This window comes from Allobosea sp. BK604 (assembly GCF_004341515.1).
Lineage (GTDB): Bacteria > Pseudomonadota > Alphaproteobacteria > Rhizobiales > Beijerinckiaceae > Allobosea.
Window position 1 is genome coordinate 163,995 of the sequence record NZ_SLZF01000011.1, and the last position, 56,403, is coordinate 220,397.

Sequence of the window (56,403 nt, forward strand, 5' to 3'; positions counted from 1 at the left end):
CGGACTTGCTGAACTGGTAGCGACGAGACGGGAGTCGCGCAGTCGGACACAGGTTTGCCCAGCTCATACGAAGGGATGAGCGAAGCGATGGCACGGTCAGCGCCGCCGCCGATCACCCCGCCGAAGCGCCGGCCCGCGATCATTGGAGGCGATCTGCGCTCTGGCCGCAAGACATGGGTATTTTCGGCCGCCGGCGCGCGCTTGCACGCTGCCTCAACCTTGCCGTGCGCTGGCATGGCGCTTGCCTCGTCCCTGGCGTATCGTCCGGCCTCGTTATTTCTGAGGCCAATGATTTCAGTCAGGGAGCCGGAAATGCCGACACGACGCGCTTTTATGGCGGGCGGAGCCGCTGCGCTCGCCATATCCAAACCTTCGATCAGCCTCGCCGCCGACAAACGGGTGGTGAAATTCGTGCCGCAGGGCGATCTTGCCGTGGTCGATCCGATCTGGACGACCGCGACCGTGACCCGCAACCACGCCTTCCTCGTCTATGACACGCTGTTCGGGCAGGACGAGAGCTATCGGGCCCAGCCGCAAATGGCCGCCGGCGCCACGAGCGTTGCGGATGGCAAGGTCTGGACGATCACGCTGCGCGACGGGCTGAAATTTCATGATGGCGCGCCGGTGCTGGCGCGCGATTGCGTCGCCAGCCTGAAGCGCTGGGGCAAGCGCGATTCCTTCGGCCAGACGCTGATGGGCGTCACCGACGAGCTCTCCGCCGTCGACGACAAGACCTTGCGCTTCCGGCTGAAGCAGGCGTTCCCGCTGCTGCCGGACGCCTTGGCGAAGATGACCGCCTTCGTGCCCGCGATCATGCCGGAACGGCTCGCCAATATCGACGCCTTCACCCAGATCAACGAGGTCGTCGGCAGCGGTCCGTTCCGCTTCGTGGCCTCCGAGCGGCAATCGGGCAGCCGGGCAGTCTATGAAAAATTTGCCGGCTATGTGCCGCGCTCGGACGGCAAGCCAGGCCGCACCGCCGGGCCGAAGATCGTGCATTTCGAGCGGGTCGAGTGGCATACGCTGCCCGATCCGGCGACGGCGGCGGCAGCGCTGCAGAGCGGCGAGATCGACTGGGTCGAGCAGCCGATCCCGGACATGCTGCCGATCCTGGCGAAGAACCCCGACATTGCGGTCGAGATCAAGGAGACGACCGGCTCGATCGCGATCATGCGGATGAACCATCTGCATCCGCCCTTCGACAATCCGGCGATCCGCCGGGCGATCCTGCTCGCGGTCAACCAGGCCGATTTCATGGAGGCGGTCGGCGGACCGGACAAGAAGCTCTGGCGCACCGGGGTCGGCGTCTTCCCGCCGGATACGCCGATGGCTGGTGATGCCGGCATGGAGGTGCTGAACTCGCCGCGCGATCTCGCCAAGGCCAAGCAGTCGCTGGCGGAGGCCGGCTACAAGGGCGAGAAGGTCGTGGTGCTCGGCGTCAGCGACCTCGCCAATCTCAAGGCGGAATGCGAGGTCGGCGCCGACATGCTGACCAGGCTCGGCATGAATGTCGACTACCAGGTCATGGACTGGGGCACGGTCGTCACCCGCCGCGCCAAGAAGGAGCCGCCGGGGCAGGGCGGCTGGAACGTGTTCTACACCGGCTGGAACGGCATCGACATCCTCGATCCGGTCGGACATCTCTCGATCCGCGGCAATGGCTCGGCTGCCTGGCCGGGCTGGCCGGAGGCGCCGAAGATCGAGGCGCTGCGCGATGCCTGGATGGCGGCGCCGGATCTTGCTGCCCAACAGAAGATCGCGGCCGAGATCCAGAAGCAGGTCATGGTCGACGTGCCCTACATTCCGCTCGGCCAGTATTTCCAGCCGGTCGGCTATCGGCGCACGCTGGAGGGCGTGCTGCCGAGCTTCCCGACCTTCTGGAACGTGAAAAGGGCGGGCTGAGCGCTCTTGCGAGCACCCGAGTCTTGCCTTCGGCAAGCCCGAGCACAGGCTCGGCGAGGCAATCCAGGGGCCGCCGGCCGCTGCCCTGGCTGGTGGCGGCATTCGGCTGCCATGGCGGGAGATTCCCCGGATTGCTTCGTCGCTTGCGCTCCTCGCAATGACGGCCTTTGGGCCGGAAAGGGCTGCTCAGCCCTTGTAGGCCTCTTCGATCTTGGCGATGTCGATCTTCGTCATCTTCATCATCGCCTGCGCCACCCGGCCGGCCTTCGCCGGGTCGGGATCGGACATCCGTTGCAGCAGGATCGTCGGCGTGACCTGCCAGGAGAGGCCGAAACGGTCCTTGAGCCAGCCGCATTGGCTGTGCTCGCCGCCGCCCTCGACCAGCTTGTTCCAGTAATGGTCGGTCTCGGCCTGATCAGCGCAATGGATGACGAAGGAGACCGCTTCGTTGAGCTTGAAATGCGGCCCGCCATTGAGCGCGATGAATTCGATGCCTTCGAGCTCGAAGGAGACGGTGAGCACGCTGCCCTTCGGCCCCGGCCCGCCATCGCCGCAGCGCATGACCTTGCCCGCCTTGGCGTTCTTGAAGACGGAAACATAGAAATTGACGGCCTCTTCGGCCTGGCTATCGAACCAGAGGAAGGGAGTGATCTTCTGCATCTGCGTCTCTCCTGTGGGGGTTAGCGCATCGGCCCGAAACGTGGGTTGCGATTTCGGAAAAGCCGATGCGAAACAAGAAGCTGGATCAGGCTGCCTGCTGCGCGGCGAAGAGCGCGTCGAGCTGGTCATAGCTCGCGGCGACGCCGTCCTTCATGCCGCTCTGGAGCGCGCCGTCGCGCGCCTGCTGCGAGGCGTAGAGCACGGTCAGCGCCAGCTCGGTCTTGCCGGCTCTCTCGCTGAGCACCAGCGTCGCCAGCGCTTCGCCGCCGGTCCAGTCCTCGTCGAAAAGCTCGGTGCGGACGATGCGCTCGGGCCTGACGATCTCGCGGAAGACGCCGCCCATGCCCATCTCGGCGCCCTCGGGTCCATGCCAGACCTGGCGAAAGCCGCCGCCGACCCGGAAATCGACCTCGCAGAATTCGAGCGACCAGCCCGGCGGGCCATTGAGCCAGCGCTTCAGCAGTTCCGGCTGGTACATCGCCTCGAAGACGAGTTCCCGCGGGGCGTTGAACACGCGGGTCATCAGGATTTCGCGCGGGCTCGGCGTCGAGATCGCCAATTGGCCGACAGTCGTCATCGTCACTCTCCCTTGAGCTTGTCGATTGTTGGTTTCGGGGCTGCCTCACGCTGCGCCTTCATCTCCTCCAGCAACGCGTCGAGGCGCTGGAAGTTGGTCTCCCAGAGCTGGCGGTAGCGCTCGAGCCAGTCGGTGGCCTCGGCGAGCGGTTGCGCCTCCAGCCGGCAGGGCCTGCGCTGCGCATCGCGGCCGCGCGAGATCAGCCCGGCATGTTCCAGCACCTTGAGATGCTTCGAGATCGCCGGCTGGCTCATGGCGAAGGGCTGCGCCAGCTCGGTCACCGAGGCTTCGCCGAGCGCCAGCCGCGCCAGGATCGCCCGACGGGTCGGATCGGCGAGGGCGGCAAAGGTCGCATCGAGCTGGGTGGCCGGTGTCATTTAAGAACCTATTGGTTATATAACCCAATGGATATGTATGGCGTGACACCCTGTCAAGCCCAGGAGCGCGATTTTGGCTCCGAACGGATCCGCCCCGATGGCATGCGATGGCGGCAACGCCGCCTGCCTCCGGCTCGGCTTGCCCCGGCCATCCTTCTCCGCGAATGTGCCGCCACCATGAGCACAACCGACCCGTCTCCCGCCGCGCTCTCCGTCTGGATCGCGCTCGAAAGCCCCACCAACCACGCTCCCGGCGTCAACGGCATGATGGACCTCGTCGCGAACGAGGTCGCAGGCCTGCCGATCGCGGTCGAGCGCATTCCCGGCCGCGACGGGCTCGGCGACGCGCTGATCCTGCGGGCCGGGCTCGACAATGGCGAGAAGGCGGTGGCGTTGATGTCGCATCTCGACACGGTTCATCCGGTCGGGACGAGCGCCAAGGATCTGCCGGTGCGGATCGACGGCGACAGGCTCTACGGGCCGGGCGTCTATGACATGAAGGGCGGCGCCTGGCTGGCGCTGCAGGCCTTCAAGGATGTGGCCAAGGCGGGCTCGGCCAAGCGACCGCTTACCTTCCTGTTCACGCCGGACGAGGAGATCGGCTCGCCGACGACGCGATCGGTGATCGAGGATATCGGCCGCCAATCCAGGGCCGTGCTGGTCACCGAGCCGGCGCGCGAGGGCGGCAAGATCGTCACGGCGCGCAAGGGCGTCGGCCGCTTCGAGGTCAAGATCGAGGGAAGGCCGTCGCATTCCGGCTCGCGCCATGCCGATGGCCGCAGCGCTATCCGCGAGGCGGCACACCAGATCCTGGCGGTCGAGGGCATGACCGATTATTCGCGCGGCATCACCACGAGCGTCGCGCTGGTCGGCGGCGGTACCGCAGCCAACGTCATCCCGCAGCATGCCTGGTTCAGCGTCGACCTGCGCGTCACGAGCCTCGCCGATGGTGTGGCGATGGAGAACCTGATCCTCGGCCTGAAGCCGCGCGATCCGGACGTGAAGGTCACCGTCTCCGGCGGCATGAACCGGCCGCCCTACGAGAAGTCTGCCGATGTTGCCAGCCTGTTCGAGATGGCCCGTGGCATCGCGGCCGGAATCGGCTTCGAGCTCCAGGATTGCCCGATGACCGGCGGCGGCTCGGATGGCAATTTCACTGCGGCGCTTGGCGTGCCGACGCTGGACGGGCTCGGCATCGATGGCGATGGCGCGCATACCCTCGGCGAATATGCGCTGATCTCCTCGATCACCCCGCGCCGGGCGCTGATCAAGGGCCTGCTCGAGACGATCTGACATCGTCCTTCTCCCGCACCAAAGTCGGGTGTTCCCGACTTTGGCAGGTCTATCTGCCCATCTCGGGCAAGCCCGGGATGGGTGGGAGAAGGGACGTCTGCGGCGACGGGAAGCGCGTTTCCGTCTTCCGCCTTTCACCCAAATCCGCTCTGATGCCCGCCAAGGCCGCCTGACGGCCGTGCCTGGGAGGGCGATGCATGAGAACCTGGATCGCGGGCGCGCTCGGCGCCCTTTGCAGCATGGTGGCGGGAATGGCGGCGGCGCAAGAGTTGATGGTCGAGAAGAAAACCTTCGAGCTGCCGAGCTTCACCACGCAATCCGGCCGCACGCTGAAGAACGTCAAGGTCGGCTGGGAAAGCTACGGCACGCTCAACGCTGATAAATCCAACGCAATCCTGATCTGCCATTTCTTCTCCGGCAACTCGCATGCCGCCGGGAAATACGATGCCAAGGACGCCGCGCCCGGTTATTGGGACGCGATCATTGGTCCGGGCAAGGCGATCGACACCAACAAGTATTTCGTTCTCTCCTCCGACACGCTAGTGAACCTCAACACCGGCGACCCGAAGACGACGACAACCGGCCCGGCCTCGAGCGATCCCGATACCGGCAAGCCCTATGCGCTCGATTTCCCGATCGTGACCGTGCGCGATTTCATCGAGGTGCAGAAGGCGCTGGTCGAGAGCCTCGGCATCAAGAAGCTCGCGCTCGTCGCCGGCCCGTCGATGGGCTCGCTGCAGACCTATGAATGGGCTGCGACCTATCCCGAGATGGTCGCCAAGGCGATGCCGGTGATCGGCGCGGCCGAGGCCGATGCGATGCTGATCGCCTGGCTCGATGTCTGGGCGGCGCCGATCCTGGTCGATCCGAACTGGAACAACGGCAATTACTACGGCAGGACGGCGCCCCTTGCCGGCCTCGCCAAGGCGCTCACCGCCGTGACCTTGCAGGCCAATCATGCCGACTGGGCCAATGCCACCTTCGGCCGGCGCCCGGCCAAGGAGGGCGAGGAGCCGGGCAAGGCGCTCGCCAACAGGTTCCAGGTCCAGAGCGTCCTGGACAATGCCGGCGAGGCGCGCGCAAAAGTCTCCGACGCCAACCATTTCCTCTATCTGATCAAGGCGAACCAGCTCTTTGCTGCCGGCGGGACCTCGCTCAAGGAGGGGCTGGCGAAGATCAAGGCGCCGGTGCTGCTGATCACCCAGCCGAAGGACCTCGTCTTCACGCCCGACCTGATTGCGCGCACGGCCGATGGGCTGAAGCAGGCCGGCGGCAACGTCACCCAGGTTTTCATCGAGGGCAGCCGGGGGCATCTCGATGGCGTGATCTCGATGAAGCAGGCGGAGGGCGCGATCCGGGAGTTTCTGGAGAAGTGAGCGCAGCGGGCTCGGCGCCTGTCGCGATCAGGCCGTTCACGGATGCAGACTGGCCTGCGATCTGGCCGATTATCCGGGACATCGTTCAGGCGCAGGAAACCTTCGCTTACGATCCAGCGATGAGCGAGGCGCAAGCACGCGATCTCTGGATCGAGGCGCCGCCGGGGCAGACCGTCGTCGCCCGTGCCGGGCCACAGCTCCTGGGCACAGCCAAGATGGGAGCAAATCGCGCCGGCCCCGGAGCACATGTAGCAACGGCGAGCTTCATGGTCGCGACTTCGGCACGGGGCAGGGGCGTCGGCTCCGCACTTTGCCGGCATGCGCTCGTCTGGGCGCGGGAGCAGGGCTTTGCGGGGATGCAGTTCAACGCCGTGGTCGAGAGCAATCACGCTGCCGTAACGCTCTACCAGCGGCTCGGATTCGAGATCGTGGGAACTGTGCCCGGAGCCTTCGCCCATCCGGTGCTCGGCCGCGTCGGCCTGCATGTGATGTATCGTCCGGTCTGAGCGAAGCGCGGTTACCCGCCTCGCACCACCGCCTGCACGCCGTCGATGACGAACTGCACGGCGAGCGCCGCCAGGATCACGCCGAGCAGGCGGGTCAGCACGACATTGCCGGTGACGCCGAGCAGGCGAGCGATCGGCACCGCCAGCCAGAACACGGCGAGGCAGGAAAGGATCACCAGGCCGCAGATCGCGACCAGCGAGCCGAGCATGGCGAGATCGCCACCGGCGCGGCCGGCGAGCAGGATCATCGCGGTCAGCGCACCGGGCCCCGCCATGAGAGGGATGCCCAACGGAAAGGCCGCGACATTGCGGATGTGATCCTGGGTGATCGCAGTCTCGGCGGTCGCCTGCTTGCGCTCGTTGCGGCGCTCGAACACCATTTCGAAGGCGATCCAGAACAGCAGCAGCCCGCCGGCGATGCGGAAGGCCGGCAGCGAGACGCCGAGCGCCTTCAGCACGACATCGCCGGCCAGGCCGAAGAAGGCCATGATGCAGAAGGCGATGATGCAGGCGCGCAGGGCGACCTGCCGGCGCTCGTCGCCCGACATGCCGCGCGTCAGCGACAGGAAGATCGGCGCGAGCCCCGGCGGATCGAGCGTCACCAGCAGCGTGACGAGCGCGGAGGAGAGGTATTCGAGGAACATCGAGCGAGCTTAGCCATGCCGCGGACCCGGCGTCATCCCTGAAACGTGGCGGGATTGTGGAGGGCGTGCGAAACGGAGTCAAAAACGGCGCGCAATCCATTGCGATATAAGGATTTTATTTTCTCTGCAGAGTTTCGTCTTTCGCTGGCTTCGCAGGCCGGAATCGGGTAGCCAGAGACCTGAAAAACAGTGGTAAATCGGGGCTTTTTCCCTTGAGCGAAGACGATAACGATCCGCGCGACGAGCGGCCGGACGAGCCGCAGCAGGGCGGCGACATCAAGCCGATCGCAATCACCGACGAGATGAAGAAGAGCTATCTCGATTACGCCATGAGCGTGATCGTGAGCCGCGCTCTTCCCGATGTCCGCGACGGCCTGAAGCCGGTGCACCGGCGCATCCTGTTCTCGATGCACGAGAACAAGAACCTGCCCGACCGGCCCTACACCAAATGCGCCCGCATCGTCGGCGACACGATGGGTAAATACCATCCGCACGGCAACCTCGCGGTCTATGACGCGCTGGTGCGCATGGCGCAGGACTTCTCGCTGCGCCTGCCGCTGATCGACGGCCAGGGCAATTTCGGCTCGATGGACGGCGATTCCCCGGCGGCCGATCGTTATACGGAGGCGCGCCTCGACAAGGCGGCGATGCCGCTGCTCGAGGATCTCGATCTCGACACGGTCGACTTCCAGCCGAACTATGACGGCAAGGAGCACGAGCCGAAAGTCCTGCCGGCGCGCTATCCGAACCTGCTCGTCAACGGCGCCGGCGGCATCGCGGTCGGCATGGCGACCAATATCCCGCCGCATAATCTCGGCGAGGTGATCGATGCCTGCATCGCGCTGATCGAGAACCCGGAGATCACGATCGACGAGCTGATCGAGTTCGTGCCGGGCCCGGACTTCCCGACCGGCGCCTCGATCATGGGCCGCAGCGGCATCCATTCGGCCTATCACACCGGCCGCGGCTCGATCGTGATGCGCGCGAAGACGCATATCGAGGAACTGCGCAAGGAGCGCGAGGCAATCATCGTCACCGAGGTTCCCTATCAGGTGAACAAGGCCTCGATGGTCGAGAAGATCGCCGATCTCGTCCGCGAGAAGCGGATCGAGGGCATTTCCGATCTGCGCGACGAGTCGAGCCGCGAGGGCGTTCGCGTCGTCATCGAGATCAAGCGCGACGCCGTCGCCGATGTCGTGCTGAACCAGCTCTACCGCTTCACGCCGCTGCAGACCTCGTTCGGCGCCAACATGGTCGCGCTGACCGGCGGCAGGCCGGAGGTGCTCAACCTCAAGGACTTCATCTCGGCCTTCGTCGAGTTCCGCGAGGAGGTCGTCTCCCGGCGCACGCGCTACCTGCTCAACAAGGCGCGCGAGAAAGCCCATATCCTGTGCGGCCTCGCCACCGCGGTCGCCAATATCGACGAGGTCATCCGCCTGATCCGCACCGCGCCCACTCCGTCCGTGGCGCATGAATCGCTGATGGCGCGCGACTGGCCGGCCGAGGATATCGCGCCGCTGATCGCGCTGGTCGACGACCCGCGCCATCCGATGAACCCTGACGGCACCTACCGGCTCTCCGATGCGCAGGCCAAGGCGATCCTCGAATTGCGCCTGTCGCGCCTCACCGCGCTCGGCCGCGACGAGATCGGCGAGGACCTGGCGAAGCTCGCCACGGAGATCGCCGATTATCTCGACATCCTGCGTTCGCGCGCCCGCATCCAGTCGATCATCAAGACCGAGCTCACCGAGGTGAAGGACGCCTTCGCCACGCCGCGCCGGACCGTGATCCAGGACTGGGGCTCCGATCTCGACGACGAGGACCTGATCGCGCGCGAGGACATGGTCGTGACCGTGTCCCATGCCGGCTATATCAAGCGCGTGCCGCTCTCGACCTATCGGGCGCAGAAGCGCGGCGGCAAGGGCCGCTCCGGCATGTCGACGCGCGACGAGGATTTCGTCACCCGCCTCTTCGTCGCCGACACGCATACGCCGATCATCTTCTTCTCCTCGCTGGGCCAGGCCTACAAGGAGAAGGTGTGGCGGCTGCCGCTCTCGGCGCCCAATGCGCGCGGCAAGGCGCTGGTCAACATGCTGCCGCTCGATGCTGGCGAGCGCATCACCACCGTGATGCCGCTGCCGGAGGACGAGGAGAGCTGGGAGCGTCTCGACGTGATGTTCGCGACGAAGACCGGCAATGTCCGCCGCAACAAGCTCTCGGACTTCGTCCAGGTCAATCGCAACGGCAAGATCGCGATGAAGCTCGACGAGGGCGATTCCATCGTCGACGTGCAGATCTGCTCCGAGCATGACGACGTGCTGCTGACCACGGCGGAAGGGCAGTGCATCCGCTTCGCCGTTCCCGAGGTGCGCGTGTTCAAGGGCCGCGACTCGACCGGCGTGCGCGGCATCAACCTGGCCGAGGGCGACGAGGTGATCTCGCTCGCGATTCTCAAGCATCTCGATGCAACCCCGGAAGAGCGCGCAACCTATCTCAAGGATGCCGCTGCCGCGCGCCGGGCCATCAATGGCGAGGCCGAGGAGACCGAGGCTACACCCGCGAATGGCGAGGCCGAGGAGAGTGCCGGCGAGGTCGAGCTGGGCGCCAAGCGCCTGGAGATGCAGCTCGCCGAGCAGTTCATCCTGACCGTCTCGGAGAAGGGCTATGGCAAGCGCACCTCGTCCTTCGAGTACCGGGTCACCGGGCGCGGCGGCAAGGGCATCGTCGCCATGGTCGTCAACGAGCGCAACGGCAAGCTGATCGCCTCCTTCCCCGTGGTCGATACCGACCAGATCATGCTGGTCACCGATGGCGGGCAGGTCATTCGCGTGCCGGTGGATGCCGGCCCGAACAACCGCATCCGCATCGCCGGCCGCTCGACACAGGGCGTCACGGTGTTCAACACGACAGGTGACGAGAAGGTCGTTTCGGTCGAATGCATCGGCGATGCCGGCGACGAGGAAGAGGCGGAGGGCGATGCGCCCGAGGCCGATGCCGGGCCGGAGCAGGAGAGCTGAGGATCTGAAAAGGGCGGGCCGGCAGGTCCGCCCTTTTCGTTTAAGGCTCAACTGCGTGGATGAAGCATGAGTGTTTTGGCGAGCTGGCAAGCGTGGCGCCGACGCGATGGCTTCACGGCGTGGTATTTCGTTTGGTTTTTCGCGTTGCTGCTGTTCTTGGCATCCCTGGAAGAACTCGACGTCATCTTTAGTCTGTACATTTTGCTTGCCCCGTTGGTGCTCGCCCTCGCGCTGCCCGCAATCCTCCTTCTGCTTTTCGCATTGGGACGAGACATTGCCTTGCGGCGGTGGCGGCGGCTGGCATCCTGGATCCTGGGCCTCCTTATCGCGGTGGGGCTGGTCTCTGCTCTGGTTAAGCTCGGCTTCGATCCGACTTGGGCGCGGTTCGCATTGACGCGCGAGCGCTACGACCGCGTTGTCGCGGCCTTACCGCGCGACGACGTCTCGCCCCGCTTCAAGGCCTTCGATTGGGGCGATTCGGGCGGCGCCGGCGTAACCAATCTTTTCAGGAGGCTGATCTACGATGAGAGCGGCGAGATCGTCTTGGAGCCGGATCAGCGCTCGCTGGCATGGCGGGACCGGCTGCTCGCATCCGAGGATGGAAAGGGCGTGCTGCGCCAGGAGGCGCGCGGGTTGAGCACGTTGCGCCATGTCAGCGGCCATTTCTACCTGATGACCGGGGTCTACCAGTAGCTAGCCGACGATTGCGACCAGGACCGACAGCCAGATCAGAATGACACCGACGCCGAAAGCCCGCCTTGCCGGCTGGACCTTCTCGTCGGCGTCGCTGGCCACCGGCGTGGTCGCGATCCAGGGCACCGAGCCCAGCGCGGCGAAGCCGATGAAGGCAAGCGTCACCACCGCGATGTCGCGCGGGCGCCAGGGCAGGGGCTCGTGGACGCCCCAATAGCCGAGAAACGCCATGCCTACCGCGAACATCGTGGCCGAGGCGGAACAGAGCCCTACGATCGAACCTGTCGGCGCGCGCATGTCATGAGGCTTTCGAGCTGGTTTCGGCGATGAAACTATGGTGCTGCGCGCTGGTCAATCGGCGTGCGCGGGTCGTCGAAGCTCCGGGCAGGCCCCCGCACGGCTGGAGCCTGTCCGAAATCTGTCAGCGCAGCAGCGAGGCCGGCAGGCTGCCGGACGGAGTGAGCACGGCGTCGGTATGCGGCGTCAGCGACGGGCTCTCGAGCGCGCCCCTCAGCACGAGCGGGATCTGGAAGGCGCCGTTGCTCGGCCCGAGCTGGCCGCTCATCTCGACCCAGCGCTGGGGCAGGAAGGTCTGTCCGGCCAGAGTCAGCCTGTAGGCTGCGCCCGACATTTGCGCGTCGCTGATCGTGACGACGCCGTTGGCGACGGTCGCGGTGGCACCGGCGCTGTCGAACGGTGTCTTGCCCTGGCGCCATTCGCGCAGCGCCGCGACAGGGTTGCGTTCCGCCCGGCGCAGCAGATCATGGAAGGCGAAGCCGCCGAGCTCGCCCTGGCGCAGTGCGATGCTGGCCTTGCCCGCGAGCGAGGCCACGACGTCCTCGGCCGACGCGCCGCTGCCTTCCAGGTTGAGCTGCAGGTTGCCGGTGCCGCTCAGGCGCGGCAGATCCGGCATGTCGGCACCGCCCTGGGTCAGGTTGATCCGGTCGAACACGGCCTGTAGCCGGACATCGACGCCGTTCGGCGCGCTGACGGCGAGGAGGCGGCCCTTGGCGCTGCCGCCGTAGGCGGAGGCACGCAGCAGCCCGGCCTCGAACCGGCCTTTCTTGATCAGGAACTGCGTCGCCACATCGGCCAGGCGCGCGCCGCTGATGCGGGCGGCATCGACAGAGACGCGCAGGTCGACGTCATGGGCGGTCCAGGCGTCGAAATCCAGCGGGGTCTCGCCGCTGCCGGCCGGGCCGGCGCGGGGCAGGTCGAGCCGGTCATAGAGCCGGCCGATATCGAGCTCGGCGCCGGCGAGCGTGCCTGACAGCGTCCAGCGCGAGCCGGCTTCGCCGAGCGTGAGCGCGCCGTCGAGCCGGTCGCCGTCGAGGCTGACGCTGGCATTGCTGAGCGAGACCTCGCCCGGCTTGATCTGGGCTTCGCCGGAAAGCTCGAGCCGGGCGATCGCCGCGGCGACCAGCGGCCTCTCGCCGAACCAGCCGAGCAGCTCCGGGAGCGAGCGCGTCGAGATGGTGAGCTGGCCATTGACGACCGGCGCGCTCGTGCCGGAGCGCATGCCTTCGAGCCGCAGGTTGGCGAGCTCGGAGATCGCCGAGAGCGAGACCCGGGCGCGCTCGCCGGCCACGGGCCAGGTCGCGTTGATCTCGGTCAGGACGCCGCGCCAGTTCACCGAGCCGGCAAGGACGATCGGCTCGAAGGCTTCGCGATCGTCGATGACGATGTTGACGTCGCGCAATGTCGTGCGGATCGCGCCGTTGGAGCGGGCGAAGATCGAGCCGGAGCTGATGACGATGCGGCTCTGGTTCTTGAGGCTGGTGAGATAGGCGAGCGGTGTCGCGAACCAGCTTGCAAGCCCGTCCTCCGGCCCGCTCAGTGCGACATTGATCTCCGGCACGACCAGGTCGATGCGCTCGAAGGAGAGCTGTCCGAGCAGGAGCGGCAGCAGGCGGGCATGGGCCCTGAGCCTGACCGCCTTGCCGGCCAGCGTGCCGTCGTTCTTGGTGAAGCTGACATGCGAGAGGCTGACGCGCGGCAGCGGCAGGAAGGCGATCTCGGCGCGCTCGAGCGCCGTCACCTTCAATCCGGTGCGATCCTCGATGCCGGCAATGACATGCCGCTCGATATGCCCGACCGCGATGTTCCAGTTCTGCAGACCGAGCAGGACCAAAACAATCGCGAGCGTATAGGCGAGGATGGACGCGCGTCGTGTCATATGGGCCCTGGGGAGGGGCGGCAGCCAGAATCGCGCCGGCTACCAAGCGTAAACGGTTTATGACGATGCTGGAGAATTGTCGAGTTTTGGCGGCTAACTCGCGCTGTCTCCAGCGGTTTCAGGGTCGATGCTCAGGCGTGAGGCCCTCCGCGGCGCCTCACGCATGTCACGTTCACGCCCTCGTGCCACCGGCTCGTGCCAGAATGATGGCGGGATAGAGGCCGGCGAGCACGATCAGGAGGGCGGCGAGCGCGCCGTCCTCGAAGACGCCGCGCGAGGCATGGCCATAGACGGTGGTGGCGAGCGTCTCGAGATTGAGCGGCCGCAGCAGCAGGGTCGCGGGTAGTTCCTTGAGGCAATCGACGAAGACGAGCAGCGCCGCGGCGGCGATGGCCGGGCGCGCGAGGGGCCAATGCACCTGCCGCACCACCTCGTTCGCATTGGCGCCGAGCGCGCGGGCTGCATCGTCGAGCCGCGGCGAGACGCGCGACAGTCCGCTCTCGATGCCGGAGATCGCGATCGCCAGGAAACGCACGACATAGGCGATGACGAGTGCCGCGCCCGAGCCGATCAGGACGAGGCCGGGATTGACGCCGAACCAGGCCCGAACCGCGTTGGCGAGCGCATTGTCGAAGCTGGCGAGCGGCACCAGCAGGCCGAGCGCCAGCACGGTCCCCGGCAGGGCATAGCCGAGCGAGGCGAGGCGGGTAAGCGCCGGCAGCCAGGTCTCGCGGCCATGGCGGCGCGCGGCGACGATGCCGAGCCCGAGCGCGACCACGAGCGCAGCGGCGATGCCGGAGAGCAGAAGGGCATTGCCAAGATTGCGCAACAGGGCGCCATCGACCTTGAACAGGAGCCCGCGCGCCAGCACTTCGCTGAACAGGAAGCCGATCGGCAGCGCCGCGCCGAGCAGCACGGGCAGGGCGCAGGCGAGGCTGGCGCCGAGCGCCTTGCGGCCCGCGAGCGGCCGGCGGCTGAGACCGCGCGGCTGGCGCACCGGAATGGCGAAGCGGCGCTGCCCGCGCAGCCGCGCCTCGATGGCGACCAGCAGGACGATCATGATCAGCATGACGCAGGCGATCTGCGCCGCGCCTGCGAGCGAATTGCGGTTGAGCCAGGTCGTGTAGATCGAGATCGTCAGCGAACGCACGCCGAGATATTCGCTGGCGCCGATATCGTTCAGCGTCTCCAGCAGGGCCAGCGTCAGGCCGGCGGCAAGGGCCGGGCGCGCCATCGGCAGGCCGATGCGCCGGAACAGCGGCCAGCGCGAGGCGCCGAGCGTGCGCGCCGCTTCCATGATGGTCGCGCTCTGCTGGCTGAACAGGGCGCGCACGCTGAGATAGACGTAAGGGTAGAGCACGATCGTCATGACGAAGATCGCGCCGGCGAGGTTGCGCGGATCGGGGAACCAGTAATCGCGCAGCGAGCGATAGCCTGTCAGCGCCCGAAATGCGGTCTGCAACGGGCCCTGGAAGCCGAGGAATTCGACGTAGATATAGGCGGTGATGTAGGTCGGGATGGCGAGCGGCAGCACCAGCAGCCATTCGAAGGCGGCGCGGCCGGGAAACTCGTATTGCGTCACCAGCCAGGCGGTGGCGACGCCGATCAGGGCGCAGAGCAGGCCAACGCCGAGGAGCAGCGCCGCCGTATTGGCGAGCGCCGTCGGCAGGACATTGGCGGCGAGATGCGGCCAGATCTCGACGGCCTCGGGCGAGAAGGCGGTCCAGGCGAGTGACAGCACCGGCAGGGCGACAAGAACCGCACTGAGGATCGACACCCAGACAAAACGGCTCGACGGCCGCCACCGAAGTGACGGCCGTCGCAAAGGCGAAAGCGTTGCGTTCAGGCTCAACGAATGCCCGGGGTCAGTTGTCGAAGCCGACCTTGTCGACGAGCTCCGACGCCGCCTTGCGGTTCTTGGCGACATCGCCGAGCGGCAGCGTATCGGGCGTTAGCGCGCCGAGCAGCTTCACCGCCGCGGCTTCCTTGACGTCGGGATTGACCGGGAACTCGAAATTGCCGTCGGCATAGAGCGTCTGCGCCTTCTCGCCGAGCATGTACTCGATCAGCTTGACGGCGTTGTCCCTGTTCGGCGCGTTCTTGGCGATCGCCGCGGCGGAGACGTTCACATGCGTGCCGCCGCCGGTGAAGGAGGTCTTCAGCGGCTTGATCGCCTCGTACCAGCCCTTCTGCTCGTTCGTCGCCTGGCTCATCAGGCCGATATAGTAGGTGTTGATGATCGCGATGTCGCAGAGGCCGGACTGGATGTCGCGGGCGACGTCGCGATCGCCGCCGCCGGGCTTGCGGGCGGCATTGGCCTTGAGCGCCTTGAGATAGGTCTCGGTCTTCTCCGCGCCGTTGCGGGCGAGATAGGCGGCGAAGAAGGCGTTGTTATAGGGATGCTGGCCGGCGCGGATGCAGAACTTGCCCTTCCACTTGGGATCGGCGAGCTCGTCATAGCTGATCGCATCCTGCTTCACGCGATCCTTGGAGACGACGACGACGCGGGCGCGCTGGGTCAGCGTCACCCAGCTGTCGCCGGAGCCACGCAGGGCTGCGGGAACGGTCTTGTCGACCACGGCCGATTTGACCGGCTGGGTGATGCCGGCGTCGGCGGCCGCATTGATCTCGCCGACATCGACCACGAGCATCACGTCGGCGGGGCTGTTGGCGCCCTCGGCCTGGACGCGCTGCTGCAGCCCGTCCTTCAGGAACACGGCGTTGACCTTGATGCCGGTATCCTTGGTGAAGGCCTCGAGCACCGGATTGAGCAGGGCCGGCTCGCGGGTGGTGTAGAGATTGACGCTCTGCGCCAGCGCGGGCGTGGCGAGCAGGCATGATGCCAGGGCAAGAACGGAGATTGTCTTGTCGATCATGGTTCGCTCCATCGGGTTCTACGGCCCGCTACGGGTTCGTGACGGAGGAGCGGTACAAGTCGTACGACTATGGGTCAATACAAGAAGCCGTTATAAATCAATCGGTTAGATCGATTCTAAAGTGTATTCAGCTTAGATTAGTTCAAAAGAATACATGCCGCGGCGCGGCGGCCTGCCTTCAGCGCGGCTCGCCGCCGGAATTGATCTCGATCAGGCGCACGGGACCGCGGACCTGCGGATCGAGCGTGCCGCGCAGGGGCAAGGCGTCGCTCAGCAGGTTCTCGTCGTGCAAAGCGGCCTCGCGGGTGCGCATCTGCCGGCGCAGCGTCTGCATCTGCGCCTCGCGGCGCGAGATGCCGACCGTCTCGTCGATCATGCGGCGCTGGCTGGCGCTGAGCTCACGCGAGCCGCGGAAATCCTCGAAATCGCGGATGCTATAGGGCCAGTGGGTGGCGCCGGTGAAGGTGCGGACCTTGCCGTCGAGCACGACGCTGTCGCCCGGACGCAAGGTGATGTCGCGCAACAGCGAGACGCGGCGCTCGCCGGCAGCGGCGATGGCCGGGCGGCAGGCAGGATCGGCAGAGCGCTCATGGCCATAGGCGACGGGCAGCGAGCCATAGGTCTTGCCGTCCTGCGAGACGGCGCCGTCGATCGAGCTGGCGCCGGCCGGGACGCGGAAGACCTTGACCGGAATGCCGGGATTCATCGCCTGGCAGAGCGCCTCATGCGCCTTGAAATCCGACTGGGCGCGCAAATAGCCGATCGGGGCATGGAAGCCATCGCACATGCGCACGCAAATGGTGCGGGCGGTATTGGCCGCGCCGGAGACGGTGTCGAGGCCGACGATCCTGGTGTGCCTCGGCTGGCGGCGCGGCGCCTCGGCTGCCGTATGGCGCTTGAACGGGTTGAGCGCGATCGGCGGATGGGCGATGCGGCCGTTCGGCGCGGAATTGAACAGCGGGAGAGTCCAGGTATTGCGGGCCGGCGCATAGGCGGTGACGCTGCCATAGGCGGCACGCGGCTGCTGCTGCTGGGCGCGGCGCGCCGCCTCCTCGCGGAAGAAGGCGCGGATGCCGGCATCATCCTCGGCCTGGACCATGGAGACGGTCAGGACCGCACTGCCGGCGCCCAGCGCCAATCCGAGTGCGGTCATGGCGGCAAGCCGCAACGAGCGCGACGACCGCTTCGGGAGAGCTGGCGCAATGATGGCATCGGCAGGCTCTGCCGCAGGCAGGCTCGCCTGCCCCGGGACTTCACGGACACGCAACATCGCGTCGACTCCACTGCACGCTTGTTTCTGTCCGCCGCAGGAATGGGTGTAGTTTACTTTGCGTTAATCATCAACGCCGCGGTGGCGGCGCTGCACGCCAAAACGGCGCGATGCTTAACGGGCGCAGGGTGCGCCAAGCTCGATGATCGCAGAGGAGGCTTGCGCCAGGCCGGTCAGGTTTCCGGCGCGATGACGATCTGGCGGATCGCGGACGGCGCGGCCGAGGCGAGGGGCCCGGAGCCGAGCCGGCCGCGCAGCACGGGCGCGTCGTCCTTCACCCGGGCTTCCTGCACGTCCATGTCCCGGCGCAGCGAACGCATCATGGCCTCGCGGCTGGAGACGCCGACCGTCTCGTCGATCATCCGGCGGGTACCGGCGCTGAGTTCGGACGAACTGCGGAACTCACGAAAATCGCGCGTGCTGTAGGGCCAGCTCGTCGAGCCCTCGAAGGTCGTCACCTTGCCGTCGAGCACGACCGCGTCGCCCGGGCGCAAGGTGAAGTCGCGCAGCAGCGAGACGCGGCGCTCGCCCGGGGAGGGAATCGCCGGGCGGCAAGCGGAATCGGCGGAGGTCTCATGACCATGGGCCACCGGCAGCGAGCCATAGGTCTTGCCATCGGCCGCGACCGCGCCGTCGATCGTGGTCGCGCCGGCGGCAACCCGGAAGAGCTTGACCGGGATGCCCGGGTTCATTGCCGAGCACAGCGCCTCCTGCGCCCTGAAATCGGCCTGCGAGCGCCAATGGCCGATCGGCATGTGATAGCCGTCGCACAAGCGCACGCAGATGGTGCGGGCGACGTTGGCGGCGCCGGAGACGGTGTCGTGGCGGCCCGGGCGGCCCTTGCCGTCGCCGCGCGGCCTGCCGCTTTCGAGCGCGACCGGCGGGTGCGGGATCCTGCCATCGGGATTGGTGCCGAAGAGCGGCAAGCGCCAGCCATGCGTCGTCGGCGCATAGGCGCTCGGGCCGCCTCCCTGTTGCGCGCGCCGGGCCGCTTCCTCGCGGAAGAAGGCGCGGATACCGGCATCGTCCTCCGCCTGAACAAACGAAACCGTCAAGGCCATGCCGCCGGCACCGAGCGCCAGGCCGAGCAGGCCAAGCGCTGCGAGACGCGCCGTGCGATGTCGGTGAACCGGGGCGGGGCCGCCCTGCGCAGCCGGGCCTTGCCCTTGGAAGACTTCACTCACGCGCAGCATTGCGGCGCCTCCCACCGGGGTCAGGTCACTCGCATTTGATGTGAAATCCGTGGTTTGCCGGTCTTTAAGAGACAACGGCGCCTTTGAGGCATCACGCAGAGAATCGTCGGATCTCTGCGCGAATTGCCTGTTTTCGTGACGCTTTGGTGAATGGGAATACTTAAATAGCGTCAAATATCCCGGTGGACGGCCTGCGGCACCGCGACCGGCACGCCTCCTGCGGCGATATCCGCCCGCTCGGCCCGGTTGCGGCCGGAGAGCCAGGTGTCGACCTTGTCGAGATAGAAATAGACCACTGGCGTGATGTAGAGCGTCAGCATCTGCGAGACGATGAGGCCGCCGACGACGGCGATGCCGAGCGGCTGGCGCAGCTCGGCGCCGGCGCCATGGCCGAGCGCGATCGGCAGCACGCCGAAGATCGCAGCGAAGCTCGTCATCATGATCGGCCGGAAGCGCACCAGTGCCGCCTCGCGGATCGCGGTCAGCGCGTCATCGCCCTGCTTGCGTCGCTCGATGGCGAAATCGACCATCATGATCGCGTTCTTCTTGACGATCCCGACGAGCATCAGGATGCCGATGATCGCGATCACCGAGAGATCCATGTGGAAATATTCGAGCGCGAGCAGTGCCCCGAGGCCGGCCGAGGGCAGGCCGGAGAGGATCGTGATCGGGTGGATGAAGCTCTCGTAGAGGATGCCGAGGATGATGTAGATCACCAGGATCGCGGCGAAGATCAGCAGGCCCTGGCCCTTCAGCGCATCCTGGAAGAGCTGGGCCGAGCCGGCGAAGCTGGTGACGATCGAGGCCGGCAGGTTGATCTCGCGTTCGGCGGCGCGGATGGCGTTGACCGCGTCGCCCAGCGAGATCCCGGGCGCGGTGTTGAAGGAAATCGTCACCGCCGGCTGCTGCGAGATGCGGTTGACCGCGAGCGGGCCGACCGTGGGCTTGATCGTCGCGACGGCCTCGAGCGGCACGTTCAGCCCGTTCGAGGCCTTGAGCAGCAGGCGCGACAACACGGCCGGGTCCTGCTGATAGGCGCGGTTCGCCTCCATGATGACCTGGTAGTCGGTCGCGGGCGTGAAGATCGTGGCGATCTGGCGCGAGCCGAAGGCATTCCCCAACGCCTGCCTGATCTGGTCGCTGGTGATGCCGAGGCTGGCGGCGCGCTCGCGGTCGATCTCGACCGAGAGCTGCGGGTTGCGCAATTGCAGGTCGATATTGGCGTCACGCAGCTGCGGCAGCTGCGAGAGCCGCTGCTGCATCAGCGGCGCATACGAGAAGAGGGCGTTCAGGTCCGGCCCCTGGAGCGAATAGAGATACTGCGCGCGCGAGGAGCGGCCGGCATTGAGGTTGATGTTCTGGACCTGCTGGAAGACCGCGGTGATGCCCGGCACCTCGGCGGTGGCGCGCCTCAGCCTCGAGATCACCTCCTCGGCCTTGCCACGCTCCTCCTTCGGCTTCAGCGCGATGAACATGAAGCCGTTATTGGTGGCGTTGAAGCCGCCGATATTATGGGTGAGGTATTCGACGGCCGGATCGGACCTGACGATCTCGGCGATGCGGACCTGGCGCGCCGCCATCGCCTCGAAGGAGGTGTCGGGCGGGCCTTCGGTCGAGGCGCGCAGCAGGCCAGTATCCTCGGTCGGGAAGAAGCCCTTCGGGATGTCGGAATAGAGCTGCACCGAAACATAGACGGTGCCGAGCGTCACCAGCAGCATCAGGAAGCGGGCCTTGAGCACACCGTCGAGCGTCCAGCGATAGGCGCCGAGCATGCCCTGGAAGCCGGCCTCGAAGATGCGCTCCAGCAGGTTCGGCCGCTTGTGGTGGTCATGCGCCTTGAGGAAGCGGGCGCACAGCATCGGCGTCAGCGTCAGCGAGACGAAGCCGGAGACGATGATCGCGGCCGCGATCGTGCCGGCGAACTCGACGAAGACCTTGCCGACCACGCCGCCCATGAAGAAGACCGGGATGAAGACGGCGACGAGCGAGATGGTGATCGAGAGAATGGTGAAGCCGATCTCGCGCGAGCCGTCGAGCGCGGCCTGGAACGGCTTCTTGCCCATCTCGATATGCCGGATGATGTTCTCCAGCATGACGATGGCATCGTCGACGACGAAGCCGACTGCGAGGGTCAGCGCCAGCAGCGAGATGTTATCGAGCGAATAGCCGAGCGCGTACATGATCGCGAACGTGCCGACGAGCGAGATCGGCAGCGCCAGCGTCGGGATCAGGGTTGCGGCAAGGCTCTTCAGGAACAGGAAGATCACCATGATCACGAGCGCGATCGCGATCATCAGCGAGAATTCGACATCCTCCACCGCCTCGCGGATCGGGATCGAGCGGTCGTTGAGGACGTGCAGATCCATCGCGGCCGGCAGCTGCTCGCGATAGGAGGCGAGGCGCGCCTTGATGCTGTCGACGACCTGGACGGTGTTGGCGTCCGACTGGCGGTAGACCGCCAGCATGATCGAGCGCTGGCCGTTGAACCAGCTGCCGGTCTGGTTGTTCTCGACGGAATCGTAGACCTGCGCGACATCCTCGAGCCGGATCGGCACGCCGCTCTTCTGCGCGATGATCAGGTTGCCATATTCCCCGGCACGTTCCATCTGGCCGGTGGCGCCGATCACGGTGCTCTGGTTGTCGCTGCGGAGCGTGCCGACCGGCGAGTTGGAGTTGGCGGCGGCGATGGCGTTGCGGACGTCGCTCAGGGCAAGGCCGCGGGCCGAGACCGCGTCGGGATTGACCAGCACGCGCACTGCATATTTCTGCGCGCCGAAGATATTGACCTGGGCGACGCCGGGCAGCTGCGAGATCTGCTGCTGCAGGATGTTCTCGCCGAACTGGTGGACCTCGTAGAGCGGCTTGGTCGCCGAGGTCAGCACCATGAACAGCACCGGCTGGTCGGCCGGGTTGACCTTGCGGAAGCTCGGAGGGGCGGGGAGCTCGGGCGGCAGGCGTCGCGTCGTCGCGCTGAGCGCCGCCTGCACGTCGAGCGCGGCGCCGTCGATATTGCGGTTGAGGTCGAATTGCAGGGTGATCGAGGTCGAGCCGAGCTGCGAGACCGAGGACATCGCGGTGATGCCCGAGATCGAGGCGAATTCGCGCTCGAGCGGGGCGGCGATGGAGGAGGCCATCGTCTCCGGGCTCGCGCCCGGCAGGCGGGCGCTGACATTGATCGTCGGGAAATCGACGCGGGGCAGGGCCGCGACCGGCAATTGCCGGAAGGCGAAGAACCCGAAGATCAGGAACGTCGCCATCAGCAGCGTCGTCATCACCGGACGGCGAATGCAGGTTTCGGGCAGGTTCATCAGCCGGCACTCCCGCGCTGGGAGGTCAGGGTGGCAGGCGGGCTGCGGCCGGAGCTGCGCTCGACCGTGCGTGCGCCTTCGGTCAGCAGCAACTGCCCGTCGATCACCACCGTCTCGTCACCCTTGAGGCCGGATGTCAGCACGACGCGCTCATCGATCATGCGGTCAACCACGACCGGGCGAGCGCGGGCGATGCCGTCCTCGACGACGAAGACGAAGGTGCCGTTCTGGCCGTTCTGGACGGCTTCGCGCGGCACGGTCAGCGCTTCCGGATCGACGCGCAGGGTGAGGCGGACCTGGCACAGAGCGCCCGGCCAGAGCGACTCCTCGGGATTGTCGAAGACGGCACGCATCTGGATCGTGCCGGTCGTGGCGTCGACCAGGTTGTCGATCACCGCGATCTTTCCTTCGACACCAGCCGGCGCGCCATGCTGCGTCGCCAGCACCGATGCGGTGCCCGCATTCATCGCCGCCCGGATATCGGAGAGGTGGCGCTGAGGCAGCGAGAACGAGACATAGATCGGATCGATCTGGTTGATCGTCACCAGCACCGTGGAGTTGTCGCCGGTCTTGGCGATGTTGCCTTCCTTCAGGCCGGCGACGCCGATGCGGCCGGAGACTGGGGCGGTGATGGTGTAGTAGGTGAGCTGGACCTTGAGCCCGTCGACCGCCGCTTCGCCGGCGCGAATGCTGGCTCGCAAGGTCGCGACGCCGGCGCGGGCCGTGTCGAGCCGCTGGTCGGTGGCGAATTCGCGCTTGGCGAGTTCCTCGGCCCGGCGCAATTCGGACTCGGCCGAGATGAGCAAGGCCTTGTCGCGCGCGACATTGGCCTCGGCCTGCCTGAGCAATGTTTCGACCAGGCGGGAATCGAGCCGGAAGAGGACATCGCCCTTCTTCACATAGCCGCCATCCTTGAAGCCGACCTCGGTGATCTGCGTGTCGACGCGAGAGCGTACATTGACCATCGAGATGGTCTGGACGGTGCCGATCGCATCGAGCCTGACCGGCATCGGCTTGCGCTCGACCTTGGCGGTGACGATGGTGACCGGCGGCCGCTGCGGCGTCGCGGAGCGGTTCGCCTGCGCATTGGCGGGGCGCTGCGCCGCCTCCGCATAGGGCGGGATAAGCTTGCCATAGGGAAGGCGGTCGAGCGGCCAGGGTACTTGCCTGCCGGTATAGTGGAAACCCGCGCCGAGGCCGACCGTACCGATGACGGCCAGGACTGCTACGCGTCCAAAAGTCAGAACTGCCATACGAAACCTTGCGCCAGAGGGAGGACAAGCCCCTGAACCATTCGGAACGGTCGTCCCCCAAACCGTCCTAGCCGCAAGGACTTAGCATGCAGCCGGCCGGTATGGTGCGCAAGCGTCTAAGAGGAGTTATTACGTAGTGTAGCGCGGTTGTGACCGGTTTCAACCGCGAATACGTTCGCATGTGCAGCATTCGCGCTGCGTCTACTTCATAGCATCGTGGCGAGTATGCCGATCCACATGCATACCAAGCATGCCACGCCGAAGGCGAACACGACTGCACGCAGGTGCAGCCGGTTGGAGCCGACATGGATGACCGTGTGGACCACGCGCGACAGCACGAAGAGCCAGGCCAGCACGGCCATCGCCGTGCCGACCGCGCCGACCTCCATCGCGACCATGATCAGCGCGTAGAAGAGAACCGGCGCCTCGAACTGGTTGGCATAGTTTGCTGCCGCCAGCCGGGCGGGCTCGGGATAGCGCTCGGTCGAGACCGCAACATCGGCAGGCCGCACCGCCTTGTCGAGGAAGGCGCGGCGCCGGCGCGCGAAGACGATGCCCAGGACGACCAGGGTCCAGAGGATCTGGGCGAGCGCCGGATAGATCAGCTTGATCGTCATGGCCGCGGCCCGATCAGGACCGCGTCGGATAGTTCGGGCTCTCGCGCACGATGGTCACGTCATGGACATGGCTCTCGCGCAGGCCGGCGCTGGTGATCCGGATGAAGCGGGCCTTGCTGCGGTAATCCTCGAGATTCCTGCCGCCGACATAGCCCATCGCGGCGCGCAGGCCGCCGGCGAGCTGGTGCAGCACGCCCGAGACCGGGCCCTTATAGGCTACCTGGCCTTCGATCCCTTCGGGAACGAGCTTGAGCGAGTCCTTGATATCCTGCTGGAAATAGCGATCGGCCGAGCCGCGTGCCATCGCCCCGACCGAGCCCATGCCGCGATAGGATTTGTAGGAACGGCCCTGGAAGAGGAAGACCTCGCCGGGCGTCTCGTCGGTGCCGGCGAGCAGCGAGCCGACCATGGCGCAGGAGGCGCCGGCTGCAAGCGCCTTGGCGAGATCGCCGGAATACTTGATGCCGCCATCGGCGATGATCGGCACGCCGGCCTTGGCGCCCGCGGAAGCTGCGTCCATCACTGCCGTGAGCTGCGGCACGCCGACGCCGGCGACGATGCGGGTGGTGCAGATCGAGCCCGGGCCGATGCCGACCTTGATCGCATCCGCGCCGGCATCGATCAGGGCCTGGGCCCCGCCGGCGGTCGCGACATTGCCGGCGATGACCTGCACGGCATTGGAGAGCTTCTTCACGCGGCTGACGGCATCGAGCACCTTGGCGGAATGGCCATGGGCGGTGTCGACCACGATGATGTCGACGCCGGCATCGATCAGCAGCTCGGAACGCTCGAAGCCGAGATCGCCGGTCGTGGTCGCGGCCGCGACGAGCAGGCGGCCCTGCGCGTCCTTGGCGGCGTTCGGGTGGGCGACCTGCTTCTCCATGTCCTTGACGGTGATCAGGCCGATGCAGCGGAAATGGTCGTCGACGACGAGCAGCTTCTCGATGCGGAACTGGTGGAGGAGGCGGCGCGCCTCCTCCTGCGTCACACCCTCGCGCACCGTGATCAGCCGGTCCTTGGTCATGATCTCGTGGACCGGCTGGTCGGGGTTGGCGGCGAAGCGGACGTCGCGATTGGTCAGGATGCCGACGAGCTTGCCCTTATGGCCCTGCGGGCCACGCTCGACCACCGGGATGCCCGAGATCGAATGGCGCTTCATGATGGCGAGAGCGTCAGCCAGCGTCTCGTCGGGGAAGATGGTGATCGGGTTCATCACCATGCCGGATTCGTATTTCTTGACGAGCCGGACCTGCTCGGCCTGCTGGTCGGCCTCGAGATTGCGGTGGACGACGCCGAGGCCGCCGGCCTGGGCCATGGCGATCGCCATGTTCGCCTCGGTCACCGTGTCCATGGCGGAGGCGATGATCGGCAGGTTGAGCGAGATGCTCTTGGTCAGCTTGGTGGTGATGTCGACATCGGCCGGCATGACCTCGGAGGGGCCGGGCTCGAGCAGCACGTCGTCGAAGGTGAGACCGTCGCGGATAAGGCCGTCGGTATGGATGGTCATCGTCAACTCCGGGCCGGCCTGACCGGCATTGTGCAGGTGCGAGCAAGGCCGCCCGCAACCGAGTTGACGAGGCCCGTTATCACGCGCCGCGCCCGGCCGCTAGAGCGTGATCGAAAAAATCCGCGTGGCTTGTGCAACGCGGCGCGGCCGAAGGCGCTCAGCGCCTGGTCGAACGCGGCGCAGCCTGCGGAGCGGCCTTGGCCGAGGGGGCGACCATGAAGCAGCCGGCGCCGGTATAGGTGCTGCCCTGGGCATCGGCCAGGGCCTGGCAGTTATTCTGCTGCATGCAGAAACGCTCCCTGTTCGCATCGCCATAGTTCTGCGGCGAGGAGGCGAAGGTGCACACCTTCTTCCAATCCGTGTCCATCGCCTTGGCCGGCGCAGGCGCCAGGGCGGAAAGCGCCCAGGCCGCGCCGAGGATGAGCGCTGCCTGCCCGAGCCGGGCACCACTGACGCGACGCAGAACCGGCGTATTCATTGCTTGGCTAGTCATAAACCACCTCTTGGGCGAACATTCCTGGCTGGAGAGAGGTCCAGCCGTGCCTTCGCGTGGATGCGAGGCAAGCGTTAGATGGTGGCTTCGCGGCGTATGGTGACCATCAAAAATGCATGACAGTCCCGAGTTTCACGATGCTGTTATGCAGCCGGCGCATTACTCTGGCTCTCGAGCTGGCCAAATGGGTGTCGCGCCCGGAGGGCTGGGCCTATTCCGGACGCGAGCGCCTTTTTGTTAGGTGATGGGCGCCCGGACGGCTCCATGGACCCGGCCGGGCGATCGTCCGGTCAACGCCTCAGCGAGCTATGCGCTGTCGGTACCTGCGCGTAGACCCGATCGGGCGAAACGCCGAAGCAGCCATCGGCGAACATCATGTGCCCGGCCTTGTTTGCGAGGATCTGACAGTCCCGCATGTGCATGCAGGGATCGTAGTCGCGGTCCGCGCCTTCATATTGCGGCGTCGAAGTGAAATGGCACGCGGCCGCATAATCGGTCGTCGCGGCGCTGGCCGGGGAGGGCGCAGCAATGAGCGCGACGCCACCGAGCATGGCGAGCCCGAGTGCGCCGAAGGTCAGCCGATCGGTGATGGCTTGGGACGAGTTGAGCATGGCAACCTCCGAAACGTGAGGTGAATGCGCCCCGCTATCGTCTGACTGAGCAGACGACTGTTATGTGGGAAGGAGCTGCCCGGCCCGACAGCGCAGCCAACGCATGGCGGACCCGAGTTTCACGATTTGGTTATGCAGCCGGCGCGGTACCGATCTCGCGGGGTCTGCCCTGCATTGGAGGCCCTCGCCAGCGTCCGGATGCCGCAGTAAAGCAGGGACGCGCCCATACCCTCGAAAGTTTCCGTCCTTGCAGCGCTCACAAACCCTGCCCCTGATCGTCGCCTGCGCGCTGTTCATGGAGAATACCGACTCTACCGTCATCGCAACCTCGCTGCCGATGATCGCGCAATCGCTCGGCGAGGATCCGATCGCGCTCAAGCTGGCGCTGACCTCCTATCTCGTGTCGCTTGCGGTCTTCATTCCGATCTCGGGCTGGATGGCCGACAAGTTCGGGGCACGCACGATCTTCCGCGCCGCGATCGGCATCTTCATGTTCGGCTCGATCCTGTGCGCGATGTCGAATTCGCTCGGCGCCTTTGTCGGGGCGCGCTTCATCCAGGGCATGGGCGGGGCGATGATGGTGCCGGTCGGGCGGCTCGTCATCCTGCGCAGCGTCGAGAAATCGGAGATCGTCAGCGCGCTGGCCTATCTGACGATCCCGGCCCTGGTCGGCCCCGTGGTCGGGCCGCCGCTCGGCGGCTTCATCACCACCTATTTCGACTGGCGCTGGATCTTCTTCATCAACATCCCGATCGGACTGGTCGGCATCGTGCTGTCGAGCCTGTTCTTCGAGGATATCCGCGAGGAGGATGTCGCGCCGCTCGACATCAAGGGCTTCCTGCTCTCCTCGTTCGGCTTCGCCGCGCTGATGCTCGGGCTCGCGACCGGCGGGCGCCATCTCGTACCCGAGGTCGTGTCCTATGGCTGCGTCACCGCCGGAATCGCGGCGCTCTGGGCCTATTGGGTCCATGCCCGCAAGGTGAAATACCCCGTGCTCAAGCTCGACCTGTTGCGGATCCCGACCTACCGGATCGGCGTCATCGGCGGCTCGATCTTCCGCACCGGCATCGGCGCGATTCCCTTTCTGCTGCCGCTGATGCTGCAGCTCGGCTTCGGCTACGACCCGCTGCATTCGGGCCTGATCACCTTCGCCTCGGCCGCCGGCGCGATGATCATGAAGACCTTGGCCAAGACCATCCTGGCCCGCTACGGCTTCCGCAACGTCCTGACCTTCAACGCCCTTGTCGGCGCTGCCTTCCTGGCCGGATCGGGCCTGTTCACGCCGACGACGCCACAATGGCTGATGCTGATCGTGCTGCTGATCGGCGGCTGCTTCCGCTCGCTGCAATTCACCGGCATCAACGCGTTGAGCTACGCCGATGTTTCGAACCGCGACATGTCGAGCGCGACCAGCCTGTCGAGCGTCGCGCAGCAATTGTCGCTGAGCCTTGGCGTCACCGTCGGCGCGTTCGCGCTGGAATCGGCCAATGCCTTCAATGGCGGCAAGGCACTCAGCGCCCATGATTTCTGGCCGGCTTTCGTGATCGTCGGGCTGATCTCGGCCTCGTCGGTGCTGTGGATGGCGCGGCTCGCCCCCGATGCCGGCGCCGAAGTCTCCGGCCACGCCCCGATCAGCGCCCGCAAGATGACGGCCGAGGCGATCGCGGACCAGAAGCCGGTGGATTGATCAGACGGGGTAGAACGCTGCCACATCGGCAGGCGGCGGAAGCCCGGTCATCTCCGTCTTGCACCGGTTCAGTCTTGGGTCGGTCAATCTTGGGCCGGTTCGGCCGCCTTCCGCCGGTAGCCCGTCGCCAGCACGTAAAGCTCGGACGAATCCGCCCGGCTCGCCGCCGGCTTGACGTTGCGCACGGTGCTGAAATCGCGCTTGAGCTGGCCGAGCAGTTCGGCGCTGTCGCCGCCCTGGAAGAGCTTGGCGAGGAAGAAGCCGCCCGGCGCCAGGATGTCGTTGGCGAATTCGAGCGCAGCCTCGGCGAGCGCGATGATCTTGAGATGGTCGGTCTTCTTGTGGCCGGTGGTGTTGGCGGCCATGTCGGACATCACGCCATCGGCCTTGCCGCCGAGCCGCTCCGTCAGCAGGGCAGGCGCCTCCTCAGCCATGAAGTCGAGCTGGATCAGGTCGACGCCGGGGATCGGGTCGACCGGCAAGAGATCGATGCCGACGATCCGGCCCTTGCCCTGCTCGAGCCCGACGCGCTTGGCCGCGATCTGGCACCAGCCGCCCGGCGCGCAGCCGAGATCGACCAGGCGCTGACCGGGCTTCAGGAACTTGTAGCGGTCGTCCATCTCCTCGAGCTTGAAGGCGGCGCGCGAGCGCAGGCCCTGCTCCTTCGCCTTCTTGACGTAGGGGTCGTTGAGCTGGCGCTGCAGCCAGAGCTGCGAGGAATGGCTGAGCTTGGCGGTCTTCTTCACCCGGACCTTGAGGTCGCGTGAGCCGGCACTGCCCCGGGTAGAGGTCATGGCTGGGCGTGCTCCTTTGCTGTCACGCCTGCTTCCGCCGCCACCAGGCGCGATCCTCGTGCATCATCCTGAGCAGGATGCCCTCACGCAGGCCGCGATCGGCGATGCGGACCTTGCGGCTCGGGAAAGCGCGGCGGATCGCCTCGAAAATGGCGCAGCCGGCCAGCACGAGGTCGGCCCGCTCGCGGCCGATGCAGGCATTGGCCGAGCGTGCGGCATAATCCATCTCGACCAGCCGGTCGATGACGGTGAGGATCTCGCGCTCCTCCATCCACAGCCCGTCGACCATGCGCCGGTCATAGCGCGGCAGGCCGAGATGGATGCCGGCAACGGTGGTGACCGTGCCGGAGGTGCCGAGCAGGTGGAAGCCGGCCGCCGCATTGGCAGCAGAAGCGCGCTTCGCGAAAGGCTTCAGGGTCTCGCCGCAATCCTCGACCATGCGCTCGAACAGTTCGCGCCCGACATCGACGCCGCCATAGCGCTCGGCGACCGAGACGACGCCGATCGGCAGCGAGGCCCATTCGCGGATGCGGCCGGCCGGATCGCGCGCCTGCGAGCGCCCGCCCATCCAGACGATCTCGGTCGAGCCGCCGCCGATATCGAAGACGATGACGCCCTCCGCCGCCGGATCGGCGAGGGCGGCGCAGCCCGTCACCGCGAGCGAGGCCTCGGTGCGCTGATCGACGATCTCCAGCTTGAGATCGGCCTCTTCGGCGACGCGGCGGACGAAATCGAGCCCATTGGTCGCGGCGCGGCAGGCCTCGGTCGTCACCAGCCGGGCGCGGGTGACGCCGCGATGCGTCATCTTGCCCTTGCAGATCTTCAGCGCCTCGACGGCGCGGTCCATCGCCGTATCGGCGAGGCGGCCGCTCGCCGACAGCCCTTCGCCCAGCCGCACGATTCGCGAGAAGGCGTCGACGACGCGAAAGCCGTGCTGCGCCGGCCGCGCGATCAGGAGGCGGCAATTATTGGTGCCGAGATCGAGCGCGGCATAGGTCGCTGTGGCCTGGCGCCAGCCGAAGCTCTGAGTCGGTACCGGCGGCCTGTTCGCGGCAAGGGAAGGCGAGCCGATCGCACAGGGATCGGCGCCGTTGGACGGCATAGACGCCACCATTGCGACGTCCGCCTGCTGCCGGTCTTCGACCGCCACCGCTCTCAATCCTTCGCCGGCCAGGGTCGCAAGGCGGCCCGGCGGGGGCCGGACGAAGCGTCCGGCCGCTTGCTTCCCGGGAAGCGTATCAAGATCGGGACAATGATGCCAAGCGGAACCTTGAGCCGCCGTAAGGTTCAGCGCGGCGCTTGCTTGCGGAGCGCCGCTTCGGCAAAGCTCGGCCAGGACCTGAGTTCAAGATGGTCGCCAGAGCCGGATCCGATCGGGTTGAATCAACCTGATCGGTGAATCCGCCTCTAAACAATTGAGAGAGAATGCGTGATCCGGTCTGATCGCCGTGCGATCAGACCGGCGCGTGCTCTAGGGCAGGGACGACGACAGAATGGCCGCAACACGCTATATCCTCGCCATCGACCAGGGCACGACCTCCTCGCGCGCGATCCTGTTCGATGCCGCGCTCAGGGTCGTCGCCAGTGCGCAGCGCGAGTTTCCGCAGCATTTTCCGGCCTCGGGCTGGGTCGAGCACGAGCCGGAGGATCTCTGGGAGAGCGTGCTTTCGACCTGCCGCGAGGCGATGTCGAAAGCCAGCGTGCCCGCCAGCGAGATCGCCGCGATCGGCATCACCAACCAGCGCGAGACGACCCTGGTCTGGGACCGAACGACCGGGCAGGCAATCCACCGCGCCATCGTCTGGCAGGATCGGCGCACCGCCGCCGCTTGCGCGAAGCTCTCCGAAGCCGGCCATGATTCGCTGGTGAGCGAGCGCACGGGCCTGCGGATCGACCCGTATTTCTCCGGCACCAAGATCGCCTGGCTGCTCGACAACGTGCCCGGCGCCCGCAAGCGGGCCGAGGCCGGCGAGCTCGCCTTCGGCACGGTCGACTGCTTCCTGCTCTGGCGGCTGACCGGCGGGGCGGTCCACGCCACCGACGCGACCAATGCCGCCCGCACCATGCTGTTCGACATCCGGCGTGGGGTCTGGGACGCGGAATTGCTGAAGCTCTTGGACATCCCGGCCTCGCTGTTGCCGGAGGTCAAGGATTGCGCCGGCCTTTTCGGCCGCACCGCGCCGGAGCATTTTGGCGCGACCATCCCCGTGCGCGGCATGGCCGGCGACCAGCAGGCGGCGACGATCGGCCAGGCCTGCTTCACGCCGGGCATGGTGAAATCGACCTATGGCACCGGCTGCTTCGCCCTGCTCAATACTGGCTCGGAGCCGGTGACCTCGCAGAACCGGCTGCTCAGCACGATCGCCTATCAGTTCGGCGGAAAGCGCAGCTATGCGCTGGAGGGCTCGATCTTCATCGCCGGCGCCGCGGTGCAATGGCTGCGCGACGGGCTCGGCATCATCGAGAAGGCGAGCGAGACCGGCCCGCTGGCCGAGGCCGCCGATCCGGCGCAATCGGTCTATCTCGTGCCGGCCTTCGTCGGCCTCGGCGCGCCGCATTGGGACGCGGAGGCGAGGGGGGCGATCTTCGGCCTGACCCGCAATAGCGGCCCGCGCGAATTCGCCCGCGCCGCGCTGGAAAGCGTCTGCTACCAGACCCTCGACCTGCTCGAGGCGATGCAGGCCGATTGGCCGGGCGCGAAACAGGGCGGCGCGGTCCTGCGCGTCGATGGCGGCATGGTCGCCTCCGACTGGACGATGCAGCGCCTCGCCGACATTCTCGGCCTGCCGGTCGACCGCCCGGAGGTGCTGGAGACGACGGCTTTGGGGGCAGCCTATCTCGCCGGGCTCGATGCCGGCCTGCTGCCGGAGCCGGAACGCTTCGCCGATCTCTGGCGGCTGGAACACCGCTTCATGCCGCATATGGCGACGACGCAGCGGGAGACGCTGGTGAAGGGCTGGCGCGAGGCGGTGAGGCGCACGCTGACGGCTTGATCGCTGGGCAAGGGGGGGTCTTGCGGCCGGCTTTCGGGCCTGACGAAACGCGCACGTTTTGTAGAAAACGAATGTAGCAAACGTGACAGGAGCCGTCGTTGCCCAGCTTCCCCGCTCAGCGTCGGTTGAGCTCGTAGGTGGAGAGCGTCATAGGAATGGCTATTACAGCATTACGCGGACCTGCCGTCTCTCCCAGCCGCGAAAGGGCGGGACTAGGCCGTCGATGCCGTAGTCCTGATGTTCTGGATGTCCTGTCGTGGCGTAGGAAAGCCGGTCTCCCCGGAGGTCTCCTGGCCACGCCGCGACGACACGACGAGCATGCGCGTGTCGCTTCAGTAAATCGAGCGGGCTGAGCTGCAGCGTCTGGTCGAACAGAAGCTCGATGTTGTCCATGAGCAGGAGCCCGCGGCCTACGAGGTCGTCAGCGAGGCCCTTCAGCAGGTCGGCCGCTTGCAAATGGCGGCGCGGACTCGGCACTGCGAGCAATTCACGACCGAGATCCGCGCCGACATTCAACACCTGCGCCTGTCTGCGCGCAGAAAGCTGCTTGAGCAGTTCGCTTTTTCCGGACCGGGGCGGACCAATCACGAGAACCAATTTGCTGTTCAGCCCCGCGATGTCCTCGACGAGGCGATCTAGCTTATCGATTATCATGCCTGGGTCCGTGCTCGACCAAGAGTTTTGATGCCGCGTCCATGCGCTGCCCCATTTTGCAGAAGAGCCTACTACCCCTGCGGGTCGCGCGGTCGGCTCATGGCCGGTTCCAGACACTTGTGCGCTTGAACGAGTATCCTTGTTTGGTCTGCCATATTGGGTCTGACAGTGCGCATAGCGTAGTCAACGGTGATAATCATTGGTGGCCAACGGGCATAACCCGGGGCGATACGAACCCGCGATCAACGAGCCGTTCCAGCTCGTGCTAGAGGCAATGTGGCTCGCTTTGGCGCCCTTGGCCTCGATGAGCCGCTCGACACCCGCTCGATTCGTCAACGTGATGAGAGTGGCGTTCGATCGAGCCGCGCTGTCGAATGAATTTGTCAATCTGTTCCGTCCCCCCTTGAGACCGCCGTGAGTTGCCGTCTGAGACAACACGACCGACGCTTCCCTAACACGCAACTTGAGACAATCCTCCGCCGATCGAATCGCCAGCGTAAGCCTCAGAACTATGGCATATATTCATTCGGTGGGGTGGTAGAGTCCCCGCCGGAGCAGGAGAGACGGTTCCGGGCTCAGTTCCCGGCTTGCGTCGAATTCGCTCCTCTCTTGCTGCCAACCGGCAAGGTCTACGCAGCCCGGCAGCGCGGTAGGTGTACGGGCGGTGTTGTTGGGGCCTGGGGGCTCGCCGAGGTCGATGCCGTCACGCATCAGGGCCTGCGAGAGCTGGTTCCGCCCCGTCTCGACGAGCTGGCCGGCGAGCTTGTGTTTGCGCAGCATGGCCTCGCTGATGAAGGCGACGGTTCCAAATTCATTGGCGCCGAGATCGGCCCGCGCTTGCTGGGCAACGCCCCGGAAATGCTTGGCGCGCCTAGCACGGACAACTTCCGGATTGCGCCCGAGCCTGAGGCGAAGTTTGTTCTCTAGGTCGAGGACGTAGCTATAAAAGTCCTGCACGATCGCCGCGAGCTGGTCGTCTGTCAGCATGGGATCGTGCCGGCTTTCCTCGAAGAGCGATTCCGCCACCAGATATAGCCGGCGCGCCCTGAGCCCGGCGAGATGCAATTCAGAGGTTCGCAGCGAGCAGGTGATCTCGCGGCGCCGGAAGCGCGGGCGCAGGTCGAGCGGGATCACCCGGCGGGAACGAAAGATCTGATTGCGCCGGCGACGTTGGAGAGATGAGGCGCCAAAGCGGCGCCCTTTGTAGCAACCTGTCGGGCAAATCGCCTTGCCGGCCCGGAGATGGCCAACGAACCGCTTTGAAATCAGCTACTTCGGGAAAAGTGGCTGGGGGACTAGGATTCGAACCTAGACAACCAGAGTCAGAGTCTGGGGTCCTACCGTTAGACGATCCCCCAACGGCGCGAGGCGCTCGCGTTGGTGAGGCGCGGTCTAAACAACCTCTCGCCGGATGGCAAGCGCAGATTACGACATGATTGTCATCCGCGCACGCGTGGACGCCTCGCGCGCTCCTGCGGGGGCTGGCACGACCCGCCTGATCTCCGCAGGCGGCTCGAATATTGGGCCGTTTCCGCTTGCAGATCGCTGACGCGCGACGCTCGGCCGGCAAGAAACGAGCCAGCTCGCCCAGGATGCTCGGCACCGTGCTTCCAAGGGCAATCTGGCTGTGAAGTTCCAGAGCCTTCCCGCGGTTTTCGAATCGCGGAAATGCTTTAAGCTTTTGTTTTATCGCATTTTCTTCACGCGAACCGGTGTCCACTTCGCGCGAAATGCTCCAGGGGGCGACGCGAGCGGGACGACGCCGCCGACCTGGGCCGCGTTTCGTTTCGTGCGGCCGGGAGCGCGGCAATCCCTGTGCGGCGCCTATCCTGGAACTGGCGTCGGACCGCCGCGGCGTGGCAGATAGAGGGCGGATGGCTGCTTCGCGGATCGCGTTGCCGATCCGAGACGTTGTTTCCGGAGCCACTGGCCACAGCATGAGCCTCGATGAGCCGCGACGCGCGATAGGGACGCCTCGCTCGCCGGTCGAAGGCTGGCTCGGGCGTGCCGTCACCCTGCTCGAGAGCGTCGGCGCCGCCTTGCTGGCGCTGCTCTTCGCCGTGGTCATGGCCGCCGTCATCCGCCGTTATCTCTTCGGCGGCGGCTTCGTCTGGTCGGACGAGCTGGCGATCTGGCTGCATGCGGCGCTGATCGCGTTCGGCATGCCGCTGGCCGCGACCAGCGCGCTGGCGATGCGGCTCGAGGTGATCGTCGGGCTCCTGCCCGCAGCGGCCCGGCGAGCCGCGGCGATCCTGGCGGATGCTTTCGCCGTGCATGGCGCGCTCGTGCTGGCGATGGGCGGAGCGAGCGTCGCGGCGCAGGTCGGCGGCATCTCCACCGTGCTCGGCCTGCCGGAGGCCTGGCGCTTTGCGGTCTTCGCGATCGGCGGCGGGCTGACCTTGCTGCTCGTCCTGGCGCGGGCCGGGCTCGATCGCTCCTGGCCCCTGGCGGCGCTTTCGCTGGCCATCGGCTGCGCCTTCTACTGGCTGGCGCAGCAGGCGAGCGGAATCTTCGTCCAGCCGCCGAGCCTGATCGCCGCCGCCTGGGCCGGGCTCGGCCTCGTCCTCGGCGCGCCCTTGCCCTTCGCGTTGCTCGCGGGCGTCTCGCTGAGCGGCGCCTTCGGCGGGCTCCTGCCCGAGCCGGCGATCGTGCAGAATGCCGTTTCCGGCGTCGGCAAGTTCCTGCTGCTTGCCGTGCCTTTCTTCCTGCTGGCAGGGGAGTTGCTCACCGAGGGCGGGTTGGCCGAACGGCTGGTGCGCTTCGCCGGCACGCTCGTGGGGCATTTCCGGGCCGGGTTGGCGCAGACGGCGCTGGTGGCGAGCGTGCTGTTCTCGGGCGCCTCCGGCTCCTCGGTGGCGAATGCCGCATTCGGTGCCAAGGTGATGGCGCCGACGCTGATCGCGCGCGGCTATCCGCCGGCGCAGGCCGGCGCGATCGTTGCCGGCGTCTCCATGCTCGACAATATCATCCCGCCCTCGATCGCCTTCCTGCTGCTGGCGGCGGCGACCAACCTTTCGGTCGGCTCGCTGCTGGTCGGCGGCTTCGTCGCCGGTGGCGTGCTCGCCCTGGCGCTGGCGATCGGCATCCATCTCAGCGTCCGCAACGTGGTCGCGGTCGCTCCGAAGGCGAGCGGGGCGGAGCGGACGCGGAGCTTCATCGGCGCGCTGCCGGCGATCGGGCTGGGAATCATCGTCGTCGTCGGCATCCGCTTCGGCGTGGTGACCGTGACGGAAGCCTCGGCGCTGGCCGTCGCCTATTCGCTGGTCGTCTGCCTGGTGCTGCGCAGCCTGAACGGGCGTACTGTCTTCGCAGCCCTGCGCAAGTCCGCCACCGAGGCTGCCGCGGTCGGCCTGCTGATCGGCGCTTCCGCGCCCTTCGCCTTCCTGCTCGCTGTCGACCGCGTCTCCGAGCAGATGGCTTCTTTGGTCACCGCCTTCGGCGCCGGGCCCTATGCCGTGATTCTGCTCGCCAATCTCGTGCTGCTCGTCGCCGGGCTCTTCCTCGATATCGGTGCGGCGATACTGCTGCTTGGGCCGCTGCTGCTGCCCGCCGCGGTCGCGGCGGGGCTCGATCCGGTGCAGTTCGGCGTCATCCTCGTGGTCAACCTGATGATCCACGGGCTGACACCGCCGCTCGGCATCCTCGTCTACGTCGTCAGCGGCATTTTGCGGCAGCCGGCGGGCGCGGTTTTCCGTGCCGTTCTGCCGCTGCTCGGCTCGCTCCTCCTCGCGCTTGCGGTATTGTCGCTCGGAGCGGCCGCCTGGCCGTCGCTGAAAGGGTATTTTTGATGCTGTTGAGCCGCCGCGCCGTCACTGCGGGCCTTCTCGCCGCCCCGGCGCTGCTGACCCGGGCGCACGCCGCCGGGCGGCCGGTCACCGTCGCCTCGCTCTTCGGCGAGGACAAGCCGGAAACCAAGATCTGGCGGCGCATCGCCGAGACGCTGAACAGGAGCGCGCCCGGCCGTTTCGACCTGCGCATCGTCGGCAATGCCGCCCTCGGCGGCGAGAAGGAGGTGGCGGAGGGGATGCGGCTCGGCTCGATCCAGGCCTCGCTCTCGACGATCTCCTCACTCTCCTCCTGGGTGCCGGACGGGCAGATCCTGGACCTGCCATTCCTGTTCAAGGATCGCGCTCATCTGAAGCGCGTGCTCGACGGGCCGCTCGGCGCCGAGCTCAAGGCGAAATACGAGGCACAGGGCTTCGTCGTGCTCGGCTTCATCAATTATGGCGCGCGGCACCTGCTCGCCAAGGAAGCGCTGACCACGCCCGATTCCGTCAAGGGCAAGCGCATCCGGGTGATCCAGAGCCCGCTCCATACCGAGCTCTGGTCGGGTTTTGGCGCCTACCCGACGCCGATCCCGATCCCGGAGACCTATAACGCGCTGAAGACCGGCGTCGTCGACGCGATGGACCTGACCAAATCGGCCTATGTCGGCTTCAAGCTCTATGAGGTCGTGCCCGTGCTGATCGAGACCGGCCATATCTGGGCGGCGGGTGTCGTCCATGTCTCGGCGGCATTCTGGAAGGGGCTTTCGGCCGAAGAGAAGAAGGCATTTGCCGAGGCCGCGCTCGACGGTTCCGCCTATTTCGACGAGCTCATCGTCGCCGACGAGGAGGCCTCAATGGCAAAGGCCGTCTCCGAAGGGGGCAAGGTCGTCCAGCCGGAGAACCGCCCGGCCTGGGAGGCCGGCGCGCGCAAGGTCTGGGCCTCCTTCGCTCCGAAGCTCGGCGGCATCGCGAAGATCGAGGCGATCGCGGGCGCCTGAACGCGATACCCGGTCCGATGATCCAGAGCATTTTCGAGCGAAGTGCATACCGGTTCGCGTGAAGAAAATGCGTCAAAACAAAAGGTTAGAGAATTTTTGCGATTCGGAGAAACGCGGAAATGTTCTAGCAGGAGCGCAGTCCGATCGCCGTCGCGGCTTCCTCCGCCATCCAGCCGAGGCGTTCATAGTCGCCGCGCCAATAGACCAGCGCGGCATCGTCGCCGCGTCCGTGCCTGATGGCGCGGACGCGTCCGATGACGATGCTGTGCGAGTGCCGGTCGATCATCTCCTCGACCTCGCAATCGAGCGAGCCCAGGCCGCCGACGAGAAGCGGTGCGCCGGTGACGGCGGTCGTCCAGCTCGCGCCCTCGAAGCGTTCGGGCCCCTTCTCGCCCTGGCGGCCGGCGAAGCGGTCGGCGATCTGCTTCTGCGTAGCGTCGAGGAAATTGACGCCGAAGGCGCGATGCCGTTCGAGCGCCGGCAGGGTCGAGGAATTGCGGTTGACGCAGAAGAGCAGCGTCGGCGGCTCGGCCGAAAGCGAGGAGACCGAGGTCGCAGTCATCCCCGTCCGGTCTTCGCCCTGGCCGACGGTGATCACGCTGACGCCGCCGGCGAGATGGCGGAAGGCAGCGCGAAAGCCCGCCGCATCGTCGCGGAGCGGGGCGGAGGCCTTGGGCAGGGGCAGCACGACGTTCATCAGATCATCCTCGATGTCGGGGTGGCCATCGCTTCAGGCCGCCTTGCGGCTCGGCTTGGCCTTGCTATGGGCCAGAGCCGTGCGGGTGGCTTCGGCGGGCGAGCGGAACTGGCGTCCTTCGAGCTCGTCGAATGCCGGCGCGGAGGACACGAAGCGAAAGCCGCTTTCCGAGCCGACAACGATGCCGGCCGTCGTGCCGGCGACTTCGATCACGAGTGCATTGGGCATGAGGCTCCTGCTGCCGACGTTGCGCCGACATCCCGATAGCTATGATGAGGGAACTGGTGGAAGCGCGGCCTGGCCACGCTCCAGATCAACAGTGGGGACAGCTTGGCCTGTCAACGTCACGCGCCGCTGGGCAGGTCGAACGAAAGTCCATGGCTTGATCTCCCGCTGAAGGAGCCCACGAATGCCTTCGTGGCGCTTTTAGCTTTGGTAACGCGGCGCAAGATGCTCCAGCAAATCCCGCAATCGAAGCGAATTGTTGCACTCCGATACTGAAATCATCGTCGGTAGAGCGCCATTCGTCAACGAAATGGTCTTTCAAATGCATGCGCTCGCGAAGGAGAAACCGCCTCCTGCGGGGCATTGCGCGAGGAGGGCGCTTCTGCCCGGCAAGAACTGCATGAACTCGGCTGACTGAATTCGGCTGCCGTGCGATCCGACTCTCAGCGGCCGGTGCTGCTCAGGCTGCGCGACGGATAGCGCAGGGCCGTGTCGAACGGGTTGAGCTGCGCGCCGAGCGTCGCGGCTTCCGTCTGCAGCATGCGTGCGACATTGGGCAGGCGCTCGTCGCGCAGGCGCTCTGCCGTCGTGCCGATGCTCAGCGCGGCGACGGCGCGGCCCTCCGCATCGAAGACCGGCACGCCGAGGCCGGCCATGCCGGGGATCAGCCCGGTATTGAGATTGACCCAGCCCTGCTGGCGCGCCGTCTCGATCGCCATGCGCAGGCCCGCCTCGTCGAGGAAGCCGCGATCGAGCAGGCGCGGGACATTGAAGCGGATCACCGCCTCGCGCTCCTGCTCCGGCAGATTGGCGAGGATGGCGAGGCTGCCCTGGCCGAGGCCGAGCGGCACCTTGCCACCGATATCGCCGGTGAAGGAGCGGATCGGGAAGGGGCCCTCGATCCGGTCGATGCAAACAGCGTCGTAGCCGTTGCGCACCAGCAGGAAGATCGTGTCGTTCAGCGTCGCCGAGAGCCGCAGCATGACCGGCCGGGCGAGGTCGCGCAGCCCGCCGGCCAGGCCGGCCCGGGCCGCGAGCACGAAGAAATCGAGCGCCAGCCGGTAGCGCTTGCCGCCCGCGACCTGCTCGGCGAAGCCTTCCGCGATCAGGTCCTGCAGCGCGCGATGGGCCGTCGGCTGGCTGCAGCCGGCCACCTGCGCGAGGTCCTTCAGCCGGATTCCGGATGGGTCGGCAGCCGCGACGATGCGCAGGAGACCAAGCGCGCGGCGCAGGCTGGAGACGGTCTGAGGCGAATCGTCCATTCGGCTATGGAAATCCGTTTCGAGGAGGTCGCGAATAAAATTCTACATAACGGAATTATGTCAATAAAAATTCTTTTCCATGGAATTTGAAATTGACGAATTTTTACCCATGCCTCCTTCTTGAGCCATTGCAGATCACGTCCCGGCCGCGCCGGGACAGGGCCGTGCGGGGTGGTCATGGGCTTCCTGACGCTGGAATCGCTGAGCAAGATCTATGGCGATCTCGCTGCCGTGCGGGATGTCGATCTCAGCGTCGCCAAGGGTGAATTCGTATCGCTGCTCGGCCCGTCCGGCTGCGGCAAGACGACGACGCTGCAGATGATCGCCGGCCTGGTCGAGCCGTCCAAGGGCAGGATCATGCTCGACGGGCGCGACATCACCCGTCTCGCACCGAACAAGCGCGGACTCGGCATCGTCTTCCAGAGCTACGCGCTGTTCCCGCACATGACCGTGGCCGAGAATGTCGCCTTCGGCCTGGAGATGCGCAACGTGCCGAAATCCGAGCGCGCCGAGCGCGTCAGGACCATGCTCGGCCTGGTGCATCTCGGCCAGCTGGCCGAGCGCTATCCGCGCCAGCTCTCCGGCGGCCAGCGCCAGCGCGTCGCCATCGCCCGCGCCCTGGTCATCCAGCCTCCGGTGCTGCTGCTCGACGAGCCGCTGTCCAATCTCGACGCCAAGCTGCGCGAGGAGATGCAGTTCGAGCTGCGCCGCATCCAGCAGCGCGTCGGAACCACCACGATCATGGTCACGCATGACCAGGCCGAGGCGCTCTCGATCAGCGACCGCGTCGTCGTGATGGAGCTGGGGCGGATGACGCAGATCGACGCCCCGTACCGCCTCTACGAGAACCCGGCGACGCCGTTCATTTCCTCTTTCGTCGGCAAGATGAACCGGCTCGACGGCATCTGGCGCGGCGCGGGAGCTAGCGGCCATGCCGAGATCGCCGGCGTGAAGCTGCCGAGCGAAGCCGCCGATCTGGCGGACGGACAGGCCGTGGCGCTGTCGATCCGCCCGGAGAAGCTGCTGTTGCGGCAGGTCGGGCAGGGACGGCTCGACGGCACGATCGTCAACCGCTTCTTCCTCGGCAGCTACTGGCTGTTCACGGTCGAGACGCCGGTCGGCGTGATCTCGGTCTCCGTGCCGAATGATGGCGAGGAGCCGGCGAGCGAAGGTGCGAAGGTCGCGCTCGACTGGCAGCCGGCGAGCCTGCGGGTCGAGCCGGCCAGTGCCCGGGGAGACGCGGCATGAACCGGGCGCGCCCGGCTCTCACGCCCTGGCTGCTGGTCTCGCCGGGGACGCTGCTCTTCCTCGGATTGGTGGTCCTGCCGCTGATCCTGACCTTCATCCTGTCCTTCCACGTCTATGACCACACCACCGGCATCAAGAACGAGTTCACGTTCGCCCATTACGCCGCGGTGGTCTCGGACGATTATTATCTCGGCATCTTCTGGCGCACGCTGCGCCTCGCCGGGCTGACGACGCTGATCTGCGCGCTGATCGGCCTGCCCGAGGCCTATGTCCTGTCGCGCATGCGCGATCCCTGGCGCTCGGTCTTCCTGCTGGTCATCATCGGACCGCTGCTCGTCTCGGTCGTGGTGCGCGCCTTCGGCTGGAGCATGCTGCTCGGCTCGACCGGGCTGGTGAACCAGCTCCTGCAGTTGCTCGGCTTCGGCCCGGCGCGGCTGCTCTATACCGAGACGGCGATCGTGATCGCGCTCGTCCATGTCATGCTGCCCTTCATGGTGATCCCGATCTGGACCTCGCTCCAGAAGCTCGACCCGATGGTCGAGGCGGCCGCCTGGACCCTTGGCGCCTCGCGCTTCATGGCCTTGCGCCGGGTGGTGATGCCACAGGTCACGATGGGGATGCTCTCGGGCAGCCTGATCGTCTTCGGGCTCTCCGCCAGCGCCTTCGCCATTCCCGGCCTGCTCGGCGGCCGCAGGCTTAAGATGGCGGCAACGCTCGTCTATGACGAGTACATGCACGAGCTGAACTGGCCGCTCGGTGCCGCGATCGCGATCATCGTGCTCGTCGCCAACCTCATCATCATGCTGGCCTATAACCGCATGGTCGAGGCGCGCGCCCGCCGGACGCTGGGGTGAGCCCGATGCAGAAGAACGGGCCCATCGCGCTCCTTTTCCACACGCTCGTCGTCATCTTCATGCTGGCGCCGCTGGTGGTGATCTGCCTCGTGGCCTTCACGCCGGAGAACACGCTCTCGATTCCGACGACGAGCTTCTCGCTGCGCTGGTTCCAGGCGATCTTCGTCCATCCCGATTTCGTCGATTCCTTCGTCAACAGCCTGTGGCTGGCGACGCTCGCCGCTTCCATCTCGGTCGCGCTCGCGGTGCCGGCGGCGCTCGCCATCGACCGCTACCAGTTCCCGGGGCGCGACACCTTGAACGCGCTCTTCCTGTCGCCGCTGATCATTCCGCATCTCGTGCTCGGCGTCGCCTTCCTGCGTCTGTTTGCGCTGATCGGCGCCACCGGCAGCTTCGCCTGGCTGGTCGCGACCCATGTCATCGTGATCACGCCCTATGTGCTCAGGCTGGTCATGGCGGCGCTCTCGGGGCTCGACCGCAGTGCCGAGCAGGCGGCGCTGACGCTCGGCGCCTCGCACTGGACGGTGTTTCGCCGCGTCACCGCGCCGATGGTCCTGCCGGGCATCACCGGCGGCTGGCTGCTCGCCTTCATCAACAGCTTCGACGAGCTGACCATGTCGATCTTCGTGACCTCGCCGCAGACCGTGACGCTGCCGGTCAGGATGTACATGTACGCGACCGAATCCATCGACCCGATGATGGCCGCGGTCTCGGCGCTGATGATCGCGCTCACCGCCGCCGCCATGCTGGTGCTGGACCGCGCCTTCGGCCTCGACAAGATCCTCGTCGGCCAGAAGTGAGGCGCGAAACCATGCCGCTGCTCCACCGCATCGCCCGCCGGGATCACGAGGCCATCGCCTTCACGCTCGATGGGCATGCCTGCCAGGGCCGGGCCGGCGACACGGTCCTGACGGCGATCCTGGCCCAGGCCGAAAAGCTGCGCTTCAGCGAATTCTCCGCCAGTCCGCGGGCCGGCTTCTGCCAGATGGGCGCCTGCCAGGATTGCTGGGTGGTGCTGGAGAGCGGCGAGCGCCTGCGGGCGTGCTCGACCGCGCTCGGCGCCGGCATGCGCATCGCGACCAAGGGCAGGGCGGCATGAGCGGGCGGGCGCAACCCCTGATCATCGGCGCCGGCCCGGCCGGCATCCGGGCTGCCGAGGCGCTGGTCGAGGCCGGCCTGCGGCCGCTCGTCGTCGACGAGGCGCCGGCCTGCGGCGGCCAGATCTATCGCCAGCGGCTCGTGCCGGACGAGCGCAGCAGCGTGGCGCTCTACGGCTCGGAGGCGCCGAAGGCCGAGCGGCTCCATCGCGATTTCGCGGCGCTCGCCGGCAAGCTCGACTATTGGCCGCAGGCGCTGCTCTGGAATCTGCGCGACGGCAAGGCCGATATTGCCGTTGGCGGCGCCAGCCGGCAGGTCGCCTATGACGGGCTCGTGCTTGCCACCGGCGCCACGGATCGCGTGCTGCCGATCCCGGGCTGGACCTTGCCCGGCGTCTTCACGCTCGGCGGGGCGCAGATCGCGCTCAAGGCGCAGGGCTGCGCGATCGGCTCCAGGGTGGTCTTCGTCGGCTCCGGGCCGCTGCTTTATCTCGTCGCCTGGCAGTACATGAAAGCCGGTGTTTCCGTCGCGGCTGTGCTCGACACTGCGCCTTTCTCGGCCAAGTTCAACCTGCTGCGCGGGCTGGCGCTCGAGCCTGCCGTGATCCTGCGCGGCATGCGGATGACGGCGGAGCTCAGGCTGAAGGGCGTGGCGCTACGCTATGGCGTGCGCGACGTTCGCATCGAGGGCGAGGAGCGCGTTGGAGGCATCGCCTGGCGCGAGGATATCCGCGAGATGCACCTTGCCTGCGACGGTGTCGGCTATGGGCTGGCCCTGCGCCCGGAGACGCAGCTCGCCGATCTCGCCGGCTGCCGCTTCCGGTTCGATGCGCGCGACCGGGCCTGGCTGCCGGAGTGCGATGCGGCGGGACGCACCAGCGTGCCCGGCGTCTATCTGGCGGGCGATGGCGCCGGCATTGCCGGGGCTGATGCGGCCGAGCTCGCCGGCGAGCGCGCGGGGCTGGCGCTTCGCCAGGATCGCGGGCTGCCGCATGCGCCCGAGCGGGCAGCGGCGATCGAGCGCTCGCTCGCGCGGATCGGCCGCTTTCGCGACGTGCTGGAATTGGCTTTCCCGTTCCCGGCGCATTGGGCCAGGGACATGGCTGACGAGACGCTGGTCTGCCGCTGCGAAGAGATCAGCGCTGGCGAGATCAGGCGCGCCGCCGCGCATTTCGGCACCGGCGAGATCAACCGGCTGAAGGCCGTCAGCCGCATCGGCATGGGTCGCTGCCAAGGCCGGATCTGCGGCAGCGCCGCCGCCGAATTGCTGGCGGCGGAAACCGGGCGCTCCGTCGACGCGGTCGGCCGGCTGCGCAGTCAGGCGCCGATCAAGCCGATCCCGCTGACCATGGCGCTGGCGCAGCCGCAGGCGGAGGCGGCGGAATGAGCCGGCATCTCGACATCGACGTCGCCATCATCGGCGGCGGGCTGGTCGGCAGCTCGGCGGCGCTGGCGCTGCGCGGCATGGGTTTTTCCGTCGCGCTGCTCGACAAGGGCTATTGCGGGGCGCAGGCGAGCGGCGTGAACTATGGCGGCGTGCGCCGGCAGGGGCGCCCGCCCGAGCAATTGCCGCTGTCGCAGCGAGCCCATGCCGTCTGGCCGCGGCTCAAGGCGCTGATCGGCATCGACGGCGAGTTCCTCCGCTCCGGCCATCTCAAGCTCGCCCGTGACGAGGCCGACATGGCCGCGCTCGAAGCCTACAGGCGGAGCGTCGCCGGCCTCGGGCTCGATCTCGAACTGATCGGCCATAACGGCCTGCGTGAGCGTTTCGGCTGGATCGGCGACAACATCGTCGGCGCCTCGTTCTGTGCCGGCGATGGTCACGCCAATCCGCGGCTGGTCTCGACCGGCTTCGCCGCGGCTGCCCGCAGGGCAGGGGTGCATGTACTGGAAAACACGGCCGTTCAAGCCATTGCGCGCAATGGCCCGGGTTTCGCCTTGGAAGCGGGCGATGATCTCAGGCTGAGCGCGCGCCAGGTCATCAACAGCGCAGGCGCCTGGGCCGGCGCCTTCGCCGAGACCTTCGGCGAGCCGGTGCCGCTCTCGCGAATCTACCCTTCGATGGTCGTCACCGAGCCGCTCGATCCGGTCATGACCGTCAATATCGGCATGGAGGGCGGCGGCATCTATGCCCGCCAGGTCGAGCGCGGCAATTGCGTCGTCGGCGGCGAGCGTGGCCTGCCGCTCGACGATCCGGACTTTTCGCGTCCGCGCGGCGAGGGGGCGCTGGCGATCATGAACCGCACCGCCGAGCTGTTTCCGGCGCTGCGCCATGCCCATGCGATCCGCTTCTGGAGCGGCACGGAGGGCGCGATGCCGGACAGGAACCCGGTGATCGGGCCGAGCCTGACCACGCCCGGCCTGATCCACGCCTTCGGCTTCACCGGCGCCGGCTTCCAGATCGCGCCCGGCGTCGGCGAGGTGCTCGCCGAGCTCATCCGCGACGGCGCCAGCACGACCCCGATCGAGGCCTTCTCGATCGGCCGCTTCAGCACTTCCGCCCGCACTCACCCAGGCTCGGGTGCGGGGCAAAACGCAGAGCCACAACACGCAGGGGAGTCCAGATCATGATCAACCGCAATGCCTTGGCGGCAACCGTCGCCACCATCGCGCTTGCCGCCGCGGGAAGCGCGGTCGCGCAGACCAAGACGCTCTATGTCGGGATGAACGGGGGCAATTTCGAGAAGACCTTCACCCAGGCCGTCTTCCCGGAATTCGAGAAGGCCAACAACGTCAAGGTCGTGGTCGTGCCCGGCACCTCCTCGGACATCCTGGCCAAGGCGACCGCGGCCAAGGACAAGCCGCAGATGCATGTCATGTTCCTCGATGACGGCGTCATGGTCCGCGCCATCGGCGCCGGGCTCTGCGAGAAGCTGAAGCCCAGCCCAGAGCTCGGCGAAGTCACGCCCGGCGCCCATATGAAGGACGACATGGCGGTTGGCATCGACCTCGGCATGACCGGGCTCGGCTATAACAAGAAGCTCTTCGACGAGAAGGGCTGGGCCGCGCCGACCTCGTGGATGGACCTCGCCGATCCGAAGTTCAAGGACAAGGTCGTGTTCCAGTCGGCCTCGGCTTCGTCCTTCGGCCTGCACGCCTTCCTGATGTTCAACCGCATCCAGGGTGGCAACGAGAGCAATGTCGAGCCGGGCTTCACCAAGTTCCGCGACACGATCGGCAAAAACGTCATCGAGTTCATCCCGAGCTCGGCCAAGATCTCCGAGATGGCGCAGACCGGCGAGGCGGCGATCTTCCCGCTGACCCCGACCGCGATCGCGACCCTGAAGGAGAAGGGCATCGGCGTCGAATACGCCCAGCCGAAGGAGGGTTCGGTCGTGCTGATGGTGGCGCAATGCGTCATCGCCAACAATTCCGAGCCGGACCTGTCGCAGAAGCTCGCCGCCTACCTGCTCTCGGCCGATGCCCAGTCGAAGGCGCTCGCCGCCGGCAATGTCGTGCCGTCGAATCCCAAGGCCAAGGCCTCGACGCCGGATGCCGAGAAGAAGCTCGAAGCCTTCCACGCCAATATGAAGACGGCGGTGGTGCTGGACTGGGATGCGATCAACGCCAAGCGGCCGGAATGGAACAGCCGCTGGAACAAGATGATCGAGCGCTGAGCGCTCCGCCGTCATTGCGAGGAGGCGCAGCCGACGAAGCAATCCAGGGGACGTAGAGCACTGCCGCCCCTGGATTGCTTCGCGGAGCGTGTACTCGGGCTTGCCGAAGGCAAGACCCGGGTGCTCGCAATGACGATTTCAGTGACACTTGACACCCGCCGGATCGGCCAGGTCCTCCAGGATCGGGCAGTCCGGCCGGTCGTCGCCATGGCAGTTATGGGCGAGGTGGCGCAGGGTCCGTGCCATGCCCTGCAGCTCTGCGATCTTGGTCTCGAGCTCGCCGATATGCTTCAGCGCGAAGGCCTTCACATCGGCGCTGGCGCGGCTCTTGTCGCGCCAGAGCGCCAGCAGCTCGCGCGTCTCCTCGATCGAGAAACCGAGCGCGCGGGCCCGCTTGACGAAGCGCAGGCTGTGAATGTCCTCGCCCGCATAGACCCGGTAGCCGGATTCGGTGCGCGAAGGCGGCTGGATCAGGCCGATGCTCTCGTAATAGCGGATCATCTTGGCGCTGACGCCGGATGCCGTTGCAGCCTCTCCGATATTCATCGCGATCCTCGCTTCGTCATTCGGCCGGCGCCAGGCGCGGCTCGTGCTGCGCCGCTATGGGAGCGGCTGCCGGCGCGCGGAAGCGCCGGAGCCTCAGCGCATTGGCCAGCACGCTGACGCTGGAAAGCGCCATCGCCAGACCCGCGAACATCGGCGACATCAGGATGCCGAAGGCGGGGTAGAGCGCTCCGGCCGCGACCGGGATCAGCAGCACATTGTAGCCGAAGGCCCAGGCCAGGTTCTGCCGGATATTGGCGATGGTCGCCTGCGACAGCGCGATCGCCTTGGGCACGCCGTTGAGATCGCCCGACATCAGCACGATGTCGGCGCTCTCGATGGCGATATCCGTGCCGGTGCCGATGGCGATGCCGATATCGGCCTGCGCCAGGGCAGGTGCATCGTTGATGCCGTCGCCGACGAAGGCGACGCCGCTGCCGCCCTGCTGCATCGCCTTGACGATGGCGGCCTTGTCGGCCGGCAGCACTTCGGCCCGGACCTCGTCGATGCCGAGCTTCCGCGCGATCGCCTCGGCGGTGCGGCGGTTGTCGCCGGTCACCATGGCGACGCGCAGGCCGAGCTTGTGCAGGGTCGCGATCGCCGCGGGCGTCGTCTCCTTGATCGGGTCGGCAATGGCGACGATGGCCGCGAGCCTGCCGTCAATCGCCGCATAGAGCGGCGTCTTGCCGGCATCGGCGAGACGCTCGGCCTGGGGGCCGAAAGCGGCGACATCGATCTCGAGCCGCTGCATCAATCTGACGGCGCCGATCTCGATGCGCTTGCCCTCGACCGTGCCGCTGACGCCGATGCCCGGCTCGCCCGAGAAGTTCAGGGGTTCGGCGAGGACAAGGCTGCGCCGCTGCGCCTCCGCGACGATGGCGGCGGCCAGCGGATGCTCGGAACGGGATTCGAGCGAGGCGATCAGGCGCAGCACCTCGTCTTCGCCAAATCCCGCGGCGGCGACGATGTCGGTGAGTTCCGGCTTGCCCTTGGTCAGCGTGCCGGTCTTGTCGAAGGCGACGATCCCGGCGTCCTTCAGTCCCTGCAGCGCCTCGCCCTGGCGGAAGAGGATGCCGAGCTCGGCGCCCTTGCCGGTGCCGACCATGATCGAGGTCGGCGTCGCCAGCCCCATGGCGCAGGGGCAGGCGATGATCAGCACCGCGACCGCGTTGACCAGTGCATGCGACAGTGCGGGGCTCGGGCCGAAGACCATCCAGGCGGCGAAGGTGATGAGCGCCAGCGCGATCACCGCCGGGACGAACCACATCGTGACCTTGTCGACCAATGCCTGGATCGGCAGCTTGGCGCCCTGCGCCGCCTCGACGGTGCGCACGATCTGCGCGAGCACCGTGTCAGCGCCGACCTTCAAGGCCTTGAAGCGAAAGGCTCCGGTGCCGTTGATCGTGCCGCCGGTGACGGCCGCGCCCTTGTCCTTGCGGACCGGGATCGGCTCGCCGGTGATCATCGATTCATCGACATGGGAGGCGCCGTCGACGACCTCGCCATCGACCGGCACGCGCTCGCCCGGGCGGACGATGACGATGTCGCCGGGCAGGACGGCCTCGATCGCCAGATCCTGCTCCTTGCCGTCGCGCAGGACCCGCGCCGACCTGGCCTGGAGCGACATCAGGTGGCGGATCGCCTCGCTGGTGCGGCCCTTGGCGCGCGCCTCGAACCAGCGGCCGGTCAGGATCAGCGTGACGATGACGGCGCCGGCCTCGAAATAGGTATAGGCGGTGCCGGCCGGCAGCAGGCCGGGCGCGAAGGTCGCGACGACCGAATAGAGATAGGCCGCGCTGGTGCCGAGCATGACCAGCGAGTTCATGTCGGGCGCGCCGCGCAGCAGCGCCGGCCAGCCCCTCTGCAGGAAGCGCAGGCCGGGACCGAACTGGACGAAGCTCGCCAGCGCGAAGGCGAAGAGCCTGACCGGCTGCTCGCCGATCGTGCCCGCCAGAAAATGGTGCAGCGCCGGAAACAGATGCGAGCCCATCTCGATGACGAGCAGGGGTAGCGTCGCGATGGCGGCGATGATGACCGAGCGCTTCAGGCTGGCCTGCTCGGTCTCGCGTGCCGCGCGCTCGCGGTCGGCCGCATCGCTGCCGTTGCCGACCGGAGCGGCCTTGTAGCCGGCGGCGGCGACCGCTGCGATGAGCTGCGGCATCAGGTCGTTGCCCAAGCCATGGACCGTGGCGCGCTCGGTGGCGAGGTTGACGCTCGCGTCGCTGACGCCGGGCACGGCCTTCAGCGCCTTCTCGACCCGGCCGACGCAGGAGGCGCAGGTCATGCCGGTGACGGACAGGTCGATCGTCGTCTCTGCCGGCTGGTAGCCGGCCTTGCGGATGGCCTCGGCGACCGCGCCCGGCGCCGGGCCGGTCTCGGCCAGCGTGAGGTGAGCGCGCTCGGTCGCGAGATTGACGCTGGCGTCGGTGACGCCCGGCACGGCCTTGAGAGCGCGCTCGACGCGGCCGACGCAGCCGGCGCAATGCATGCCATTGATCTTGATATCGAAAACGGGGGCGGGGCCGGCGGCCTCCTTCGCCATCGTCACGGTCGCCATGACTTGTCTCCAGACTTTGATGGCAAGTCATATGGGGCTTCCCATCATGGGAAGGTCAAGGGGCTTGGCGCGCCTATTTTCGAGCGCGGGAAACGCCAGTCCGGCCACGGCAAAACGGAGCCAGGGAACCTGCGGTAAGGCCCTGTATCCTATGACGAATCCCGGATATCGGCGGTGCCGCTGCCCGCCTGGGATGACGGGCGGGAGGTGTCTGCCTCGGGATCGATCAAGGCCTGCAGAGCCTCGATATGCAGGCCGCCGGCCTTCAGCGCCTTGCTTTCGATGGCGCGATAATGGGCCACGACCTCGCGGCCGAGCGGGGTGAGTTCGGCGCCGCCGCCCCTGGCGCCGCCGGGCTGGGCCTCGACCAGCGGGGTCCTGAACATGCGGTTGAGGTCGTCGATCAGCAGCCAGGCGCGGCGATAGGACATGGCCATGGCCCGGCCGGCACCGGAGATCGAGCCGGTTTCCGCAACCGCCTCAAGCAGCGCGATCTTGCCGGGGCCGAGTCGGCCGCCGGGTGAGAAGTCGAGCCTCAGGCTCATCTTCACGGCGGGGAGGGGCTGCGGCTCAGGCATCGGCTGGTCCTTGCTGATGCGCCAGCTTAGCCGGGTTCGTCGCGGCTGGCACCGCCACGGCCGTAGCTTCTACTGATTCAGCTTGCGCCATATGCCGCCGGATACAGCGATCATGCCCTCAAGGTGCGTCGATGGAGACGCTCTTGATCACCGCATAGACCGGCCGGCCGGGCGCCAGCGCCAGTGCCGCGACGGATTTCGCCGTCAGCCGGGCCACCACGATCTCGCCGCTGCAATCGATGCGCAGGTCGATCGCACCGCCGCCATTGCGCTCGCCGATCTCGGCGATGGTGCCGGAGAGAACGTTGAGCGCGCTGATGCCGTCGAGCGGCGTGAGGCTGACCAGGACGTCGCTGGCGAGGATGCGCACGCGCAGCCTGTGTCCGGCGACAAGCCCGGCCCGCGCCACCTGCAAGGGGCCGGCACGCGTATCGAGCCGCGTCAGGCCGTATTCCGTATCGAAGCCGGCGATCGTCGCCTCCAGCAGCGAACTGGCCTCGGGCGCGCCGGGCAGGCGGGCCATGTCGAGCCGAGACATAATTTCGGCAGTCGGGCCGCAAGCCTTGACCGCGCCCTCATCGACGATGGCGAGCGTCGTCGCAAGCCGGGCGACCTCGGCGGCGGAATGCGAGACATAGACGATCGGGATCGCCATCTCGTCGCGCAGCCGCTCGATATAGGGCAGGATCTCGGCCTTGCGGGCTTCATCGAGCGAGGCGAGGGGCTCGTCCATCAGCAGGAGGCGCGGGCGGGCGAGCAGGGCGCGGCCGATGGCAACACGCTGCTTCTCGCCGCCGGACAGGCCAGCCGGGCGGCGCTCGAGCAGATGGCCGATGCCGAGGAGATCGAGCACCATGGGCAGGTCGGCGCCGTCTTCCGGCGCGCGCGGCGTGAACCAGCGGCCAAAGAGCAGGTTCTGCCGCACGGTGAGATGCGGGAAGAGTCTGGCCTCCTGGAAGACATAGCCGATGCGGCGGCGATGCTTCGGCACGAAGATGCCGCGCCTGGTATCGACGAGGACCTGGCCGTCGACGGTGACATGCCCGGATTGCGGCCGGATCAGCCCGCCGATGATGTTGACCAGCGAGGTCTTGCCCGAGCCGGAGCGGCCGAACAGTGCCGTCAGCCGTCCGTTCGAGGTAAAGGCGGCGTCGAGCATGAAGGCGCCGAGCCGATGCTCGACCGCGATGTCGAGGACGGCGGTCATTCGATCGCGATCCGCCGCCCGACGAGGCGCGCCATGTATTCGGAGATGAACAGGGCCGAGACCGAGACCGCGATCGAGATCAGGGTCAGCCGCATCGCGCCGGCTTCGCCGCCTGGCACCTGGGTGAAGGTGTAGATCGCCGAGGGCAGGGTCTGCGTCTCGCCCGGGATATTGGAGACGAAGGTGATGGTGGCGCCGAACTCGCCCATCGCCTTGGCGAAGCAGAGGATCATGCCGACGAGAATGCCGGGCAGGCAGAGCGGCAAGGTCACCACCGCAAAGACCCAGAACGGGTTGGCGCCGAGCGTGCCGGCGGCATCCTCGAGCTTGCGGTCGACTGCCTCGATCGAGAGCCGGATCGCCCGCACCATCAGCGGGAAGCCCATCACCGCCGCGGCGAGGGCAGCGCCGGTCCAGCGGAAGGACAGGACGATGCCGAACCAGTCATAGAGGAACTGGCCGATCGGCCCGCGCCGGCCGAAGCCGATCAACAGCAGGTAGCCGGTCACGACCGGCGGCATGATCAGTGGCAGATGGACGAGCGCGTCGAGGACGGATTTGCCCCAGAAGCGGCCGCGTGCCAGCAAAAAGGCGACCCCGACCCCGAGGGGCAGGCTCGCCAGCATCGCCGTGGTCGCGACGATCAGGCTGAGCCTGACCGCCGTCCATTCCTCAGGAGATAGCCAGTCCGTCACGAAGACGAGGCGGGCTTGTTCAGCACCGTGAAGCCCTGCTTCTCGAAGGCGGCCTTGGCGGCCGGGCCACGCAGATAGGTCAGGAAGGCCTGCGCGTCGGCGTTGGTCGCGTCCTTCGTGACGGCGACCGGATAGACGATCGGCGGATGGCTGTCCTCGGGGAAGGTCGCGACGACCTTGACCTGCGGGTCGGCTGCGGCGTCGGTGGTGTAGACGATGCCGAGCGGAGCCTCGCCGCGCGAGACGAGCAGGAGCGCGGCGCGAACATTGTCGGCCTGGGCGACCTTGTCCTTGACCTTGTCCCAACCGCCGAGCTTCTCCAGCGCCGCCTTGCCGTATTTGCCGGCCGGCACGGAATCGACATTGCCCATGGCGAGGCGGCCGGAGCCGAGCACGCCGGTGAGGTCGACACCCGACTTCAGGTCGATCTTGGCGGCGGAATCCTTGGCCGCGACCAGCGCGATGCGGTTGGCGAGCAGGCTGACGCGGGTATCGGGCTTGATCAGGTTCTTGGAGGCCGCATAGTCCATCCAGTCGAGGTCGGCGGACATGAAGATGTCGGCCGGCGCGCCCTGCTCGAGCTGCTTGGCGAGCGCGTTGCTGGCCGCGTAGGAGATCTTCGGGGCGGGCTTGCCGCTCTCCTTGACCCAGCCGGCGGCGGCTTCATCCAGCGCGTTCTTCAGGCTGGCGGCGGCGAAGATCACGAGTTCCTTCGACTGCGCCTGGGCCGCGCCCGAAAGCGAGGCCATTCCCATGAGGAAGGCCGTGGCAAAACCAAGAACCTGGCGGCGGCTTGTCATTGTATCGTCCCCTGCAATGGCTATCGCTGTGTACCGTCGAATATAGCGATCGTTGCGTGCCGTCGAGAGCCGTGTCAATCACAAGGCTGCGCGGACTTGCACCACGCCGTGAGCATGTCGCCGCAGCCAGAGCAGGAGAGACGTCCATGAAGATCAGCGCCCGCAACCAGCTCAAGGGCCGCGTCGTCGAGATCACCAAGGGCGCGACCACCGCCCATGTCCGCATCGATATCGGCGGAGCGGTCGTGACCGCCTCGATCACCAATGCAGCGGTCGACGAGCTCGGGCTCATCGTCGGCCAGGACGCCTATGCCGTGGTGAAGGCGTCGGACGTGATGATCGCGGTGGATTGAAGTCCCACGCGTCATGCTCGGCCTTGTGCCGAGCATCCACGTCTTGAACACCGGATCAGGCCAGCGAAGACGTGGATGGTCGGGACAAGCCCGACCATGACGGAGACGCTGGTGATAGCGAGAGGCGAGGCGCTCGAGGCTCGCCCGAGAGCATTTCCGCGTCTCTCCGAATCGCGGAACTGCTCTATCTCTTTGTTTTAACGCATTTTCTTTGCGCGAACCGGTACCCACTTCGCTCGAAAATGCTCTACGGGTGCTTGTGGATCGGGTCGACCCAGTAGACCTCTTCCGGCTTCTCGACCGGGTCGACATCGGTGATGTTGACCACCACCGCCTCGTTGTCGGAGCGCACCAGAACGCATTCGAGCGGCTCGTCGGGATTGGCGTTGATCTCCTGGTGCGGCACATAGGGCGGCACGTAGATGAAATCGCCAGGGCCGGCCTCGGCGGTGAATTCGAGCCGCTCGCCCCAGCGCATCCGCGCCTTGCCGCGCACGACGTAGATCACGCTCTCCAGCTCGCCGTGATGATGCACGCCGGTCTTGGCGTTGGGCTGGATCGAGACCGTGCCGGCCCAGATCTTCTGCGCGCCGACACGGGCATGGTTGATCGCCGCCTGCCGGAACATGCCGGGCGTCTGGGCGGTGTTGGAGTCGAGCTTGTCGCCGGTGATGACGCGCACGCCGTCATGTTTCCAGCGCGGCTCGTGATCATGGTCGTGGGAATGCGGGTGATCGTGGTCGGCCATTGCGATGCTCCTGTCGGCGCAGATTAGCGCATCGGCCCGAAAAGTGGATCGCGGTTTTCGGAAAAGCCGATGCGAAACCAAGAAGCCAGATCATGAGACCGGACACGATATCCGGTCCCATGATCCAGCGCCGGCAGGCCGCCGGGCAAAGCCGAAGCTCAATACTTGATCACGCCGAAGCGGCGGAAGGCGTCGTGGATACGGTCGGCATAGGTGTTGAAGCTCGGATAGTCGCCGAGATGGGCCGGGCGGGGACGCGGCAGTTCGATCGCGATCTCGTCGACGATCCGGCCAGGCGTCGGCGACATCACCAGCACACGATCGGAGAGGCCGATCGCCTCGTCGATCGAATGCGTGATGAAGACCACGGTCTTGGCCGTTTCCAGCCAGAGCATTTCGAGGTCGTGGCGGATCTGCGTGCGGGTGATGGCGTCGAGCGCGCCGAAGGGCTCGTCCATCATCAGCACGGACGGGTCATGGATCAGCGCGCGGGCGATCGAGACGCGCTGGCGCATGCCGCCGGAGAGCTGCTTGGGATAGCGGTCGAGCGCATGCGAGATGCCGAGCTTGGCGAAAAGCTCGAGCGCACGCTCCCTCGCCGGCCCCAGCGGCAGGCCGCGAATCTCCGCCTGGAGCATGACGTTCTCGATCGCCGTCCTGAATTCCAGCAGCAGATGATCCTGGAAGACGATGCCGATATCGGTGAGCGGCGAGGTCAGCGTCTTGCCATCGACCAGCAATTCGCCGGAGCTGACCGGGATCAGCCCGGCCGCCATCAGCATGAAGGTGCTCTTGCCGCAGCCGGAGGGGCCGATCAGGCTGACGAATTCGCCGCTCCTGATCTCGAGATCGAGCCCGTCGACGGCCGTGAAGCCGCCGAAGGTCTTGACGACGCCGCGCCCCTGGATGGAGGCGGCGCCGTTCGCGGATGGTGCTGTTGTCAGGCTCACCACGGCCTCAGGAGCAGGCGGGCGCGGAGGCCGGCACGAGATCGGTCGTGTAGTAATCGGTGATCGGCTTGTCCTTGGGCAGGCCGAGATATTGCGTCAGCAGCTCGAAGGTCACCGTCCAGTTCTTCTCCGGCACCTTGCCGAGCGAGGCGGCTCCCGGCGCGCAAAGCAGCTTGTTGACGACGTCGAACTGGCTGAGCACCTGCGCCTTCTTCACCGAGGGGAACTGGGCCACGACCGCGTCGGCGGCAGCGTCCGGGTTCTTGCGGGCGGCATCCCAGCCCTGCAGGCTCGCCTCGACGAATTTCTTGTAGAGCTCGGCATCGGCCTTGATCCGGTCGTCACGGGCGATGATCGAGAGGCCGACGGTCGGCACGCCGACATCGCGGTAGAAGATGTCACGGACCTTGAAGCCGCGCTCGCGGATCTGGACCGAATGGAAATCGGCGCCGCCGAGGATGGCGTCGACCTTCTTCTCCAGCAGCGCGCCGACGAAGGCGCCGGGGTCGATATTGATGACGTCGACCTTGCTCTTGTCGATGCCGTTGCTGGCGAGGATCGCATCGAGCAGCGTGGTCTGTGCCGTGCCGGGCTGGACGGCGACCTTCTTGCCGACGAGGTCCTTGGGCGAAGCGATGCCGCTCTCCTCCAGCGAGATGATGGCGAAGCCGTTGGTCTGCAGGACGGGGGCGATGATCTTGACCGGCGCGCCCTTGGTGCGCAGCTGCATCGCGGCCGGCGCATCGGCGAAGCCGATATCGGTCTGGCCAGTCGCGACCATCTGCGCGGTGGTGGCGGAGCCCTTCCCCTCCTCGATGGTGAGGTTGATGCCGGCCTTGTCGTAGAGCCCCATCTGCTTGGCCATCATGAAGCCGGCATTGGGGGCGGCGGCGAGGAAGTTCAGCGTGATCTTCATCGGCTTGCCGCCGCTCTGGGCGAGCGCGGTCGTGGCGCTGAGCGCGAGCGCGGCGGCGGCGGTGATCAGCAGGCGTCTGTTCATTTCGATCCTCCCAGATCCGGTTTTCCGGTTTGCGTTTTGGTGCGATTCAACCCTTGCGCTGCCAGGGCATCAGCAGGACCTCGAGCCCGTCGACGAGGTAGCTGAAGACGATGCCGACGACGCTGAGCGCCACCAGGCAGGCGAAGATCAGCGGCATGTCCAGAAAGCTCGTGCCGCGCAGCAGGAGATAGCCCAGGCCCGAGTTGGCGCCGACGAACTCGCCGACGATCGCGCCGGTGGCGGCGAAGACGGCCGAGACCTTGAGGCCGGAGAAGATGTAGCTCAGCGCCGCCGGCACCCGGACATAGCGGAAGGTCTGCCAGGCGGAAGCGCCCATCGAGCGGGTGAGATAGAGCACACGCTCGTCCAGCGCCCTGAAGCCCGTCATGCTGGCGACCAGCGTCGGGAAGAAGCAGAGCAGGAAGGTCAGCAGCACCTTGGGGAACAGGCCGAAGCCGAACCAGACGACGAAGAGCGGGGCGATCGCGATCTTCGGCACGAGCTGGAAGAAGACGATGACCGGATAGACCGCCTTCTCCAGGATCTTCACGGAGACGATGATGTAGCCGAGCGGGATCGAGATCACCGCTGCCATCAGGAAGCCGAGCACGATCTCGTTGGCGGTGACGAGCGTGTGCTGCGCGATCAGGGCGCGATCGGTCCAGAGCCGCTCGAAGAAGTCGCTCGGCACCGGCAGGATGTATTCGGGGATGCCGGCCAGCGGCACCAG

Annotated in this window: 51 protein-coding genes and 1 tRNA gene (1 of these 52 cut by a window edge); 18 read left to right on the forward strand and 34 right to left on the reverse strand. The window is 66.8% G+C overall.

All coding sequences use genetic code 11. The features are described 5' to 3' along the window. Positions 1–312 precede the first annotated feature (312 nt). Positions 313–1,902, forward strand: coding sequence for an ABC transporter substrate-binding protein (locus EV560_RS29135; protein WP_131859345.1), 1,590 nt, complete (start codon positions 313–315; stop codon positions 1,900–1,902). A 186-nt stretch (positions 1,903–2,088) separates the two neighbouring features. Here the strand turns inward: EV560_RS29135 and EV560_RS29140 are convergent, their stop codons facing one another. The 3 genes from EV560_RS29140 to EV560_RS29150 form a co-directional block, all read right to left on the reverse strand. Next, on the reverse strand, positions 2,089–2,562 hold the full coding sequence (locus EV560_RS29140; RefSeq protein WP_131859346.1) for a VOC family protein: 474 nt from the start codon (positions 2,560–2,562) through the stop codon (positions 2,089–2,091). 85 nt (positions 2,563–2,647) lie between these two features. Beyond that, complete coding sequence (locus tag EV560_RS29145) at positions 2,648–3,139, reverse strand: SRPBCC family protein (RefSeq protein WP_131859347.1); 492 nt, start codon at positions 3,137–3,139, stop codon at positions 2,648–2,650. 2 nt (positions 3,140–3,141) lie between these two features. Further along, positions 3,142–3,516, reverse strand: coding sequence for an ArsR/SmtB family transcription factor (locus EV560_RS29150; RefSeq protein ID WP_131859348.1), 375 nt, complete (start codon positions 3,514–3,516; stop codon positions 3,142–3,144). 177 nt (positions 3,517–3,693) lie between these two features. On the opposite strand from EV560_RS29150, the gene EV560_RS29155 reads away from it, so the two are divergent. From EV560_RS29155 to EV560_RS36145, 3 genes are all read left to right on the forward strand, one after another. Further along, positions 3,694–4,809 carry a M20 family metallopeptidase gene (locus EV560_RS29155; protein WP_131859349.1) on the forward strand — a complete coding sequence of 372 codons (1,116 nt, stop codon included), beginning with the start codon at positions 3,694–3,696 and terminating at the stop codon, positions 4,807–4,809. 197 nt (positions 4,810–5,006) lie between these two features. Continuing rightward, positions 5,007–6,185, forward strand: coding sequence for an E22 family MetX-like putative esterase (locus EV560_RS36140; protein WP_207908143.1), 1,179 nt, complete (start codon positions 5,007–5,009; stop codon positions 6,183–6,185). Beyond that, entirely contained in the window at positions 6,182–6,691 is a 510-nt protein-coding gene (locus tag EV560_RS36145; protein ID WP_207908144.1) for a GNAT family N-acetyltransferase, read from the forward strand. Before EV560_RS36140 ends, EV560_RS36145 begins: the two co-directional genes overlap by 4 nt. A gap of 11 nt (positions 6,692–6,702) precedes the next feature. Here the strand turns inward: EV560_RS36145 and EV560_RS29165 are convergent, their stop codons facing one another. After that, positions 6,703–7,335, reverse strand: a complete 633-nt coding sequence (locus tag EV560_RS29165; protein ID WP_131859350.1) for a MarC family protein — start codon at positions 7,333–7,335, stop codon at positions 6,703–6,705. Between the two features lie 302 nt (positions 7,336–7,637). On the opposite strand from EV560_RS29165, the gene gyrA reads away from it, so the two are divergent. After that, the gene (gene gyrA, locus EV560_RS29170) at positions 7,638–10,352 is read left to right on the forward strand and encodes a DNA gyrase subunit A (protein WP_248312268.1); all 2,715 of its coding nucleotides are present in this window, start codon (positions 7,638–7,640) and stop codon (positions 10,350–10,352) included. Between the two features lie 66 nt (positions 10,353–10,418). Beyond that, positions 10,419–11,045, forward strand: a complete 627-nt coding sequence (locus EV560_RS29175) for a hypothetical protein (RefSeq protein WP_131859352.1) — start codon at positions 10,419–10,421, stop codon at positions 11,043–11,045. Here the strand turns inward: EV560_RS29175 and EV560_RS29180 are convergent, their stop codons facing one another. The 12 genes from EV560_RS29180 to EV560_RS29235 all read right to left on the reverse strand — a co-directional run bounded on the left by EV560_RS29180 (position 11,046) and on the right by EV560_RS29235 (position 26,349). Further along, positions 11,046–11,342 (reverse strand): hypothetical protein, encoded by a 297-nt coding sequence (locus EV560_RS29180; protein ID WP_131859353.1) that lies wholly within the window; start codon positions 11,340–11,342, stop codon positions 11,046–11,048. A 124-nt stretch (positions 11,343–11,466) separates the two neighbouring features. Continuing rightward, complete coding sequence (locus tag EV560_RS29185; RefSeq protein ID WP_131859354.1) at positions 11,467–13,221, reverse strand: AsmA family protein; 1,755 nt, start codon at positions 13,219–13,221, stop codon at positions 11,467–11,469. 172 nt (positions 13,222–13,393) lie between these two features. Then, positions 13,394–14,998: an ABC transporter permease gene (locus tag EV560_RS29190; protein ID WP_248312256.1), complete on the reverse strand. Its 1,605-nt coding sequence runs from the start codon at positions 14,996–14,998 to the stop codon at positions 13,394–13,396. A gap of 88 nt (positions 14,999–15,086) precedes the next feature. Further along, on the reverse strand, positions 15,087–16,097 hold the full coding sequence (locus tag EV560_RS29195; RefSeq protein WP_131859356.1) for an extracellular solute-binding protein: 1,011 nt from the start codon (positions 16,095–16,097) through the stop codon (positions 15,087–15,089). Between the two features lie 178 nt (positions 16,098–16,275). Next, positions 16,276–17,250, reverse strand: a complete 975-nt coding sequence (locus EV560_RS29200; protein ID WP_165923701.1) for a DUF2865 domain-containing protein — start codon at positions 17,248–17,250, stop codon at positions 16,276–16,278. A gap of 290 nt (positions 17,251–17,540) precedes the next feature. Then, complete coding sequence (locus EV560_RS29205; protein WP_131859358.1) at positions 17,541–18,560, reverse strand: DUF2865 domain-containing protein; 1,020 nt, start codon at positions 18,558–18,560, stop codon at positions 17,541–17,543. Positions 18,561–18,730: 170 nt separating this feature from the next. Further along, positions 18,731–21,868: an efflux RND transporter permease subunit gene (locus tag EV560_RS29210; RefSeq protein WP_131859359.1), complete on the reverse strand. Its 3,138-nt coding sequence runs from the start codon at positions 21,866–21,868 to the stop codon at positions 18,731–18,733. Beyond that, the gene (locus EV560_RS29215) at positions 21,868–23,121 is read right to left on the reverse strand and encodes an efflux RND transporter periplasmic adaptor subunit (RefSeq protein ID WP_131859360.1); all 1,254 of its coding nucleotides are present in this window, start codon (positions 23,119–23,121) and stop codon (positions 21,868–21,870) included. The genes EV560_RS29210 and EV560_RS29215 overlap by 1 nt, the downstream gene beginning before the upstream one ends. A gap of 206 nt (positions 23,122–23,327) precedes the next feature. After that, positions 23,328–23,738, reverse strand: a complete 411-nt coding sequence (locus tag EV560_RS29220; protein ID WP_131859361.1) for an MAPEG family protein — start codon at positions 23,736–23,738, stop codon at positions 23,328–23,330. Between the two features lie 13 nt (positions 23,739–23,751). Next, positions 23,752–25,245: an IMP dehydrogenase gene (gene guaB / locus EV560_RS29225; protein WP_131859362.1), complete on the reverse strand. Its 1,494-nt coding sequence runs from the start codon at positions 25,243–25,245 to the stop codon at positions 23,752–23,754. Positions 25,246–25,402: 157 nt separating this feature from the next. Further along, positions 25,403–25,738: a hypothetical protein gene (locus EV560_RS29230; protein ID WP_131859363.1), complete on the reverse strand. Its 336-nt coding sequence runs from the start codon at positions 25,736–25,738 to the stop codon at positions 25,403–25,405. A 290-nt stretch (positions 25,739–26,028) separates the two neighbouring features. Beyond that, a complete protein-coding gene (locus EV560_RS29235) occupies positions 26,029–26,349 on the reverse strand; it encodes a hypothetical protein (RefSeq protein WP_131859364.1) in 321 nt (106 codons plus the stop codon). Positions 26,350–26,596: 247 nt separating this feature from the next. Between EV560_RS29235 and EV560_RS29240 the strand changes: the two genes are divergently transcribed. Beyond that, positions 26,597–28,036, forward strand: coding sequence for an MFS transporter (locus EV560_RS29240; RefSeq protein WP_131859365.1), 1,440 nt, complete (start codon positions 26,597–26,599; stop codon positions 28,034–28,036). Positions 28,037–28,119: 83 nt separating this feature from the next. Here EV560_RS29240 and EV560_RS29245 read toward each other — a convergent pair whose 3' ends face one another. Together EV560_RS29245 and EV560_RS29250 are read right to left on the reverse strand one after the other, a co-directional pair. Further along, positions 28,120–28,830 (reverse strand): RlmE family RNA methyltransferase, encoded by a 711-nt coding sequence (locus tag EV560_RS29245; RefSeq protein ID WP_131859366.1) that lies wholly within the window; start codon positions 28,828–28,830, stop codon positions 28,120–28,122. A 22-nt stretch (positions 28,831–28,852) separates the two neighbouring features. Continuing rightward, a complete protein-coding gene (locus EV560_RS29250) occupies positions 28,853–29,932 on the reverse strand; it encodes a Ppx/GppA phosphatase family protein (protein WP_348982271.1) in 1,080 nt (359 codons plus the stop codon). Positions 29,933–30,323: 391 nt separating this feature from the next. Between EV560_RS29250 and glpK the strand changes: the two genes are divergently transcribed. Then, positions 30,324–31,823: a glycerol kinase GlpK gene (gene glpK, locus EV560_RS29255; protein WP_131859368.1), complete on the forward strand. Its 1,500-nt coding sequence runs from the start codon at positions 30,324–30,326 to the stop codon at positions 31,821–31,823. A 162-nt stretch (positions 31,824–31,985) separates the two neighbouring features. On the opposite strand, the gene brxF is transcribed toward glpK, so the two are convergent. The 3 genes from brxF to EV560_RS29270 form a co-directional block, all read right to left on the reverse strand. After that, positions 31,986–32,477 (reverse strand): BREX-3 system P-loop-containing protein BrxF, encoded by a 492-nt coding sequence (gene brxF, locus EV560_RS29260; protein ID WP_207908145.1) that lies wholly within the window; start codon positions 32,475–32,477, stop codon positions 31,986–31,988. Between the two features lie 522 nt (positions 32,478–32,999). Beyond that, positions 33,000–33,746: a DUF6538 domain-containing protein gene (locus EV560_RS29265; RefSeq protein WP_348982276.1), complete on the reverse strand. Its 747-nt coding sequence runs from the start codon at positions 33,744–33,746 to the stop codon at positions 33,000–33,002. Between the two features lie 15 nt (positions 33,747–33,761). Then, positions 33,762–33,835 (reverse strand) — tRNA-Gln (locus EV560_RS29270). Between the two features lie 579 nt (positions 33,836–34,414). Here EV560_RS29270 and EV560_RS29275 point away from each other — a divergent pair. Then, the gene (locus EV560_RS29275; protein ID WP_131859370.1) at positions 34,415–36,265 is read left to right on the forward strand and encodes a TRAP transporter large permease subunit; all 1,851 of its coding nucleotides are present in this window, start codon (positions 34,415–34,417) and stop codon (positions 36,263–36,265) included. Further along, complete coding sequence (locus EV560_RS29280; protein ID WP_131859371.1) at positions 36,265–37,242, forward strand: TRAP transporter substrate-binding protein; 978 nt, start codon at positions 36,265–36,267, stop codon at positions 37,240–37,242. Before EV560_RS29275 ends, EV560_RS29280 begins: the two co-directional genes overlap by 1 nt. A gap of 124 nt (positions 37,243–37,366) precedes the next feature. Here EV560_RS29280 and EV560_RS29285 read toward each other — a convergent pair whose 3' ends face one another. From EV560_RS29285 to EV560_RS29295, 3 genes are all read right to left on the reverse strand, one after another. Continuing rightward, a complete protein-coding gene (locus tag EV560_RS29285; RefSeq protein ID WP_131859372.1) occupies positions 37,367–37,939 on the reverse strand; it encodes a flavin reductase family protein in 573 nt (190 codons plus the stop codon). 33 nt (positions 37,940–37,972) lie between these two features. After that, positions 37,973–38,167, reverse strand: coding sequence for a hypothetical protein (locus EV560_RS29290; protein ID WP_131859373.1), 195 nt, complete (start codon positions 38,165–38,167; stop codon positions 37,973–37,975). A gap of 440 nt (positions 38,168–38,607) precedes the next feature. Next, positions 38,608–39,426 carry an IclR family transcriptional regulator gene (locus tag EV560_RS29295; RefSeq protein WP_131859374.1) on the reverse strand — a complete coding sequence of 273 codons (819 nt, stop codon included), beginning with the start codon at positions 39,424–39,426 and terminating at the stop codon, positions 38,608–38,610. Positions 39,427–39,603: 177 nt separating this feature from the next. On the opposite strand from EV560_RS29295, the gene EV560_RS29300 reads away from it, so the two are divergent. From EV560_RS29300 to EV560_RS29330, 7 genes are read left to right on the forward strand one after another with little or no spacing between them, the layout of a single operon-like run. Beyond that, positions 39,604–40,674, forward strand: a complete 1,071-nt coding sequence (locus EV560_RS29300; protein ID WP_131859375.1) for an ABC transporter ATP-binding protein — start codon at positions 39,604–39,606, stop codon at positions 40,672–40,674. Further along, entirely contained in the window at positions 40,671–41,528 is an 858-nt protein-coding gene (locus EV560_RS29305; RefSeq protein WP_131859376.1) for an ABC transporter permease, read from the forward strand. Before EV560_RS29300 ends, EV560_RS29305 begins: the two co-directional genes overlap by 4 nt. A gap of 5 nt (positions 41,529–41,533) precedes the next feature. Then, positions 41,534–42,328, forward strand: coding sequence for an ABC transporter permease (locus EV560_RS29310; protein ID WP_131859477.1), 795 nt, complete (start codon positions 41,534–41,536; stop codon positions 42,326–42,328). An 11-nt stretch (positions 42,329–42,339) separates the two neighbouring features. Then, positions 42,340–42,627 (forward strand): (2Fe-2S)-binding protein, encoded by a 288-nt coding sequence (locus EV560_RS29315; RefSeq protein WP_131859377.1) that lies wholly within the window; start codon positions 42,340–42,342, stop codon positions 42,625–42,627. Beyond that, a complete protein-coding gene (locus tag EV560_RS29320) occupies positions 42,624–44,012 on the forward strand; it encodes an NAD(P)/FAD-dependent oxidoreductase (protein ID WP_131859378.1) in 1,389 nt (462 codons plus the stop codon). Before EV560_RS29315 ends, EV560_RS29320 begins: the two co-directional genes overlap by 4 nt. Further along, positions 44,009–45,196, forward strand: a complete 1,188-nt coding sequence (locus EV560_RS29325) for an NAD(P)/FAD-dependent oxidoreductase (RefSeq protein WP_131859379.1) — start codon at positions 44,009–44,011, stop codon at positions 45,194–45,196. Before EV560_RS29320 ends, EV560_RS29325 begins: the two co-directional genes overlap by 4 nt. Next, the gene (locus EV560_RS29330) at positions 45,193–46,242 is read left to right on the forward strand and encodes an extracellular solute-binding protein (RefSeq protein ID WP_131859380.1); all 1,050 of its coding nucleotides are present in this window, start codon (positions 45,193–45,195) and stop codon (positions 46,240–46,242) included. Before EV560_RS29325 ends, EV560_RS29330 begins: the two co-directional genes overlap by 4 nt. A gap of 138 nt (positions 46,243–46,380) precedes the next feature. On the opposite strand, the gene cueR is transcribed toward EV560_RS29330, so the two are convergent. The 6 genes from cueR to modA form a co-directional block, all read right to left on the reverse strand. After that, positions 46,381–46,788, reverse strand: a complete 408-nt coding sequence (gene cueR, locus EV560_RS29335) for a Cu(I)-responsive transcriptional regulator (protein WP_131859381.1) — start codon at positions 46,786–46,788, stop codon at positions 46,381–46,383. A 16-nt stretch (positions 46,789–46,804) separates the two neighbouring features. Continuing rightward, entirely contained in the window at positions 46,805–49,342 is a 2,538-nt protein-coding gene (locus EV560_RS29340) for a heavy metal translocating P-type ATPase (RefSeq protein ID WP_207908146.1), read from the reverse strand. Positions 49,343–49,491: 149 nt separating this feature from the next. Further along, the gene (locus tag EV560_RS29345) at positions 49,492–49,920 is read right to left on the reverse strand and encodes a winged helix-turn-helix domain-containing protein (protein WP_131859382.1); all 429 of its coding nucleotides are present in this window, start codon (positions 49,918–49,920) and stop codon (positions 49,492–49,494) included. A gap of 118 nt (positions 49,921–50,038) precedes the next feature. After that, positions 50,039–51,127 (reverse strand): molybdenum ABC transporter ATP-binding protein, encoded by a 1,089-nt coding sequence (modC, locus tag EV560_RS29350; protein ID WP_131859383.1) that lies wholly within the window; start codon positions 51,125–51,127, stop codon positions 50,039–50,041. Beyond that, positions 51,124–51,822: a molybdate ABC transporter permease subunit gene (gene modB, locus EV560_RS29355; RefSeq protein ID WP_131859384.1), complete on the reverse strand. Its 699-nt coding sequence runs from the start codon at positions 51,820–51,822 to the stop codon at positions 51,124–51,126. Before modB ends, modC begins: the two co-directional genes overlap by 4 nt. Beyond that, positions 51,819–52,622, reverse strand: a complete 804-nt coding sequence (gene modA / locus EV560_RS29360; RefSeq protein ID WP_131859385.1) for a molybdate ABC transporter substrate-binding protein — start codon at positions 52,620–52,622, stop codon at positions 51,819–51,821. Before modA ends, modB begins: the two co-directional genes overlap by 4 nt. 146 nt (positions 52,623–52,768) lie before the next feature. On the opposite strand from modA, the gene EV560_RS29365 reads away from it, so the two are divergent. Further along, positions 52,769–52,975: a TOBE domain-containing protein gene (locus tag EV560_RS29365; RefSeq protein ID WP_131859386.1), complete on the forward strand. Its 207-nt coding sequence runs from the start codon at positions 52,769–52,771 to the stop codon at positions 52,973–52,975. A gap of 247 nt (positions 52,976–53,222) precedes the next feature. Here the strand turns inward: EV560_RS29365 and EV560_RS29375 are convergent, their stop codons facing one another. The 4 genes from EV560_RS29375 to EV560_RS29390 form a co-directional block, all read right to left on the reverse strand. Next, positions 53,223–53,723 (reverse strand): cupin domain-containing protein, encoded by a 501-nt coding sequence (locus tag EV560_RS29375; RefSeq protein ID WP_131859388.1) that lies wholly within the window; start codon positions 53,721–53,723, stop codon positions 53,223–53,225. A gap of 158 nt (positions 53,724–53,881) precedes the next feature. After that, on the reverse strand, positions 53,882–54,673 hold the full coding sequence (locus EV560_RS29380; RefSeq protein ID WP_248312257.1) for an ABC transporter ATP-binding protein: 792 nt from the start codon (positions 54,671–54,673) through the stop codon (positions 53,882–53,884). 7 nt (positions 54,674–54,680) lie between these two features. Further along, positions 54,681–55,673 (reverse strand): ABC transporter substrate-binding protein, encoded by a 993-nt coding sequence (locus EV560_RS29385; protein WP_131859390.1) that lies wholly within the window; start codon positions 55,671–55,673, stop codon positions 54,681–54,683. A 46-nt stretch (positions 55,674–55,719) separates the two neighbouring features. Continuing rightward, on the reverse strand, positions 55,720–56,403 hold the 3' portion of the coding sequence (locus EV560_RS29390) for an ABC transporter permease (RefSeq protein ID WP_131859391.1). It continues 132 nt past the right edge of the window; 684 of the gene's 816 nt are visible here — the last part of the coding sequence; its start codon lies beyond the right edge, outside the window; the stop codon is at positions 55,720–55,722.

Bases quoted from the DNA above. Each gene is read 5' to 3' on its own strand.
- EV560_RS29230 (WP_131859363.1), bottom strand. From the start codon at position 25,738: ATGACTAGCCAAGCAATGAATACGCCGGTTCTGCGTCGCGTCAGTGGT.
- EV560_RS29330 (WP_131859380.1), top strand. From the start codon at position 45,193: ATGATCAACCGCAATGCCTTGGCGGCAACCGTCGCCACCATCGCGCTT.
- cueR (WP_131859381.1), bottom strand. From the start codon at position 46,788: ATGAATATCGGAGAGGCTGCAACGGCATCCGGCGTCAGCGCCAAGATG.
- EV560_RS29340 (WP_207908146.1), bottom strand. From the start codon at position 49,342: ATGGCGACCGTGACGATGGCGAAGGAGGCCGCCGGCCCCGCCCCCGTT.
- EV560_RS29375 (WP_131859388.1), bottom strand. From the start codon at position 53,723: ATGGCCGACCACGATCACCCGCATTCCCACGACCATGATCACGAGCCG.
- EV560_RS29280 (WP_131859371.1), top strand. From the start codon at position 36,265: ATGCTGTTGAGCCGCCGCGCCGTCACTGCGGGCCTTCTCGCCGCCCCG.
- EV560_RS29250 (WP_348982271.1), bottom strand. From the start codon at position 29,932: ATGCCGTCCAACGGCGCCGATCCCTGTGCGATCGGCTCGCCTTCCCTT.
- gyrA (WP_248312268.1), top strand. From the start codon at position 7,638: ATGAAGAAGAGCTATCTCGATTACGCCATGAGCGTGATCGTGAGCCGC.
- EV560_RS29275 (WP_131859370.1), top strand. From the start codon at position 34,415: ATGAGCCTCGATGAGCCGCGACGCGCGATAGGGACGCCTCGCTCGCCG.
- EV560_RS29300 (WP_131859375.1), top strand. From the start codon at position 39,604: ATGGGCTTCCTGACGCTGGAATCGCTGAGCAAGATCTATGGCGATCTC.
- EV560_RS29180 (WP_131859353.1), bottom strand. From the start codon at position 11,342: ATGCGCGCGCCGACAGGTTCGATCGTAGGGCTCTGTTCCGCCTCGGCC.
- EV560_RS29210 (WP_131859359.1), bottom strand. From the start codon at position 21,868: ATGAACCTGCCCGAAACCTGCATTCGCCGTCCGGTGATGACGACGCTG.
- EV560_RS29185 (WP_131859354.1), bottom strand. From the start codon at position 13,221: ATGACACGACGCGCGTCCATCCTCGCCTATACGCTCGCGATTGTTTTG.
- EV560_RS29320 (WP_131859378.1), top strand. From the start codon at position 42,624: ATGAGCGGGCGGGCGCAACCCCTGATCATCGGCGCCGGCCCGGCCGGC.
- EV560_RS29140 (WP_131859346.1), bottom strand. From the start codon at position 2,562: ATGCAGAAGATCACTCCCTTCCTCTGGTTCGATAGCCAGGCCGAAGAG.
- EV560_RS29155 (WP_131859349.1), top strand. From the start codon at position 3,694: ATGAGCACAACCGACCCGTCTCCCGCCGCGCTCTCCGTCTGGATCGCG.
- EV560_RS29215 (WP_131859360.1), bottom strand. From the start codon at position 23,121: ATGGCAGTTCTGACTTTTGGACGCGTAGCAGTCCTGGCCGTCATCGGT.
- EV560_RS29295 (WP_131859374.1), bottom strand. From the start codon at position 39,426: ATGGACGATTCGCCTCAGACCGTCTCCAGCCTGCGCCGCGCGCTTGGT.
- glpK (WP_131859368.1), top strand. From the start codon at position 30,324: ATGGCCGCAACACGCTATATCCTCGCCATCGACCAGGGCACGACCTCC.
- EV560_RS29165 (WP_131859350.1), bottom strand. From the start codon at position 7,335: ATGTTCCTCGAATACCTCTCCTCCGCGCTCGTCACGCTGCTGGTGACG.
- EV560_RS29315 (WP_131859377.1), top strand. From the start codon at position 42,340: ATGCCGCTGCTCCACCGCATCGCCCGCCGGGATCACGAGGCCATCGCC.
- EV560_RS29150 (WP_131859348.1), bottom strand. From the start codon at position 3,516: ATGACACCGGCCACCCAGCTCGATGCGACCTTTGCCGCCCTCGCCGAT.
- EV560_RS29345 (WP_131859382.1), bottom strand. From the start codon at position 49,920: ATGCCTGAGCCGCAGCCCCTCCCCGCCGTGAAGATGAGCCTGAGGCTC.
- EV560_RS29195 (WP_131859356.1), bottom strand. From the start codon at position 16,097: ATGATCGACAAGACAATCTCCGTTCTTGCCCTGGCATCATGCCTGCTC.
- EV560_RS29200 (WP_165923701.1), bottom strand. From the start codon at position 17,250: ATGACCGCACTCGGATTGGCGCTGGGCGCCGGCAGTGCGGTCCTGACC.
- EV560_RS29385 (WP_131859390.1), bottom strand. From the start codon at position 55,673: ATGAACAGACGCCTGCTGATCACCGCCGCCGCCGCGCTCGCGCTCAGC.
- modC (WP_131859383.1), bottom strand. From the start codon at position 51,127: ATGACCGCCGTCCTCGACATCGCGGTCGAGCATCGGCTCGGCGCCTTC.
- EV560_RS29145 (WP_131859347.1), bottom strand. From the start codon at position 3,139: ATGACGACTGTCGGCCAATTGGCGATCTCGACGCCGAGCCCGCGCGAA.
- EV560_RS29285 (WP_131859372.1), bottom strand. From the start codon at position 37,939: ATGAACGTCGTGCTGCCCCTGCCCAAGGCCTCCGCCCCGCTCCGCGAC.
- EV560_RS29365 (WP_131859386.1), top strand. From the start codon at position 52,769: ATGAAGATCAGCGCCCGCAACCAGCTCAAGGGCCGCGTCGTCGAGATC.
- EV560_RS29290 (WP_131859373.1), bottom strand. From the start codon at position 38,167: ATGCCCAATGCACTCGTGATCGAAGTCGCCGGCACGACGGCCGGCATC.
- EV560_RS29305 (WP_131859376.1), top strand. From the start codon at position 40,671: ATGAACCGGGCGCGCCCGGCTCTCACGCCCTGGCTGCTGGTCTCGCCG.
- EV560_RS29135 (WP_131859345.1), top strand. From the start codon at position 313: ATGCCGACACGACGCGCTTTTATGGCGGGCGGAGCCGCTGCGCTCGCC.
- EV560_RS29205 (WP_131859358.1), bottom strand. From the start codon at position 18,560: ATGCTGCGCGTGAGTGAAGTCTTCCAAGGGCAAGGCCCGGCTGCGCAG.
- EV560_RS29310 (WP_131859477.1), top strand. From the start codon at position 41,534: ATGCAGAAGAACGGGCCCATCGCGCTCCTTTTCCACACGCTCGTCGTC.
- EV560_RS29245 (WP_131859366.1), bottom strand. From the start codon at position 28,830: ATGACCTCTACCCGGGGCAGTGCCGGCTCACGCGACCTCAAGGTCCGG.
- EV560_RS29325 (WP_131859379.1), top strand. From the start codon at position 44,009: ATGAGCCGGCATCTCGACATCGACGTCGCCATCATCGGCGGCGGGCTG.
- EV560_RS29175 (WP_131859352.1), top strand. From the start codon at position 10,419: ATGAGTGTTTTGGCGAGCTGGCAAGCGTGGCGCCGACGCGATGGCTTC.
- EV560_RS29235 (WP_131859364.1), bottom strand. From the start codon at position 26,349: ATGCTCAACTCGTCCCAAGCCATCACCGATCGGCTGACCTTCGGCGCA.
- modA (WP_131859385.1), bottom strand. From the start codon at position 52,622: ATGACAAGCCGCCGCCAGGTTCTTGGTTTTGCCACGGCCTTCCTCATG.
- brxF (WP_207908145.1), bottom strand. From the start codon at position 32,477: ATGATAATCGATAAGCTAGATCGCCTCGTCGAGGACATCGCGGGGCTG.
- guaB (WP_131859362.1), bottom strand. From the start codon at position 25,245: ATGACCATCCATACCGACGGCCTTATCCGCGACGGTCTCACCTTCGAC.
- EV560_RS36140 (WP_207908143.1), top strand. From the start codon at position 5,007: ATGAGAACCTGGATCGCGGGCGCGCTCGGCGCCCTTTGCAGCATGGTG.
- EV560_RS29220 (WP_131859361.1), bottom strand. From the start codon at position 23,738: ATGACGATCAAGCTGATCTATCCGGCGCTCGCCCAGATCCTCTGGACC.